The 55,012-nt window shown below is 52.0% G+C and carries 39 protein-coding genes and 1 tRNA gene (1 of these 40 running past the window's edge); 19 read left to right on the forward strand and 21 right to left on the reverse strand.

The genetic code is table 11. The features are described 5' to 3' along the window. The 11 genes from B4W65_RS12140 to B4W65_RS12190 form a co-directional block, all read right to left on the reverse strand. Window positions 1-571, reverse strand: the start of a protein-coding gene (locus B4W65_RS12140) for an endo-1,4-beta-xylanase (protein ID WP_088655434.1). 1,613 nt of this gene lie to the left of the window's left edge; 571 of the gene's 2,184 nt are visible here — the first part of the coding sequence; it begins with the start codon at window positions 569-571; the stop codon falls past the left edge of the window. A gap of 32 nt (window positions 572-603) precedes the next feature. Next, window positions 604-2,001 (reverse strand): glycan-binding surface protein, encoded by a 1,398-nt coding sequence (locus B4W65_RS12145; protein ID WP_088655435.1) that lies wholly within the window; start codon window positions 1,999-2,001, stop codon window positions 604-606. A 40-nt stretch (window positions 2,002-2,041) separates the two neighbouring features. Then, entirely contained in the window at window positions 2,042-3,679 is a 1,638-nt protein-coding gene (locus tag B4W65_RS12150; RefSeq protein WP_088655436.1) for a RagB/SusD family nutrient uptake outer membrane protein, read from the reverse strand. An 18-nt stretch (window positions 3,680-3,697) separates the two neighbouring features. Continuing rightward, entirely contained in the window at window positions 3,698-6,868 is a 3,171-nt protein-coding gene (locus B4W65_RS12155; RefSeq protein ID WP_088655437.1) for a SusC/RagA family TonB-linked outer membrane protein, read from the reverse strand. A gap of 360 nt (window positions 6,869-7,228) precedes the next feature. Then, complete coding sequence (locus B4W65_RS12160; RefSeq protein WP_088655438.1) at window positions 7,229-11,461, reverse strand: hybrid sensor histidine kinase/response regulator transcription factor; 4,233 nt, start codon at window positions 11,459-11,461, stop codon at window positions 7,229-7,231. A 110-nt stretch (window positions 11,462-11,571) separates the two neighbouring features. Then, window positions 11,572-12,405 carry a restriction endonuclease gene (locus B4W65_RS12165; protein WP_088655439.1) on the reverse strand — a complete coding sequence of 278 codons (834 nt, stop codon included), beginning with the start codon at window positions 12,403-12,405 and terminating at the stop codon, window positions 11,572-11,574. Between the two features lie 266 nt (window positions 12,406-12,671). Continuing rightward, window positions 12,672-13,961, reverse strand: coding sequence for a mechanosensitive ion channel family protein (locus B4W65_RS17460; RefSeq protein ID WP_205741267.1), 1,290 nt, complete (start codon window positions 13,959-13,961; stop codon window positions 12,672-12,674). Further along, entirely contained in the window at window positions 13,961-16,975 is a 3,015-nt protein-coding gene (locus tag B4W65_RS12175; protein WP_088655441.1) for an ATP-binding protein, read from the reverse strand. The genes B4W65_RS17460 and B4W65_RS12175 overlap by 1 nt, the downstream gene beginning before the upstream one ends. 68 nt (window positions 16,976-17,043) lie before the next feature. After that, window positions 17,044-18,192, reverse strand: a complete 1,149-nt coding sequence (locus B4W65_RS12180) for an N-acetylmuramoyl-L-alanine amidase-like domain-containing protein (protein ID WP_240509568.1) — start codon at window positions 18,190-18,192, stop codon at window positions 17,044-17,046. A gap of 148 nt (window positions 18,193-18,340) precedes the next feature. After that, entirely contained in the window at window positions 18,341-19,114 is a 774-nt protein-coding gene (locus tag B4W65_RS12185; protein WP_088655443.1) for a sulfite exporter TauE/SafE family protein, read from the reverse strand. Window positions 19,115-19,221: 107 nt separating this feature from the next. Next, entirely contained in the window at window positions 19,222-20,040 is an 819-nt protein-coding gene (locus B4W65_RS12190) for a helix-turn-helix domain-containing protein (protein WP_146697782.1), read from the reverse strand. A gap of 125 nt (window positions 20,041-20,165) precedes the next feature. On the opposite strand from B4W65_RS12190, the gene B4W65_RS12195 reads away from it, so the two are divergent. Then, entirely contained in the window at window positions 20,166-20,465 is a 300-nt protein-coding gene (locus B4W65_RS12195) for a helix-turn-helix domain-containing protein (RefSeq protein ID WP_088655445.1), read from the forward strand. 344 nt (window positions 20,466-20,809) lie between these two features. Here B4W65_RS12195 and B4W65_RS12200 read toward each other — a convergent pair whose 3' ends face one another. Continuing rightward, the gene (locus tag B4W65_RS12200; protein ID WP_240509569.1) at window positions 20,810-21,136 is read right to left on the reverse strand and encodes a helix-turn-helix transcriptional regulator; all 327 of its coding nucleotides are present in this window, start codon (window positions 21,134-21,136) and stop codon (window positions 20,810-20,812) included. Window positions 21,137-21,139: 3 nt separating this feature from the next. Beyond that, window positions 21,140-21,370, reverse strand: coding sequence for a type II toxin-antitoxin system RelE/ParE family toxin (locus tag B4W65_RS12205; protein ID WP_088655446.1), 231 nt, complete (start codon window positions 21,368-21,370; stop codon window positions 21,140-21,142). Between the two features lie 397 nt (window positions 21,371-21,767). On the opposite strand from B4W65_RS12205, the gene B4W65_RS12210 reads away from it, so the two are divergent. From B4W65_RS12210 to B4W65_RS12295, 18 genes are all read left to right on the forward strand, one after another. Further along, window positions 21,768-23,336, forward strand: coding sequence for an acyl-CoA carboxylase subunit beta (locus B4W65_RS12210; protein ID WP_088655447.1), 1,569 nt, complete (start codon window positions 21,768-21,770; stop codon window positions 23,334-23,336). Window positions 23,337-23,371: 35 nt separating this feature from the next. Continuing rightward, a complete protein-coding gene (locus B4W65_RS12215; RefSeq protein ID WP_240509570.1) occupies window positions 23,372-24,166 on the forward strand; it encodes an enoyl-CoA hydratase-related protein in 795 nt (264 codons plus the stop codon). A gap of 16 nt (window positions 24,167-24,182) precedes the next feature. Next, entirely contained in the window at window positions 24,183-26,147 is a 1,965-nt protein-coding gene (locus tag B4W65_RS12220) for an acetyl/propionyl/methylcrotonyl-CoA carboxylase subunit alpha (RefSeq protein WP_088655449.1), read from the forward strand. Between the two features lie 34 nt (window positions 26,148-26,181). Next, window positions 26,182-27,327 (forward strand): acyl-CoA dehydrogenase family protein, encoded by a 1,146-nt coding sequence (locus tag B4W65_RS12225; RefSeq protein WP_088655450.1) that lies wholly within the window; start codon window positions 26,182-26,184, stop codon window positions 27,325-27,327. Between the two features lie 120 nt (window positions 27,328-27,447). Next, entirely contained in the window at window positions 27,448-28,440 is a 993-nt protein-coding gene (locus tag B4W65_RS12230; protein ID WP_088655451.1) for a beta/alpha barrel domain-containing protein, read from the forward strand. 14 nt (window positions 28,441-28,454) lie between these two features. Further along, complete coding sequence (locus B4W65_RS12235) at window positions 28,455-29,744, forward strand: hydroxymethylglutaryl-CoA reductase (RefSeq protein WP_088655452.1); 1,290 nt, start codon at window positions 28,455-28,457, stop codon at window positions 29,742-29,744. 14 nt (window positions 29,745-29,758) lie between these two features. Then, window positions 29,759-30,703, forward strand: a complete 945-nt coding sequence (locus tag B4W65_RS12240) for a GYDIA family GHMP kinase (protein ID WP_088655453.1) — start codon at window positions 29,759-29,761, stop codon at window positions 30,701-30,703. Window positions 30,704-31,071: 368 nt separating this feature from the next. Continuing rightward, window positions 31,072-32,175 carry a helix-turn-helix domain-containing protein gene (locus B4W65_RS12245; protein ID WP_088655454.1) on the forward strand — a complete coding sequence of 368 codons (1,104 nt, stop codon included), beginning with the start codon at window positions 31,072-31,074 and terminating at the stop codon, window positions 32,173-32,175. A gap of 216 nt (window positions 32,176-32,391) precedes the next feature. After that, window positions 32,392-34,008: a GH39 family glycosyl hydrolase gene (locus B4W65_RS12250; RefSeq protein ID WP_205741268.1), complete on the forward strand. Its 1,617-nt coding sequence runs from the start codon at window positions 32,392-32,394 to the stop codon at window positions 34,006-34,008. 33 nt (window positions 34,009-34,041) lie between these two features. Further along, window positions 34,042-35,535, forward strand: coding sequence for a family 43 glycosylhydrolase (locus B4W65_RS12255; RefSeq protein ID WP_088655455.1), 1,494 nt, complete (start codon window positions 34,042-34,044; stop codon window positions 35,533-35,535). Window positions 35,536-35,745: 210 nt separating this feature from the next. Then, a complete protein-coding gene (locus B4W65_RS12260; RefSeq protein WP_088655456.1) occupies window positions 35,746-36,816 on the forward strand; it encodes a diphosphomevalonate/mevalonate 3,5-bisphosphate decarboxylase family protein in 1,071 nt (356 codons plus the stop codon). After that, window positions 36,809-37,780 carry a mevalonate kinase family protein gene (locus B4W65_RS12265; protein WP_088655457.1) on the forward strand — a complete coding sequence of 324 codons (972 nt, stop codon included), beginning with the start codon at window positions 36,809-36,811 and terminating at the stop codon, window positions 37,778-37,780. The genes B4W65_RS12260 and B4W65_RS12265 overlap by 8 nt, the downstream gene beginning before the upstream one ends. A 209-nt stretch (window positions 37,781-37,989) precedes the next feature. After that, window positions 37,990-39,642 carry a family 43 glycosylhydrolase gene (locus B4W65_RS12270; RefSeq protein WP_088655458.1) on the forward strand — a complete coding sequence of 551 codons (1,653 nt, stop codon included), beginning with the start codon at window positions 37,990-37,992 and terminating at the stop codon, window positions 39,640-39,642. Between the two features lie 171 nt (window positions 39,643-39,813). Beyond that, a complete protein-coding gene (gene hemN, locus B4W65_RS12275) occupies window positions 39,814-41,187 on the forward strand; it encodes an oxygen-independent coproporphyrinogen III oxidase (RefSeq protein ID WP_088655459.1) in 1,374 nt (457 codons plus the stop codon). Window positions 41,188-41,244: 57 nt separating this feature from the next. Beyond that, window positions 41,245-42,639, forward strand: a complete 1,395-nt coding sequence (hemG, locus tag B4W65_RS12280) for a protoporphyrinogen oxidase (protein ID WP_088655460.1) — start codon at window positions 41,245-41,247, stop codon at window positions 42,637-42,639. 69 nt (window positions 42,640-42,708) lie between these two features. After that, window positions 42,709-42,793 (forward strand) — tRNA-Ser (locus B4W65_RS12285). Window positions 42,794-43,057: 264 nt separating this feature from the next. Continuing rightward, the gene (locus B4W65_RS12290) at window positions 43,058-43,924 is read left to right on the forward strand and encodes a fructosamine kinase family protein (protein WP_088655461.1); all 867 of its coding nucleotides are present in this window, start codon (window positions 43,058-43,060) and stop codon (window positions 43,922-43,924) included. A gap of 248 nt (window positions 43,925-44,172) precedes the next feature. After that, complete coding sequence (locus B4W65_RS12295) at window positions 44,173-45,819, forward strand: RICIN domain-containing protein (protein ID WP_146697784.1); 1,647 nt, start codon at window positions 44,173-44,175, stop codon at window positions 45,817-45,819. 239 nt (window positions 45,820-46,058) lie between these two features. Here B4W65_RS12295 and B4W65_RS12300 read toward each other — a convergent pair whose 3' ends face one another. From B4W65_RS12300 to B4W65_RS17320, 8 genes are all read right to left on the reverse strand, one after another. Then, the gene (locus tag B4W65_RS12300) at window positions 46,059-46,949 is read right to left on the reverse strand and encodes a patatin-like phospholipase family protein (RefSeq protein WP_158522846.1); all 891 of its coding nucleotides are present in this window, start codon (window positions 46,947-46,949) and stop codon (window positions 46,059-46,061) included. After that, a complete protein-coding gene (gene hemE, locus B4W65_RS12305; RefSeq protein WP_088655464.1) occupies window positions 46,943-47,965 on the reverse strand; it encodes a uroporphyrinogen decarboxylase in 1,023 nt (340 codons plus the stop codon). The genes B4W65_RS12300 and hemE overlap by 7 nt, the downstream gene beginning before the upstream one ends. A 21-nt stretch (window positions 47,966-47,986) precedes the next feature. Beyond that, window positions 47,987-49,261, reverse strand: coding sequence for a glutamate-1-semialdehyde 2,1-aminomutase (hemL, locus tag B4W65_RS12310; RefSeq protein ID WP_088655465.1), 1,275 nt, complete (start codon window positions 49,259-49,261; stop codon window positions 47,987-47,989). A gap of 263 nt (window positions 49,262-49,524) precedes the next feature. Then, window positions 49,525-50,490, reverse strand: a complete 966-nt coding sequence (gene hemB / locus B4W65_RS12315) for a porphobilinogen synthase (protein ID WP_088655466.1) — start codon at window positions 50,488-50,490, stop codon at window positions 49,525-49,527. A gap of 260 nt (window positions 50,491-50,750) precedes the next feature. Beyond that, window positions 50,751-51,554 (reverse strand): uroporphyrinogen-III synthase, encoded by an 804-nt coding sequence (locus tag B4W65_RS12320; protein WP_088655467.1) that lies wholly within the window; start codon window positions 51,552-51,554, stop codon window positions 50,751-50,753. Window positions 51,555-51,582: 28 nt separating this feature from the next. Then, entirely contained in the window at window positions 51,583-52,509 is a 927-nt protein-coding gene (gene hemC, locus B4W65_RS12325) for a hydroxymethylbilane synthase (protein WP_088655468.1), read from the reverse strand. Window positions 52,510-52,545: 36 nt separating this feature from the next. After that, window positions 52,546-53,799 carry a glutamyl-tRNA reductase gene (gene hemA / locus B4W65_RS12330; protein WP_088655469.1) on the reverse strand — a complete coding sequence of 418 codons (1,254 nt, stop codon included), beginning with the start codon at window positions 53,797-53,799 and terminating at the stop codon, window positions 52,546-52,548. 70 nt (window positions 53,800-53,869) lie between these two features. Next, complete coding sequence (locus B4W65_RS17320) at window positions 53,870-54,556, reverse strand: class I SAM-dependent DNA methyltransferase (protein ID WP_158522847.1); 687 nt, start codon at window positions 54,554-54,556, stop codon at window positions 53,870-53,872. Window positions 54,557-55,012: the final 456 nt, after the last annotated feature.

Here is a 55,012-nt window from a genome sequence, read left to right on the forward strand (position 1 = left end):
CCATACCGGCACCTTCTTCAACAGTAATGCCCTCTCCGGGATTGGCTCTGTTCCACCCGGTAAAGCTGCCGTCTTCCAGACCCGACACGTCGAGCAAATTACTGCCGGCGGGACCGGGAATAATTTCCGGCGCCAAAAGACTGTTCAAATAACTGGCATTTTGATTGGTGTGCCATACCAGGGTGTGGCCGTAAACATGAAGGCCATTTTCCTTAGCCTTGGCCACCAGTCCGTCAACCGTTTCAAAGTTAATTTCGCCACGACCGTTCACCATGGCGCCGTGCTTCATGTCGTAACCAATAACGATTTCCCGAAAGTTGTCGTTCACAATGCTGTCGTACTTACCCGCTTCCATGTAGCTGGCCAAATCAACACCAACCCCCAAATTCAGATCGGTATAGGCCAGCAGGTCATCGTACTTGGCAATTTTCTCGGCCAGACTAAGAGGGATCTCTGCGGCTGTGATTTCCGTTGCCGGATCGCGCTCTACCCATTCCATCTTGGAATCGTCGCAGGCGGTGGCCATTAAAACGGCCAATCCCGCCAGAGGCAATATGCTTTTATATTTCATATGTTTCATTTTACTTGTCTAATAAAATAAACTTACTCAGCTTCTTCTTCATCCGGAAAATCGGAGTATTCAGGCTGCTCCAGAGGCACTACACGCCAATTGTCGGTATAAACGTTCTGCGTAAAGGCCGATCCGGCAAATTCCGTTTCTGCATCCGCATCGTTTCCGGTAAGCTGACCCAGGTTGAAATCGGAGTTTTCGAAATAAATACCGAAGTTCTTGTAAGTGGCTCCTTCCCTGGCTGCCAAAACATTCTCGAAGGTAAATTCCTCCCCCTCCTCGGGTTCAGAAAAACCATAGAAATCGCTGAAAGGAACAGTAACCGTAACCCATCCTTCGGTCTCAAAGGGAACGACCTCCTTATTGTCGATCCAGGGCACATAATTGTAGGTATATCCTGCCCATTCGCCGCCGTTGTAGTTGTTCATCAAAAGGAGTTTGAGGAAACCGGTGCCGGACCAGGGCTGGGGCACATACACATCAAACTGAAAGGCCACCTGATTAACAGGCGTCGTGGCCGGGATGTAGGGAGTCAACTGACCCCGCCAGTCGTCCACATCATTACCGGCGGTCCACACCTCCGAGCGACGGTTGGCTACATTAAACTCGGCAACGCGGGCGGGACGATGGGCCACATAATTGCCTTGCGACTGAGTGCCTTCACCAATTACAGCTGATTCCAGGTCCTCGTCGTTTATCATGCTGCCGGTCTCGCTCCAGCTCCAAAAGCCTTGCTGACCCAAACCATCAAAATCGAGAATGACCCCCTCTTTGAAGTTGAAATAGGCGGGAGAATAAGCACCACCGTTGGCCCCGAAGGCAAACAAAGCGCCACTCTCTGTTAGTCCCGAAGGAACCACCACTGTAAAGAACTCTCCATCCTCATCGGAAACGATGTCGCCCCCGGTCACTTCGATATTTCCGGGAAAAACCACACGCTCGATTTCCTTTAAACCCGATCCATAAACTGTGATGACCTCATCGGCCTGGGGCATGGTGTGCGAAATACTGCTAATACGGGGTGCTGCCTCTCTGATTTCAATGTCCAGCGTCTTTTCAATGCCACCCGACTTTACCAGACGAATGGTATTACGCACTTCCTCGGCAGCCTCGGTGGTAGGTGTATCTCCACTAAGCTGAAACAATACATTTTGATCCGATACATATACCGGATTAAAATAGGTCTTGTGTCCATTCACAAAAACCTGACGAAGACCGGTAAAACCGGAGCCGGTAATACGGACAACCTGTCCCAAACGAATAAACTCCACATTACGACTGGGAACGGAAGACTCCGGATCCTGCAGGTAAACTCCCGAAATGCTGATGGGAGCTTCCAAATTGGGATCGTCATCGTCATCACATGCGGTAAAAAATGCCCCGGAAAGCAAAGCACCGAGCAACAACCACAAATTTATCTTCATTTTCATATACATATCTTTTAGTAATTAAACCAATGACTCCATGCCCTTACTCAAAAAGGTTGATGCGTTCCTCATTAAACACATAAGGAACAGGATCCTGGCGCAACAAGGGATTTTGAACCAACTCCCCTTCGGGGTAAGGCAACAACAACATGCTCTCTGTAGCGGTAGCCACCTGTTGCGCCGTATTGGCGTCTCCGGCAACGTACTGGCCATTTTCATACTCATACTGAACAGCACGCTCCTGATTATTCAGGTAGTTGATGACTTCCTGCTGCTTGTAATAAGAACGACGCACCAAATCGTACCAGTACTGACCTTCCATAGCCAGCTCAACACGACGCTCGTAATGCAAATCGCTGTATGAGATCTCGGACTTGGTAGACATGCCGGCGCGGGTGCGGACTTTGTTAAAATATTCAAGAGCTACGGCATCGCTGGTACTGGCACTATTGCCCAGAATGGCTTCGGCCAGGTTCAAATACACCTCAGCCAAACGCAGCATCTTGGTGGTGGCACCGGAATTCATCCTTTGCACTATGCCATCATTGTCCTTAGAAGAACCTACCACACCCTTCTTCACATTGCAACGGTCGGTTTCTTCGTAGGTGTAGCCACCGTCTTCTTTGCGCAACTCGGGATAAAAGGCCCCATTGGTTGCAAAAGTAGCGTGCAAACGCTCCTGATCGGCGGCTTCGTAGGTACGGATAACGTCCCAGGAAGCATAGGTGTAGTAACCCCAGGCAGCATCGTCGCCGGTAATCTCTGAATTCCAGGCAAAGTAAGCCTGCTGGGTATTGGTGATCCCGTACTCGGTGGAACCGCCCACCCAATTTAGCGTAAATAAGTGCTCCGGATCGTGGTTGCCTTCCAGGGTAAACAAGGCGGCATAGTCTTCATTCAATTCCAGTCCACTCTCCTCAGCCACTTTGAGTGCGGCTTTTTTGGCCAACTCCAAATATTCGGCGCTGCGTGTGCCGCTGTTCGGATCACTGTTGCCGTGCAGTCCCGCAAAGGAAAGGTAAACACGGGACAACATGCCGTAGGCGCTCCAGCTGGTTAAACGACCACTTTGACCAACAGTCTCCGGCAGGTATTTAGCGGCAAATTCCAAATCGCGGATGGCAAACTCAAACACATCGTTGCGCGGATTGGTGGGCACAATGGGATTATTGACCATGGCGGCATTGTCTTCGATTAAGATGACATCGCCCCAAAGAGAAGCCAGGTACCAATAGGCCACACCCCGCATAAAGCGCGCTTCAGCAATGGCTACATTCTTTTGTTCCTCGGTCACATTTACAGCAAATTTACGAATGTTGTTGATGGTGTTGTTCGACTGGCCGATGATGTTATAAAACGATCCCCAGGCCGAAACCATTGGTCCCGTCAGCGATGTCTCCGTAAAGTTGGTAAAGGGATAGATGTAATCCGAATAGGGTGCAAAGAGATTATTGCCCCGTCCGTCGCCCAGGGCGTAGTAAAACTTATCGTTAAAGTCGAACCACACCTTACTGTACAGGGGAGCAGTAGCAGCCTGTAACTCTGCATTATTCTGGAAATAATTTTCCAGCGTAATCCGGTCATTTGGGGTGCTGTCCAAAAAATCGTCGTTGCAGCCGCTTATCCCTATAGCCAAAGCCAGGGACAGGCCGAGTGCTTTTATATAATTGTTCCTCTTCATATAGCTTACATTTAATGGTTAGAAGGTGAGGTTAAGTCCCAAAGTATAAATGCGTGGTGAAGGATAACGGGCATTGTCCACTCCGCTTAACAGGGCATTCTGCTGATGAGCACCCACCTCAGGGTCGTAACCCGAATACTTGGTCCAGGTGTACACATTCTGAAGGTTGGCATATACCTTGGCGTTTTCCATACCAATCTTACTCACCCACTTGCGAGGCAAGTTGTAGCCCAAAGAGATGTTTTGTATGCGCAGGTAAGAGCCATCCTCTACATAGCGATTGCTCATACGGTTGTTGGCATTGGATGATGAAGCCGAAAGGCGATACATATCGTCGGCCCCGCCTACCACTTCTAAATTACGGTAGTCGTTCTCCGGACCATTGGCATCGACCACACCCAGGCGGGCATAATCCCGTGCGCTCACCAACAGGTTGTGGTTCTCTCTGGGATTCTCGAGCCAGCGACGCTGATAGTTAATGACGTCGTTACCAAAGGAACCGCCGAGTTGTACCGAAAGATCAAAGCCTTTGTAGGCAAAGCTGTTGCCAATACCAAAGGTAAACTTAGGCTCGGGATTGCCAATAAAGGTCCGGTCGCTGTCGTTGATGACGCCATCGCCATTAACGTCCTCAAAAATATAGTCGCCGATCCATACGCCCGACTCGGCAATACCAATCCCTTCGGGACGGGCCACCTCTTTAACCTGGCCATTGGCGTCCTTATAGTAGAAATCGGTTCCTTTGTTAAAGCGACCAATCACTTTATAGCCATAGAACTGACCGATGGACTTACCTACAACGGTGCGGGTTACCGGGGTAACTTCAGAACCTTCCTGCACCGTAACATCGAGGGTACTGGTTTCGGTATCCAACTCCATCACCTTGTTGCGGTTGAGAGAGAACACCAGGTTGCTTCGCCATTGGAAACCACCACGATCCACATTTACAGTATTCAAAGTCAGCTCGATCCCCTTATTCTCCAAAGAACCGATATTGCCCCAAGGGGGGGTGGTAGAGCCCTGCCCCTGCGAACCCAAGTAAGCCGGCAAGGGAAGACGCAGCAACAGGTTGTCGGTCTTCTTATAATAAACGTCGGCGATAAATTCTACACGATTCTGAAACAGGCTGACGTCCAGGCCCAGGTTGCTGCTTTGGGTGGTTTCCCATTGCAGAGCCGGGTTGGCGGTGTTGCCGGCCAACTGACCGGTTCCCCAAATGGTGGTGACCGATGACATAACAGAAGTGTAGGCATAGGCGTCGGTACTTTGGTTACCTACTTTTCCCCAACCGGCGCGCAAACGCAGGTTGCTGACGATCGGATTGTCGCGCAGAAAGGACTCGTTCGAAATCCTCCAGGCTACTGCCGCTGAGGGGAACCAACCCCAACGATTGTCCTCGGCAAAGTTGGAAGAACCGTCGTGACGCAGGGTGGTAGTCAGCATATAACGGTCGTCGTATGAATAAAATACACGTCCAAAATAAGACATCATGGCGTGGAACCCACTGTTGCCATTGGCTTGAGAGGTGGTACCGTCACCGGCATTCAAATCGTGGGCGGCATTGTTCAGAAAACCAGAGCGATAACCGTACAAATATTCCCAGTTCGATTCCTGCATCTCCTGACCCAGCATGGCGTTAACGCTGTGTACTTCGTTAAGGGTACGGGTGTAATTCAGAATGTTGTTCCAGGACCAATACTTGCTGTAGGTCTTTACCCGCTCGGATTGAATAACGTCGTTGCTCAAGGCGCCAAAGCGGTACGAGGGCGTAAAGCGGTACTCGTTGTTCATATTAAAATCGCTCGCAAGCTCGGTCTTCAGGCTTAGGCCTTTAAGCAGGGTTGCTTCCAAAAAGATGCCACTGCGTATGCCGAGGCGCTCTCTGTCGTTCTCGCGAATGCTGGCCAAACCAACCGGATTGGTTTGTACGTACATGTTGTCGTCGGGACCGTCAAAAGTACCCTCTGCATTACGAACCGACACGTTGGGGGTTTGCTTCATAGCCGTTTTGATCATGGTATCGTTGTTGGCGTTATCGCTGCCAATAGACAATACCTGATTGGTGTTACTCAAGGAAAAGTTAACACCGGCCTTTAACCAGTCTTTTACCTGACTGTCGAAATTTCCACGCAGGGTAATACGATCAAAACCGGAACCTATGGCAATACCTTCCTGGTCGAGATAACCCAGTCCGAGGGCGTAAGTCGATTTTTCACTACCTCCGGAAACCGAAAGGTTGTGGCTCTGCATGAAGGCACGCTGATAAAGGGCATCCTGCCAATCGGTACCCTCACCCAAAATGGAGGGATCGATGAAATAGGAGTCGTCGTTGACGATGTTGGCTTCGGCTCTTTCATTTTTGTGCTCGGCATACTGACGCAAATCCATCAGGTCGAGACGGGTAGGAATCTCCTGGTAACCCATGTAACCATCATAGGTCACCCGGGCTGTTCCTTTTTCTCCCCGCTTGGTGGTAATAAGAATAACTCCGTTGGCACCACGCGAACCGTAAATGGCCGTTGCCGAGGCATCCTTCAATACGTCCATGGTAAGGATGTCGGAGGGGTTAATGGAGGCCAGGGGGTTGTTGGAGGAGGAGCCGCTGTTGCCATCGATGACTACGCCATCGATAACAAAGATGGGTTCGTTGGTGGCATTGATGGAGTTGACGCCCCGAATCCGGATGGAGGAACTGGAACCCGGAGCTCCGGAGTTCTGCTGCACCTGTACCCCGGCAGCACGGCCCTGCAACACCTGATCGATGGAGGTGGGGACCGATTTTTCGATGGCCTCATTGGATACGGATACCATAGAACCGGTCACATCGGTCCTGCGCATGGATCCATAACCTACTACAACCACTTCGTCGAGCGACATATAAGACTCTTGAAGCACAACATTGATGGTGTTGCGGTTGTCCACCGAGACCTTCTGGGATTCAAAACCCAGAAAATTAAAAACCAAAACACTGTTGCCAGGAGCATTCAGGCTATAATTGCCATCAATGTCGGTGATTACTCCTGAAGAGGTACCCTCAATAAGGATACTCACGCCCGGAAGGGGGCTGCCCTGCTGATCCATTACGCTTCCAGAAACCGTGAGGTTCTGCGAAAAAGCGAAAAATGGAACGGTCAGCAGTAACAAAAAGGCAAGTACGATGCCTTTGCTGAACACATTAGTTTTTCTCATAAATACAATAATTTGGTAAAGCGATAAATGTGATTGGGGTCAATCACCAATTAAGTCAAATTAACAGAATTTGGTCTGTGCTGTTCTGCCTACATCAATAAAAAAAAATTTAAGTCCAACAATTACATTTCAACGGAGTAACCACATTCAGTCCGCTCCTACAATTTGAACACCCAGAGGGCGAATAATACAATTTCACATTTGAATGTTAAAATTGATTAATACAAATGTAAGTGTAGTACCTCTAAGAAAGGGGTAAAAAAATGTGAATTAAGGGGAAATTTATATCCGACCCGGAAGCTGTATTGCCGGGAGACACCGGCAACACATTACCTTACAAACATTTACAGAAAGCCGTCTTTAACTGTGGTGCTGTTTGAGGTAATCGGTGGGTTTCACGCCCATCTCTTTCGTAAAACACTTGCTGAAGTATTTGGGATCGGAAAAGCCGACCATAAAACCGACCTCGGAGACGGACAATTTATCCTGGCGGAAAATCTGTGCCGCTTTTTTAATGCGCATGGATCGGATGAACTCTACCAGGGAAAGACCGGTGAGACCTTTCACCTTTTTCAGGATGATGGAGTGACTCATGTGCATTTCGTCGATGAGAAAGGACACGTCGAAGGTGGGATCGGCCAGTTTCTGCTCGGTAATTTCCATAAGCCGTTTCAAAAAGCGCTCGTCCATTGGCGTAATGGCCTCCTCGGTGGGTTCGAGCACCATTTGTTTGCTGAAGCGCTGCTTAAAGGCCTCACGCGATTGCAATACAGAAGCCACCTGGGCTTCCAACACATGAATGTTGAAGGGCTTGGTCAGATAAGAGTCGGCACCGGATTCGAAACCTTCGACCATGTGCTCATCATCGGTGCGGGCCGTGAGCATCACCACGGGAATGTGGCAGGTCTCCTTACTGGTTTTTAGCGCACGCGTCACCTCTATCCCGCTCATCCCCGGCAACATCACATCACAAATAACCAGATCGGGCATCAGTCCCGCCAGTTCTTCATGGGCCTTTCGGCCGTTATGAAACACAACGGTTCTGAATCGGGGGGCGAATACCTTTTGCAGGTAATCAGCCAGGTCGGCATCGTCTTCCACAACCACCAAAAGCGCCTGCTTTTGGTCGCCCTTGCTGGCCGACAACCCCTGCTCTGAGTCGCTGAAGTCTGCTGAGCTGCTTTCCTCTGTAACGTCCTCCTGATGCGAGTAGGCTGCTTCCTGCTGCAGGTTGCCCTCGGGCAGCAGCACTTCAAAGCAGCAGCCCTTAGCTTCCAGATTGTAAGCTTTAACACTGCCCTTCATTTTCTCGACAAAATCACGCACTATGGAGAGGCCAATCCCCGAACCGGCCAAATGCTCATAACCTTCGCTGCGTACCTGATAAAAACGATTAAATACATTGTCGATCTCGCTTTCGGGAATGCCGGGTCCCTCGTCGCAAAAGCGCAGCGTGTACCAGGATTCGGCCTCTGAATTTTGACTGTAATCGATGCTCAGGTGCAAGGTGCTTCCTGGCGGTGCATATTTCACCGAATTGGACAAAAGATTATGCACAACGGTGGTCAACAAGCGCTTATCTGCAGAAACCAGGCTTTCGTTAGGGGCCTTAATCTCCACTTGCACTTTGTTTTGCCGCAATAGAGGCTCAAAGTCAAGCAGGGTTTCCTGGACCAGCGTCTCGAGCGGAAACACCGAGTTGCGCAGACTCAGTTCTCCTTTGTCCATTTTCCGCAGTTCGAGGAGTTGGTTGACCTGGGTCAGCAGGCGTTTCACATTCCTGTAGATCATATTCAACACATCGCGGGTCTCCCGGTCGAGCTCCTGCCGGTCGATCAACTGCTGCAGCGGAGCATGAATCAGGGTCAGGGGGGTACGGATTTCATGCGACACATTGGTGAAGAAGCGCATTTTGGCCTCGGCAATTTCGGTTTCTTTTTTGTGTTCCAGACTCTCGATGATCAGTTGATTCTTCTTTTTTACGGCAATCAGAGAGTATTTCCTGAAAACAAAGAGTAAGAAAAGGAAGAACAGTCCGTACAACAGGTAGGCCCATACTGTTAGGTACACGGGCGGATCGACAATAAGGGTAAGTTCCCGTACCTCGGGGGCCCAAACGCCATCGTTGTTGGTGGCGCGCACTTGCAGGGTATAGGTGCCAAAACGCAGGTTGGTATAGGTTACCCGACGATTTTGACTGCCGGTTTCCTGCCACTCGTCGTTAAAACCGACCAGACGGTAGGCGTAACGGATCTTGTCGGGACTGGAAAAGTGGAGGGCCGAAAACTCAAAGGAGATCTCATTGTCGGAGTGGGCCAAACGCAGCTCCTCACTCGAAAAGATGTTTTTATCGAGCAGCACCCGGTTGCCGATTTTTTGACGGGGCAACACGCTGCGGTTGTGCAGTCGAAAATCGGTAATGGCCACCCGTGCATCAAAGGGGTTGTTCACAATGCTGTCGGGATGAAAGATGGTGATGCCGTTGACGCCACCAAAAAACAAGTGACCGCTTGCGGCATCACGAAAGGCGCTGTTGAGGTTGAATTGCTCTCCGGGCAGGCCGTCGTTGCGTCCAAAAGAAACCAGGTTGCCACTGGACGGATGATAGCGGCAAAGGCCTTTGTTGGTCCCCAGCCATAAATGTCCCGTTTCATCCTCACGAATACTGTAAACGAGTCCCCCCGGCAAACCATCCTGCTCGCTGAGGTGACTGAAGCTGACCTGCCCCTTTAATATCTCAGAAACAGGGGTACTGCGACCTAGCTCTATTTTGTTGAGTCCACGCCCGGTAGCTACCCAAAGATTGCCGTAACTGTCCTCCCGAATATCGTACACATCGTTATAGGCCAGGGTGTTTGATTCGCCGCTTTGGTGACGAAACACAGTAAAACTACCACGTCGCCGCATCACATCCTCAATGGGCGCAACACTGAGTCCGCCCCCCTTGGTGCCCACCCACAGCAAATCGCGCGAATCTTTAAACACGACCAGGGCCTTATCGCTGCCCAGCCCCAGCATGTGGGCGGGGGTTTCGTTGTAGCGCTCGATTTGACGAGAGTACTTGTTAATGTAACCGATGCCCTGCCCCCAGGTACCAAACCAAATGTTGTCGCGATCGTCTTCGAAGAGGGAAAAAATGAAACCATCGACAACGTAGCTGTCGAAACGCCGACCGTCGTACACCACCAGACTGTTGGCGGCTGATCCTATCCAAAGCATGCTGTCGCTGTCGAGCAACAGGGCGGATATTTCACTTTTCCAGGCCCCGTCGCGCAGGATGACCCGGGGAATGTTTTGCAGGCGCTGCAATTGACCGCCGCTGCGACGAAAGACATCAATACCCGAAGCGGCCGTGCCCACCGCCAAAACATTTTCATTCCCTGTGATGGCCGTAACCAGGTTGTCGCTGAGGCCGTTTTGCTGCCCGGGCAGCAAAACTTTAAACTGCTTGGCGTACAAATCGAGATAGACCAGCTCATGACTTTCGGTGCCTACCCACAGCACCCCTGTCCGGTCAATCAACAAAGCATTGATGATGTTATCGGGGATGCCATTCTCCGAACTTTCCGAATAAGTAAAAACCTCCTTCACCGTATTGTCGGCCATTCGTACCAGTCCCCCACCCCTGGTGGCCAGCCACAGATTGGCCTGGTCGTCTTCGGTAAAATCTTCGACCCAGTCGACCGGCAAACGCCTGCCTTCAGGTGCATCGGCATGAAAACGTTGCACCCGCCAGCTGTTGTTGTTGAGACGATGGGTTAAGCGAAACAGGCCATCGTAGGAGGAGGCCCACAGCTGGCCCTGGCTGTCGCGCCGTATTTTGGTGAAAACGGTTCTATCAATGGTTTCCTCTGAAATGGAGCGAAAAGCAGTCCCGTCATCCATATCGTACTCGAACAAACCTTCCTCTGCCCCTACAAGCAGCTTGCGCTCACTGTGCTGGTAAACCGATACCACGGAAATATTCTTACGTATGGGGCCAAAGGGCTCATTGGTGTGTCGTCTGTAAATGGCGTTGCGCGAGGCATTAATAAAACGGCCTTTGTCCTCCCCCTCCCCGGGCTCATAATAAAACAAACCCTCTGAAGTCCCTGCCCACAGCCGCCCCTGACGGTCGATGTACAAGTCGCGGATGAGGTCGTCGTAGGTGAGCCCGTTGTAACGGGTTATGCGACTGTTTGATAAATCGAGCCGGTTGATGCCTCCGCTGCGGGTGCCAATCCACAAGTAACGATGGTCCTGTAATTCGAGGCAGCTGATCTCATTATTGGAGAGGGTGCCATCATCGTCTATGTCGTATTTGTAACTGACGTACTCGTAGCCGTCGAAACGATTAAGTCCGTCCTTGGTCCCAATCCACAAAAACCCCAGACTGTCCTGCACCATAGCCAACACCGAGGACTGAGAAAGCGAGGATGGGGTCAGCACATTACGAAAGCTGCTGCCGGCTTGCACGGAAGTATGCCACATCAACAAGACCAGAAAGGCCAAACCGGAAGCACCTTTGAAAAATCGACTTCTGCCTGGCTGGGCGCCACGACGCCTATGCGTAGAACCGCCATATCTTCTGCTGCGCTTCGATTTTCCTTCCATAATGTTTCTTCTCTAGTGGCTGTACAACAAACCCCGCAACATGCTGCCATTACAGGACAGCACAGACAAGGTGAATTTTCCACAAATATTGTGAAAATTTTTCAATCCAGCTACAACAAAGCCTCTACCTCTTTAAGCACACGCTGCTGCTTTGAGGGCAAAACCCCTAATGAATCAAGAAGTTCAGGCTTTTCGTGCAGCTGCCGACAAAGCACGGTCCCGCTGGCCAAAAGTTTTTGCTTTTCGGCCTTGGTGAGGGAAGTAAGTGTAGTTATGGGAAACAAATGATGTTGTTCTACCAAGTGCTTCAGGTTCTGCTCCTGAGGAAAATCCCAGCTCATTAAATACAAACCACTACAAATTCCAAAGGCCTGGGCATCGGAGGTAAATCGGGTATTGGTAACGACCCAGCCCTGAAATTCAAAATTGCGGTACTCCTCAAAAGTCTGCCTTTTGTTGATGATGTCGTTGACCCGGGATCGGATGTACAGAGGCACCTGAACGCTGGCGTATTTGCCCTGACTGTTGTAGTATTTGCACTCGACCAGGTGCTGCAAACGGTGGTTGGTGGCAACAACATCCACCTCGTGCTGTACGCACATTCCGGAGACTTCCTGTCCCACCTCCACCTTGTAGCCCTGGGCCCGGAAAACTTCACCAATAAATTGCTCAAAGGGATAGCCCGAGGGGCCCATTTCCATGATGGCTTTTTTCAGGCTGTAACGGGCTGCTGCACTGCGTTGGTATTTTCGCAAAAGGGCAAAGGCCCTGCCATAAATCTTGCGGGTGGGCATACCGCTTTCAACCCAGGAAAGGATGTCGTCGATGACCAAACGTGCCAGTTTGTCGTCGGCACCAACGCGCTGCAATGAGCCTTTTAGCTTCTCCTCTGAAAAGGGTACCATTTCGCCCGAGGCTTTTTGAATAAGGATTTTTTGTGACATAGTATTCTTCCAATAAACTGAATAGTGTATTAAATTTTCCCTTAAGGCTGTATAAGCTTAGCCTGCTTTATTCATAAGTTGTCGTTATGAGATACTCAAATACCAATAAATATGGACAACCGCAAAGAAAATGGACGCAGGGAATAATAAATTATTTTCAAATCCATTTTGTTGAGGACGTCCGTATTTAGCAGGTAGTTGGGCATCGTAATAGATAATTTATGAATAATGCAGGTTAGGGACTTATATTTACTCTCCTTTGATTTTTACTGTTCGATAGCTGAAGACCCGGCTGCCCTTTTTCCCAAATTATCGTAGCCCAGGTCCTCTTTGCTGATCAGTTTTTGCGCCAGCAGCTCACGCACCACAATTTCTGTCATGTCGCTCTTGAACTGAAACTCATAGCGGATGTCCATTACATAAGCCTTCAGGCGCATTTTCAAATAAGATCTGCGCTCAAACATTTCATTAAAAAACAGCACCACAATGGGCTTATTCAGGTAAATAAACTTACTGACCTGAGCGGCCTCGGTGGCAATTTTTCGTACTTTTTGGGTATCCACATCAAGAGGCAGAATGATTTCGGCCACCACCTGGCAATTGAGCTCCCCCATATTGGCATTGGAAACCGCGGCATTCATCAATTCCATATTAGGTACCGACACCACCGAATCGTCGGGGGTAACCAGCCGGGTGGCACGCAGACCAATTTCCAGCACTTCGCCGTAATGCGAACCAATCTCTATTTTATCGCCCACCTGAAAGGGCCGGTCGAACAAAAGCATAATGCCGCCAAATACATTCTTAAGCAAATCCTGAGCAGCCAGTCCCACCGCTATGGCCACCGAGGCACCCAAAGCCAGCAGGGTTTCGAGCGGGGGATTAAAAACGCCCTTTATAATGGCCACCAAAAAGAGGGTCCACAATACAATACGTACCACCGGAACGACACTCTTTATGGTGATGCGCACCTGGGCGCTTTTCTCGGCAAAAGCTTCCAGAATACGCACAAGTAAGCGAATAAACAGGTAAGCCACCACCAGCAGTACCAAGGCCCAGAATATTTTTCCAAAAGACAGAATTTGCAGCACTTCATTGGGGGTCTCGGGTAAATCTACTCCCCCTGCCCGCTTCTGATCGCCCTCCTCTTCAGTCGAAGCCGAAACCGAAGTCGGCGCCGAAGCTGAAGCTGAAGCTGAAGCTGAAGCCGAAGCCGGAGCCGGAGCCGGAGTCTCAGCCTCAGCCGGAGTCTCAGCTGCGACCTGAGTTTCATCTATAGCGGGACCCGGGGGCGCTTCCACCGGGGGCAAGTCGTCGCTTTTCGGCAGATCATCCACCGGGGGGACAGCAACAACCTGAACACTGTCGGCAAGGACACCCCTTTCATGGACTGCCCCTACCGTCACCCCGGAAGTATCCACAAGCTGAACACTGTCGGCCACACCTGGCCTAGGCGACCACAGCAGGGGGTTGTTTTCAAACTGCCTGGACTGGCCTTCCATCACGCCGACGCCCAGGTAAAGACAGCCTATTAGGAGATAAAGCACTTGTTTCATCAGCTGATAAAATTTCGTGAGTGCAGGTAGTTCACTACGGGATTAAACACAATGGGGTTGATGGTGAATTTTTGACGGGGCCGAATCAGAAAACCTTTTTCGAGCATAGGAATCAAAAGATTTTTAGCTGCGGCTTCGGACTTTCCCATTACCGAACAGAAATCGGCCAGACAAAGGCCGTCGTGCAGAACAATGGTCTGCAGAACAAACAATTCCTCGGCCTTGAGTTCCTTAATAAAAGAAAAGTCTATTTCCTTAATGTAACCAATATCTATGCTGTGTTCATGCACTTTTCGGGTCTGCCGCAACCAATAAAGCTGGGCAAGACTGATGTTGCCGTAGCTGAGGCGCGAGAGCTTGCGAAACAACTGCTCCCGCAGGTAAACTTGTTGCTCGCGTTCTTCCATAGCCGCAAAATCTTTGCGTTCACGAGTTTCGGGATCGGGTAAAAATTGAAGGCGGAAACCGCTGATCTTATTGCGACGGGTAATGATCTCTTCGATGGCTTCGGTAGATAAGGCTTGCAGAAACACTTCATTGGTGAAGTAATTGGAAATGTACAGGGTCTTATCCAGATAGGCCCAGGTATGCGTAGTAAAAGCGCCGGCCCAAAACACCTTTTTCATGGTGTTGGACATCAACTCAAAGAGTCGCTGAAGGTTTTCAAAACCATTGACCTGCTTGAGGTAAAAATGCTGCAGATTCTCAATCACCACCACGCGACTATCGCCCTGGTTGAGCCAGGCAATCAGTACCTCGTTGGAAGTAAAGGGCTGGTCGGGCTGAAACAATTCGTTGAAAAAATCGAGGTACTGGGCCAGGGTGAAATTCTTGGCCCCCAGTGTGGCCCGCAGAACGGGAATGGTAATGTGGGTTTCGGCCAAAAAATGGTTGAGTAGGGAGCTCACCCCGCAGCCTTTATCGCCAATAACGGCTACCGTTATAAAACGATCCTTCTGCCAGTTGGTCCAGGCCTGCTTCAATTCACCCAATTCCTTTTCGCGATTCACAAAAAACCGGGTTTCATTGGTGGGGGTGAGTTGAAAAAGTCGCTGGTAAACAAAGGGCAGCTGACGCAACACCTCCTGGGTTTCGTTGATGAACTCTGAGAGCTCAAAAGTCATGTATTTCTTATGCTCCACAAAGCCCACCCGTTGCTTGATGTCCTTTACCAGCCGCAATAGTTTCAGATAGCCGCTTTTCATCACGCGCCACAACTGCGGCAAGAGGGTACGAAAACCTTCCAGAACTTGTTTGCGCAAGCGACGCGATTGTTCCAGGGCTTTAATCCGGGCCACTTTTAAGTTGAGCTCAAAAACATTGTCGGTGTTCTTCAGCTTTTGCACATCGAGGTTAAACTGAATAATGCCGCCTTTCAACTCAGCATCGGCCTGCTCGGGAATGCTCTGAACCAGCGAGCGTGCCTCACGCAGCTGCTCCCTGGCACGACGGGCACCCTCGAGGGCTCCCTCCAAAGCCTTGTCGGCCCCTCCATCGGCCTCCCCCAATAAAAGCAGGGCCGATTCCAGACTGAAATCCCATACGGTGGCCAGTCCCATCAGCTGCAGACGTGCCTCCTCAAGGCGTTGCTCGCTGTACAGGCGCAGCGCCTTAATGCGTTTTTGCAGGGCGGGGATGGCCTCAAATTGCAGCAACTCACGGGGCGAAATCTCCTCGATGCTTGAAGCAGAGGCCCCGGAAAAATATCCGCGTTGCTTGATGTAGGTCCTTTGCTCCGCCAAACCTTGCAACAGCTTATCCAGCTCCGTTTTCAACAGGTCGAAATCTCCCGTAAAACTGATGCTCAGCTTTTCAACCAGACCCGCCAGGTGCCGATCGGCCAGGTCGTGCTGGGCGTTGCGTCTTTCCTTTCGCAACACGGCACCGGGATTGCCCGGTGCTTCCTCTTCGAGACGCCGGCGACTGTCCGACAAATAAACCTCAATTTGCTCAAAAGCGGCATCCAAATCTTCTTCCAAATGCTGGAGCATGCTGCCCTGCATACGATGGTAGGCGCCAAAGACCGAAAAATATAAGTGCGAAAGCTCCACATCCATCGCCCAATCGTCGGCCAGTGCCAGATAGGTCCGGTTCCAGTCGCCCAACTTTCGTTGACTCTTATGCAGACTTTGTTGAACCTGACGGCGAAGCACTTCGGGGCGGAAGCGCTTCTGCGAAACATAAAGGGTATCGAGTTTGGGCAGGAGGCGATCGGCCTCGTTAAAGGCAGACTGTATCAGCTCCTGGTGGGCACGCACAAAGGTTTCCAGGGCCATCTCGCCACCCTTTACAAGCACCTTGAGACGCGACAATAAGCCTTCGGGAAGCAGGGCAGCATCGGGCTGCTCCTGCAAAACGCTGAAACTGTAATTATCCACCGCTTCGTCCAACTCCCAAATGCCGGCCACAAACTTACTCTGCCCGCTTAAAAAATCATCGAACAGGGGCAGTAATCCCGGCCAGTAAGTGCTGTAAATTTGTTCGCTGAGTAGGGCGCGGAAGGGCAGGCGACGGTTGCGATAAACCGTTACATCCAGGGGCGCTTTGCGCAGCAGGCGGCGACCGGCATTGCGTGAACGACGCAGCCGGGTGCGCAGCTGCAGCTTGAAGTTGAACCAGAGGGCCGATGGATAAAGCAGGGGATTGCGCAAGGCACTGAGTTGGTAGGACCGACTGACTTCCCTAACCACCAGCTGACTGGCTTGTGCTTCTACATAGGTCTTACAGGCCTCGTCCATCTGCTGGGGCAAATGGCCATAGCCCTCCTGCTGCAAGCCATCCTTCCAATGCCTGAGCTCGGCGAAAAGCTGGACCCTAAAGGCCTGAAGCGCCACCACATAGGCAGGTCCGGCCTGCTCTTTTTCGTCTTGGGCGGCTTCATAAAGCTGCTGGTAACGAGCGGCCAGTTCGGCTGCGCGTTCCTGACGCTGGGTGAGAAAGTGATTAAGAACAGCGGCCACTTCGCCCAAAAAGTGTTGCTCCGCTTCCCTGATTTCGGAATTCTTGTAGGCCATACGACGGATCGGTTGCAAAAAGTCGGCCCTCGCCGGTGCGGTGCAGGCAGACCCCTACAAGATAGCAATTATTTGGTGAGCACTACAGCGCTGCACCATTTTTTTGGCGGCAGGGGACGCGCTGCCAGAATGCCACGCACGCCGGACATTCCTTTCACGTAATCGCTCAAGGGCACAGGACTTATTTCTACCTGATTATTGCGGGTGGAAGCGTGCAAAAGATGCAAGCGCCCCTCACGAAAAGTGGCCAAGCCGGTGTGGGATACATCCAAGCCCTTTACGCGACTCACAAAGGCTAGGATGTCGCCCTCCTGCAAATGCTGCTCGGCGGCGGCTATGTGAGCATTCGGCAAATAGGACAACTGCTGTCCGCGCTGCGCCAGTTCCAGGGTCCGGAGACGATTTACCAGGGTGCTATCCCGGTCGAGTTGCGGATAAAGATGAGGATGGGTGGACATAAAATGCAGGTCGATCTGCAGCGCTTCAGCACCAGGCAGGTCCCGTAAAATCTGCAAACGTCCCCGCTGCTCGTTATCGAGCAGCCACTCACTGAAATAATGCAGGCGCGACAAATAGCCCTCGCACGTCCCGCCCCGATAACGATATCCCTCCAGTTCCTCCAAAAAAATCAGGCGCCTTTCTGCTTCAGGTTCTGCCTCCCGGGAAACTGTCCTCGCTTTGTCCTCAACAGCCAGCTTATCGGAATAAACTGCACCATGGGGGCAAGCTCCGGACACCGCCTTCCGCTCTGCCTCAAAATAAGTCCTCCATTGAGGCAGCTCATCCGGCTGAACGCCAGCCGCAGCCAGCGCCAACACATACTCCACAAAGGTCGTGCAATCCATTTCCTCCAGATTCACCACCACTTGCTCCTCTCCTTCACTTTCCAGGGTAGCCCCTACATAGGGCGTCCCGATGAAAGTCTCGCCCAGGGCGATAAGACCGGTTCCGTAATTGTCCCAAACCGAATCTGCAGGATGTCCCCCGTCAAATACCCCTGCGCCCTGTTCTAATGGGCGCTCTTCACCTGCAGAAGCAGCTGCACCCGTGGGCAACGCTGCCCTTACACGACCGGTATCGGTAACGCTCAGTGCCGCATAAACAAAACCTGCGGTCAAGGCCAGAACCAGCAGCACGCCCCCCCAAAACTCAAGCCGCGCAGCTCCGGTAAGCTCCCACGGAGAAAAAGAGTTTTGGCGCTTAAGACTTGGGCCCACTGCTGAGGGCCTAAGATTTATTTTACCAGATGAAGGCATAATTTCTATTTCTGAAGGCTGAAATTAGCACATCCGGCTCAAAAAAGCAGCATTCAGGAGCAAGTTCCTGCAACATTACAGCAAAAGGCCCCCCAGACCTAAGTCCACTTTAAATCCATCCTGCCCCCAAAGCCACGGACAGTACTATGAGCATAATGGCCACGGTCACCTGTACAAAATGCAGGGTCACCTTTTTCAACAGCTTATTGCCCAGGTAGGCCCCGGCAATGGCAGCAATGGTGGCGATAATCACCAAATTAAGATTATCGATGAGTCCCGCCTTGGTAAAGCGCGTAGCATACACACTCAAACGGGTAAAATCAACAAAGGTCGACACCACTACCGCGGTACCTACAAAGGCCTCCTTCGAAAGGCCCGCCTTAATCAGAAAAGCACTGCGCAAAGCCCCCTGATTGCCCGAAAGGCCACCAAAAAAGCCACTCAGAGCACCACCCAGCGGCAACTTTTCCCGGCCAAACTGCAGGCGACTGAAATAAGGAATCAAATCCATGCTGGCAAAAATAATGAGCAAAATGGAGATGATGAACTTAACCGGGTAAACCTCAAAGTGGCGACCTAAAAAATGGTAATCGAACAAAGGTTGGGCATCGGGTATGTGCAGCAAGAGCCAGGCCCCGACAAAGGCAGCAACAACAGCCGGAATACCAAAACGTAAAAGCGTTCCTTTATCGGCCTGCTTCCCCACTAAAATCAGTTTAAAGATGTTGTTGAAAAAATGCACCACTCCGGTCAGCGCAATGGCCAAATCTACCGGAAAAAAAATCATAAAAACAGGGGTCAGTATGGTACCCAGACCAAAGCCCGAAAAGAAAGTCAACAAGGCCACCACAAAGGCCGCCCCACTAATTATAAGTATGTCCATAAGTCTTCTTCATTTGGTTAGATTACAAAAGTACAATACAGAACACCCAATTTCATGGTATAAGCGAAAGTGATTTTGGTACAAATGAAACGCGCAAGGAGGATCCCTTACTTAAAATACTGATTCCTGAACTGCAGAGGAGTAATGCCCTCGTGGCGCTTAAAAAACTTCACAAAGTGCGAGGCATCGCTGAAATGCAACAAATCGGCAATCTCATTCATCGTAAGGTCGGTATGCAACACGTAGCGCTTGGCCTCCAGCAGCAAATCCCGGGCAATAAGTGCCCCGGCACTTAGTCCCGCCTGGCGGCGACAAATCCCGTTTAAATTCTGTGGAGTGGTATGCAGCTTTTCGGCATAGTCGGACACCCTGTGCAGGCGGGGGCCCTCCTGCATCAAAAGGGACTTAAAACGGTCAAAGAGCGACGAACGCGGCAAATCTTCCTCCACCGCCTCAGCTTGCTGCAATACCATGGCCATAAGTGCCTGCAACAAACCATGCATAAACGCCCTCGAGAAGCGTGCAGGAGCCTTGTACTCCCGGTACAAAGCAGCGAGCAAAGCCTGCGGAAATCCCTCCCTCGTCAGAACTACCCGTCGCCTGGCCGACAAACGCCGATGCAAATCCACCAGTGAACGCTCCGTCAGGGCGTCCAACTCCTCTTCGGTAAACAACACAACAAAGCCCTTCGGCACCGCCGTAAACTGCCAGTAGTGTACCTGACCCGGCTGCAACAAATAAAACTCAGGGGCAGTCACCCGAAACTCCTCCTCCTCAATCCAATGAAAACCCTCCCCCTCGCTCAAAAACACCAGTTCAAAATACGCATCGTGCTTATGGGGCCGCGTCTTCTTAATCACCTCCTTAAAACGCGACACCTTAAAGGTCAATCCCCCTTCCAGCTTATTCTTCACATCCAATTCCACACCTCCAGAATTTAAACCGCTTAACCCAACACCTCTTCCTCCAAAGCCGAATGCCTCCCCACACAAAACTACAAAACCCCAACGACATCCCCCACCCCTACGCTCATCCCGGAAAAAGCAAAAACATGATTGAGCATAAAGAACTATCGACCTTTGACGAACTTATCGAAAAAGAGCATGGGCCAATTGGCTCAGATTCACGTGTAGAATACGAGGCAAGAGCCCAAATGTTCATTGTCAGTGAGATGCTTAAAGCAGCAAGAAAAGAAGCCAAATTGACACAAGAGGAGCTGGCCATCAAGGCAGGTACCCAAAAAAGCTACATCTCAAAAATCGAAAATGGTAAAGGCAATATTCAATTGTCAACCCTGATCCGGATCTTCGAAAAAGGACTGAACCGAAAAATCGGATTTACTTTCTTGTAGGCCCACATCTCCCCTTCCCCTCACTCTGGAAGGGAAGTGGAGCAAAACATCGACCTACAGAAAACAGCTCGTATAAGCGCAGAGGTGTACCTTCAAGCCTCAGATTATTTCCGATTAAGAGCATTTGTGAAGTGAACGTAAAAATCCGGGCTGTTTGAGCCGCAGGCGAGTTCCCGGATTTTAGTGAACGAAGCAAAGGCTCCGGAAATAAGCGAAAGCGCAGAAGGTACACATCAAGCCTAAGGAATAGAAATTTTATGTCAGACGCAAGATTGCACTACGACCACCCGATTTCCGTGCTTGTAGTGGAGCATCCGGAGGTATTAGGCGAACTTCAAACCAGTCTAAGCAATATTTACTTTTTGGTCTAACAATTCAATATTGAAGTTTATCTTCGCATTCAAAGCTTTAAAAACTTTCAAGATCGTTTCAAATCTTGCGTCTGTCAAGCTGTTTTCAATCTTCGAAATTTGGGCTTTCTGCACACCAATCAGCTTTCCTAATTGTTCTTGTGTCAAATTCCTTTCTTTTCGGGCTTGCTTAATCGCTTCACCTAATAAATCCAGTCTCAATTCGTTCTCAAAGCTATCTCTTTTAGGTGTTCCTTTCTTTCCGATGTATTTATCGGTTAACTCGTCAAGGCTCGTAGTCTTCATCGGATCTTTTTTCATGGTCTAAATGCTTTTTCGTTCAAAATACTCTTTCCTTATTCTCTCCGCTCTCTCAATTTCTGATTTCGGAACTTTTGCGGTTTTCTTAATAATTCCGTGTGTTGAAATTACAACCGTATCCGGCTTATCTGACTTGTCCCAAAATGCAATTACTTTCTCACGCGTTTTTTCATCAAGACTCTCAACAAACTCCAATGCTTCGTCTAACAACTCAACTTTAAACCTTTCAGTCACTGCTCATTTTTTCTCAAAGATAATAGTTTCCTCTATAGGAAACAAGATATTCATTTCTTAACTTATTGGCAAAACACTCACTCCGGAAGGAAAGTAGTGCAAGATAGCGACCTACAAAAAACAACTCGTCCAAGCGCAGATGCCTGTTGTTAAGCCTCTGATTATTTCCGGTAAAGAACCATTGAGAAAGTCGCGTAAAAAATTCTTGCTGTTTGAGCCACAGGCGAGTTCAAGAATTTTAGCGACTTGAGCAAGGGTTCCGGAAATAAGCAGTAGCGCAAACAACAGGCATCAAGCGGAAGGAACAGGTGTTTTATGTCAGACGCTAGATGACACTACGACCACCCTTAAACAAAAATCCCCCTCCCTCGTTTATTCAGCATAAACCCCAGAAGCCATGACAAACAACACCCGGGAATACCACCAACAGTTGAGCAACGAACTCCTGCAACGCCTGCGCCGCGTCGCCCAGGGCGGGCCACAGAAAATGCGCGACAAACACACCCGGCGCGGCAAGCTCCTCGTGCGCCAACGCATCAACAACCTGCTGGACCCCAACACGCCCTTTCTCGAGCTGTCGGCCCTGGCCGCTGAGGACCAGTACAACAATGAATTCCCCGGGGCGGGACTCGTCACCGGGGTGGGACTCATTCATAAGAGGGAAGTAATGATTGTGGCCAACGACGCCACCGTAAAGGGCGGCACCTACCTCCGCGAATCCATCAAAAAGCATTTGCGTGCCCAGGAAATTGCCGCAGAAAACAACCTGCCCTGCGTGTATCTGGTCGATTCGGGCGGCATCTTTCTGCCCGAGCAGGCCAGGGTATTCCCCGACAAAGAAGATTTTGGCCGCATTTTTTACAACCAGGCGCGACTTTCCGCAGCGGGCATCCCGCAAATATCCATCGTGATGGGCTCCTGCACGGCAGGCGGTGCCTACATTCCCGCCATGAGCGACGAGACCATCATCGTGCGCGACCAGGGGACCATATTCCTGGCGGGACCGCCCCTTGTTAAGGCAGCCACCGGCGAGGAAGTCACCGCCGAGGAATTGGGCGGCGCCGAAGTACACACGAGCATTTCGGGGGTGGCCGACCATCTGGCAGAAGACGATGAAGACGCCCTGCGCATTTGTCGCCAACTCTTCGAAAACCTGCCCCGTGCACCCAAGCAGCAACTCGACCGCCAGGCCACACAAGCACCGGCAAAGGCGGCCGGGGGACTGTACGACCTGCTGCCGAAACCGGGAGGCAGCTGGCCCGATGTTCGGGAAATTATTGAGCGTCTGGTCGACGGCAGTCCCTTTCAGGAATTTAAAAAAAACTACGGCACCACACTGGTGACCGGTTTTGCCCGTCTGCACGGCTACCAGGTGGGCATCCTGGCCAACAACGGCATTCTGTTTTCCGAGTCGGCCCTCAAAGGCACCCACTTCATCGAACTCTGCAATGCACGAGGCATTCCCATGATTTTTCTGCAAAACATCACCGGCTTTATGGTGGGCAAGGAATACGAACACGGTGGCATTGCCAAAGACGGCGCCAAAATGGTGCACGCCCTGGCCAATGCCTCCGTACCCTTTTTCACGGTGCTCATTGGCGGCTCTTACGGAGCAGGCAATTACGCCATGGGGGGACGGGCCTACAATCCCCGCTTTCTGTTCATGTGGCCCTCTGCCCGCATCTCGGTAATGGGGGCACGGCAGGCCGCCCAGGTACTCATCACCCTGAAAAAGGACCAGGCGGCGGCCAAAAAGGAGGAAGTGGCCCCTGAGGTGCTGCAGCAAATAGAACAAAGCATTTTTGAGAAATACGAAAACGAAGGCTCGCCCTGGTACAGCACCTCGCGCCTGTGGGACGACGGGGTAATTGACCCCCTGCAAACGAGGGATGTGCTGGGCCTGGCGCTGGAAACAGCCCTGAATGCGCCGTTTAAAAAGCCGCACTATGGCATTTTCCGAATGTAATGTCTATTTTAAGGAGCTGAACCAAAAGCGGAATTATGACCTTGATTAAAAAGTTCTCGAACGGAATTTGCCATCTTCAATTGAATCGCCCCGCTAAAAAGAATGCCTTGAATGCGGGCATACTGAGCGAGCTCACCCGTTTTTTTGAGGAAACGGCGACCAGCAGCCAGTTTCATGTTCTCGTGCTGAGTGGCAACGGCGGTTTTTTCTCAGCGGGGGCCGACCTGGACTGGATGCGCCAGGCCAGCAGCCAGTCGCACGAACAAAACCTGGCAGATGCCCACCTCTTTAACCGCCTTTATGCGGCGATGTTCCACTACCCCAAACCCATTGTGCTGCGGGTTGATAAAGGGGCTTATGGCGGGGCTCTGGGACTGCTGGCTTGTGCCGATGTGGTGACCTGCGGGAGCGATGCGCGTTTTGCTTTTAGTGAGGTGCGCCTGGGACTGGTACCGGCTACGGTGGCACCTTGGGTGGTGCAACGCATTGGAGCCGCAAAAGCCCGGGAATTGTTTTTAAGTGCTGCGCCCTTTGATGCTGAAACCGCGCGGGCAGCCGGACTGGTCAACCATATTTTTCCGGGAGAAAAACTGGACCTTAAAACCCGCGAACTAGCCACCCAAATCGCCCAAAACAGTCCCACCGCCCTACGTGCCACCAAAGTTTTACTGAACCGTTTGGCCCTCTCCGTTGTTCCTGTGGATGAGGACCTGCAAGCTTATTGTGCCGGACTCATTGCCGAAGCAAGAACCGCACCCGACGGACAGGAAGGGGTGGCGGCCTTTTTCGAGCAAAGAAAAGCGAAGTGGAACAATTCTCAGGGAGGATAACAAACAAGATTTACCCATGCACAACAGCACGGTGCAGTTTAGGCCTGTGGGGCGACTGCTGATTGCAAACAGAGGGGAGATTGCTGTGCGGATCCACCGCACAGCAAAGCGGATGGGCTTAACAACCATAGGCGTGGTTACCCAGGCGGAGCCAGAGACCCAGGCCGATGAAGCGGCCTGGCTGCAGGGCGACACCTTGGCTGCGACCTATTTGAATGCCGATGCCCTGGTGGCCTTGGCCTTGAAATATGAAGCCGACGCGGTCCACCCCGGTTATGGCTTTTTGTCGGAGAACGCCGATTTTGCAGCCAAAGTGGAGGCCGCCGGCCTCCTTTGGGTGGGGCCCTCCCCCGAGGCCATCCGCAGGATGGGCGACAAGGTAGAGGCACGCAAAACGGCCCTGGAACTGGGCTTACCGCTTACCGCTTCGGCCGAAGGCAGTCTGGAAGAAGTACTGAGCCAAAGCACACAACTCAACTATCCCTTACTCATTAAAGCCGCTGCCGGTGGTGGCGGCAAGGGCATGGTAAAGATTGCCGACGAACAGGCCCTGCTGGAACGCTTGCCACAAACGGCACGTGAGGCCGCCAGTTACTTTGGCGACGACCGCCTGTATGTGGAAGAATACCTGGAGGCCCCGCACCACATTGAAGTGCAGGTGCTGGGCGACCGCCACGGCAAGCTGGTGCATTTGTACGAACGGGAGTGCAGCATTCAGCGCCGTTACCAAAAAATTATTGAGGAGGCCCCCAGCAGCAATATTTCTGCAGAAAAGCGGGCCGAACTGACCGCCGATGCCCTGCGCCTTTGTCGCGCCATCGGCTATTACAGCGCAGGGACGGTGGAGTTTTTGGTGGACGCAAAGGGCAGGCACTACTTTCTGGAAATGAATACCCGTCTTCAGGTTGAACATCCGGTGACCGAGCGCATTACGGGGCTCGACTTGGTGGAAGAACAGCTGAAAGTGGCTATGGGACTGCCTTTGGACCTGACTCAGGAACAAATCACCTGCAAAGGGCACGCCATCGAGAGCCGCATTTATGCCGAAGACCCCTTAAACGATTTTAGTCCCGCCCCCGGTCGCCTCCTTAAAGTGCAGTGGCCCGAAGCAGGCTTGGCGCGGACCGACACCTGGATTGAGGGTGCGGCAGAGGTGAAGCCGGACTTCGACCCGATGGTGGCCAAAATAATTACGCATGCTGCTACGCGGACTGAGGCCATACAAAAGCACTTGCTGGCCCTGGAGCAGGTGCAGTTGGGGGGACTCACCCACAATACGGATTACCTGCTGCAGGTGCTGCGGAGCAAGGCTTTTGCGGCCGGACATACCACAACCGCTTTTTGCAGCAACTTCAAATACCAGTCGGCCAACCACCTGAATCCGGAAGTGGTGGCGGTGGCGGGACTCCTACAAGTCATGCGGGGGAGCGACCAGGGCGCTACCTTGTGGCAGCAAATGGGCTTTTGGCGGCAGGAACAAGAAAGCACCCTGCAAGTCAACGACCACCTATACCACCTGAGCTGGGAACAATCTGACCACGCCCTGTGGGTCGCCGTTAACCAACAAAACCGCTACCGGGTGGAGGAGCTGGAGTGGAAGGGCGACCGACTGCGCTTTGTTTTGGCCGGAAAAGTTCTGCATTTCGACAGCTACCCGGGAGAAAAGGACGGCTTTGTGCTCGTGCACAAAGCCAGCAGCTACCGGGTGAGTCGGCCCAGGACGGTACTGCGCAGGTCGCAGCACCCGTCGGGGACCGCTTCCTCCAACCAAGTCACGGCCCCCATTCCCGGACGCATCGTGGAACTGAGAGTACAGGCGGGCGACACGGTTGAAGCGGGTCAATCCCTCCTGGTGCTGGAAGCCATGAAGATAGAAAACCATTTGAAGGCAGAACGCAGCGGCGTGGTGCGCAGTGTACATGCTGCGGTGGGACAACAAGTCAAGGCCAAGCAGATTTTGGTGGACATCGACAACAACTGAAACAGAAATCTTACCATAAAACAACCAAATACGAATGCAACCTTATACAAACGAAGAACATGAGGCCCTGCGCAAGCGCATCCGGGCCTTTGCCGAAAATGTAATTGCACCCAGGGCGCAGGAACTCGACGAGAAGGAGGAGTTCTCGGTAGAACTGACCCGCAAAATGGGCGAAGCCGGCATCCTGGGCATCAACATGCCCACCGAGTACGGCGGTGGCGGTGCCGACACCCTCTCCTACATCATTGCGGTGGAGGAGTTGGCGCGGGTCGACAGCTCCCAGGCAGCAACGGTAGTGGCCCACAACAGTCTCGGTTTGGTGCCGCTGCTCGACTACGGCAGCGAGGAACAGAAGAAGCGCCTGCTGCCCCAGCTGACTACCGGGGAACACCTCTGGGCTTTTGGGCTCACCGAAGAAAATGCCGGTTCCGATGCTCGGGGAACGGAGACTACGGCGGTGCGGGAGGGCGACCAGTGGGTCATCAACGGCGCCAAACGTTACATCACCAATGCAGCAACGCCGATCACCCTGGGAGTTACCCTGCAGGTAATGACCCCCAACGAACAGGGGGAACCCAAGCTGACCACCATTTTGGTAGAAAGCGATACGCCGGGTTTCTCCACCGAGCGCATGCTGGGAAAAATGATGTGGCGGGCCGCCGATACCGGTCGCATAAGACTGAAGGACTGCAAGGTACCCCTCAGCAACACCCTGGGTCGCGAGGGACAAGGTGCCCGTTACATGCTCAAGACCCTCGACGGGGGACGCCTGTCGGTGGCGGCGATGGGACTGGGACTGGCGCAGGGAGCCTTTGAGCTGGCGGCACAACACGCCCGCACCCGCAAGCAGTTTGGCAAACCCATCGGTCGCAACCAGGCCATTGCCTTTAAGCTGGCCGATATGGATATGAAAATTGAATTGGCCCGCAATACCCTGTACAAGGCCTGCTGGCTTAAGGACCAGGGCAAATCCTACAACCGAGAGGCCGCCATTGCCAAACTCTACACCTCCGAAATAGCCCGTGAAGTGGCCGATGAGGCAGTGCAGATTTTCGGCGGCTCGGGCCTCTTCAAAGACAATCCCATAGAGCGCTTTTACCGCGACCAGCGCCTTTTGCAAATCGGCGAAGGCACCTCCGAAATTCTGCGACTCGTAATTTCCCGCCACCTCGGCGTTTAAGTCGCCCCACACCCCACTGCAGCACCGCCCCCTTGCGGTGGACGCAGTTGCCAAAAGCCACCGACACCCTTGTCCTGTCGGGGCTTTTTCCTATTTTTAGGGAACTAAAAGACAAAAACTATGGAAGAAAGGAAGAAGGACCATATCAACCAGGCTTTTGATGCACGCATCGGGGTAGAAGAGGCCGACACCCGCTTCAACTACGAACCCCTCCTGGCTCCCCACCCCTCGGAACCACTGCCCCCCACCCTCTTTGCCGGCAAAACCCTGCGTTTACCCGTTTGGGTATCGAGCATGACCGGCGGCACCGAGCAGGCCGGCAACATCAACCGCAACCTGGCCCGTGCCTGCAAGGAGTTTGGCATGGGTATGGGACTCGGCTCCTGCCGCATTTTGCTCGACGACGATCGTCATTTCAGCGACTTTGATGTGCGCGACATCATCGGCGAAGAACAGCCCCTATACGCCAATCTGGGCATTGCCCAACTGGAACAACTGCTTAAGGCCGACCGGGTAACAGAAATAGAAGCGCTCGTGAAGCGCCTGCGGGCCGACGGACTCATCATTCATGTGAATCCCCTGCAGGAAGCCTTCCAGCCCGAGGGCGACCGCCTGGAAAACGCACCTTTGGAAACCCTCGAAGCCTTTTTAGCGCAGACCCGCCTCAAAGTCATCGTGAAGGAAGTCGGCCAGGGCATGGGTCCCGAGAGTCTCCGTGCCCTCCTGAACCTGCCCCTCGAAGCCATAGAATTTGGCGCCCTTGGGGGCACCAACTTCACCCGTCTGGAACTGGCACGACACAGTGCCAACGACACCCAATTGATGGAGGACTTTGCCAAAGTAGGCCACACGGCCGAAGAAATGACCGCCACGGTCAACCGCCTCATCGAAGAGGAAGTCCACCCCGCCTGTCGCCACCTCATCATCAGCGGCGGCATACAGTCGGCCCTCCAAGGCTACCGACTCACTAAACTCAGTCACCTCCCCGCCATTTTTGGCATGGGGTCGGGCTTTTTAAGACATGCTTCGGGCGACTACAAAGCACTCCAGGCCTACGTCCAACAAATTGAGAAAGTCCTGCTGCTGGCCAACCAGTACCTGCGGGCCAAATAACAACTGTGCACACCATGCCCATCATAAAAGGTTTTTCCAAACTCAGTCGCAGTCAAAAAACCGCCTGGCTGCGCGAGCAGCTGGCGCTCAGTGAGGATTTCGAAAGCACCCTGGCCGAATTCCGCCATCCGGCCCGCCAGGCCACTTTCGATGAATTTTCAGAGAACACCCTCACCAACTACCTCCTGCCCTTTGGGGTAGCCCCCAACTTCCTCATCAACGACCAGTTGTACGTCGTGCCCATGGTTATTGAAGAGAGTTCGGTGGTGGCCGCCGCCTCCCGCGCAGCCTCCTTCTGGGCCCAAAACGGCGGTTTTCAGACCCGGGTCAAGGACCTCAAAAAAACCGGTCACCTCTGGTTCGAGTGGGACGGCGCTGCCGAACAGCTCCTTCCGCTGGAAGAGCAACTGATGGCCTTTTTACGGGAAGCGCTGAAAGACCTTAGCGCCTCCATGGAAGCCCGGGGCGGGGGACTGCAGCACCTGCAAATACTGCCCCAGGAGGAACTGCCCGGGGTGTACCAGCTGCTGCTTGAGTTTTATACCGGCGACAGCATGGGCGCCAATTTCATCAACAGCTGTCTCGAAGCCGCAAAGGAGCCCCTGAACCGCTTTTTGGAACAGAAAGGCTTGCCCCCTGCCCAACCCTTAATGGCCATCCTCTCGAACCACACGCCCGATTGTACGGTGACTTGTAAGGTGAGCTGTAAGGTGGAGGACCTGGCGCCGTATGCCGGGGGACTTACTGCAGAGGACTTTGCCCGAAAATTTAAGCTGGCGGTGGATGTGGCGCGCCAGAACACCCACCGGGCCGTAACCCACAACAAAGGCATTTACAACGGTATAGATGCCGTGGTACTGGCTACCGGCAACGATTTCAGAGCCGTAGAAGCCGCCGGTCACGCCTTTGCCGCCCGCGACGGTCGCTACCGCTCCCTCTCGGAGTGCGAGGTGGCCGACGGTCGCTTCAGCTTTTGGTTGACCGTGCCCCTGGCTTTGGGAACGGTGGGGGGACTCACTCGTCTGCACCCCATAGCGCAAAAGGCGATGGAGTTGCTGGGCCAGCCGAAGGCTGCAGAACTGATGCAGGTGGCCGCGGCTGCGGGACTGGCCAATAATTTTGGGGCGGTGGCTTCGTTGGTGACCACCGGCATACAAAAGGGGCACATGAAGCTGCACCTAAGCAATATGCTGACCGCCCTCGGGGCCAGTGAAGCAGAAAAAGAAGCGGCGCGAGCGTGGTTCAGCGACAAAACAGTGAGTCAACAGGCGCTGAGGGACTTTCTGGAAAGTCGCCGCAAATGAAAACATCGGCGCAAATGGAAGCAAGTGCTTGCGATAAAGAACTGCATTTCAAAGCCCGGGGCAAACTTCTGCTCACGGGTGAATACCTGGTACTGCACGGAGCGCGGGCCCTCGCCCTGCCCCTGAATAAGGGGCAAAGCATGAAGGTGGCCTACCCGGCACAATCCAAAGACTTTCTGCAATGGACGGCCCTTTTGCCGGAAGGGACCTGGTTTACGGCCGAATACGACGACCAGCTGCAAGTGCGGAGCAGCAGTGAGGCGGCAGCAGCGGGGCGACTGCAAGACCTGCTGCAAGAGGCCGTGGCACAAGGGGGCCCCGAAGTATTGGCGCGACTAAAGGGCGCCAGGGTGACTACCCAACTGGAATTTGACCAGCGCTGGGGTTGGGGCAGCAGCTCCACCCTGCTGAGTCTGCTCGGCCAATGGTTGCACATCGACCCCCATCCCCTGCTTCGGTCCACCTTCGGCGGCTCAGGCTACGACCTGGCCTGTGCCCAAAACCAACAAGCCCTCTTTTTCCAAAGTCGCGGTGAGCAGTCCCCGGAAATTACCCTGGTCGATTTTGCCCCGCCCTTCATCGACCAACTCTACCTGCTGTGGCTCGAAAAAAAACAAACCTCCGCCACCGAAGTCAAAGCCTTTCTGCAAAAGGGGGGCGACTACCGCGAGGCCATTGAAGAAGTGAACGCCCTGGGCCGGGCCATGCTGCAGGCCCAAAATGTCGGCGACTTTGGGCGTCTGCTTCAGCAACACGAGCAGTTGCTCGCCAAAATACTGGGGCGACCCACCGTGCAGGAGCGGCTCTTCAGTGGTTTTGGGGGACAAATAAAGTCGCTCGGTGCCTGGGGCGGCGATTTCGTTTTGGTACTTTCTGCCCAATCGCAGGACGACCTCCGCACTTATTTCGCCACCAAAGGCTTCCACACCCTGCTGCCCCTGCAAAGCGTTTTGGTGTAATAAGAGGTTTACTGCCCCAAATTATTGTGGTTCAGCTTAGCATTCACCCAGCAGATTGCAGTTATTGATAAAAAGCACTATTTCAATCTACTGAGGAAACCTTCATGCATACTTAATAGGCGCCATATTCAAAATTAGTGTTTTCTGTCACTAATCCAGTCCTAAAATATAGGGGGCTGAGACACGGCGATACCAACTCTAACTGCTTTGGCTCGAGAAAAAACAAACTTCCGCCACCAAAGTCAAAGCCTTTCTGCAAAAGGACGGCGATTTAGGGAACTGGGACCATTCCATTTTAAAGGCTTTCCTTATATTTATCGTCCCAAGTACATTTGTAGGAGCAACACTCAGGATTTAACATCGGCTTTATGATGAAACCACCAGGCAAGAGACTTTTTGTTTGGCTCCTGTCGGGACTAACGGCAGGTGGACTGGCCATTGCAATCGCAATGGCCTCGGTGCCTGATTATGTGGTATTTCCCTCACAGGATAGTTTTAAGATTGAGGCCTACACCGACGCTTCCAATAACGGCAACTCAAAAGTGGAGCTTTTAGAGGTCACCGACTCCATGACGCAAATGAGCTTTAGTTTTGGGGAGGACTTTCACAGTCCTTACGTGGGGCTCTCCTTCACCCCGCTGTCGTCCTCAGTGGTCGATGTTTCAAAATACAATCGCCTGACGGTAGAAATACAGGGTATTGGCCTCTCACGTGTAGGTATCGCCCTCTACTCCATACCTGAACGCAACAGCAGCTACGAAGGACCAGCTGAATCGCTCAATCATTCTTATCTCAACATCAGCGATCAAAGAATCGAATATCACCTGCCAATCAAGCAATTTCATCACCCCGAATGGTGGGAAGATGTGTACGGAATCACATCCAATACACGTCGTAAACCGGACCTTAGTCGTCTTTTACACGTCAACATTGGTACGGCCTTCACCGCCCGTCTCGAAGGCTGCAAAAAACTACGAATTGACAAACTTAGCTTTTCGCGCGACAACCGTTTACTGTATCTTTGGCTGGGAAGCTTGTATGTTCTTCTAAGCGGCTTCCTGTGCTTTTGGCGCTTTAGAGGCACTAAAGTTGCGCACCCAACACCTGTCGTCGAAATTGCCTACCGCCCAGTGTCGGTAGATGAAGTCGGGAGCAAGGACGAAGCCTGCATCAATTACATCAACACGCACTACCACCTCAGCGATTTAAGTCTTGACAAGGTGGCCACCCAAACGGGTAGCTCACCACGCTTCATCACACAACTCATTCACGATAGATTCGGCTGTCATTCCAAGGCCTATCTAAACGGCATTCGCATTACAGAATCGAAGCGCCTGCTTTGCAAAACGGAACAAAACATGGGCGAAATCGCCTTTGTTGTAGGTTTCAACAACCAAAGTCATTTCAATCGTGTGTTTAAAAGCGAATGTGGCATGAGTCCCTCCGAATACCGTAAGCAGGAGCGAGAATAAGCAGCCTCTCCTCAAAGACAAATCACCCCCCCTTTATAGTCAAACCAGTGCTTCCTTAGCTGATTCTACAAAATGATTTCCATTTTATGTCAAAATTCATGGCGCGCTAAACGCTAGCTTTGCTCTTCTAATAAAACCCTTGAATTAGCTACGACCTCCCGTACATACAGGAAACATGGTCTAACTGCTGTAAAAGGGGTTAAAAAACAAAATGTAATGAAAAGAACCAAAAATCTATTTGCTGTGGCTACACTGCTCTTTGGCAGTATGACCATGTACGCACAGAATGAGTCAAGTACCAAAGAAGCACCGCTGGTGCGAACCATCTCGGTCGATTATAAGAACGAGAAAGGTGCAATGAATAAAATGTTCAAAATGTGTGTGGGTGCCGGCCGTGCCAACGAAGGATTGCGGGCCGACTGGCAACAACAGTTGCGCCTAACTAAGGCCGAGTGCAATTTTCAATACATACGCATGCATGGGCTGTTTACCGACGATATGGCTGTATACAAAGAAGACCGTATGGGCAAGCCCGAGTACAACTTTATGTACATCGATGCACTTTTTGACCCGCTGCTGGAAATGGGCATCAAACCCTTTGTAGAACTGGGTTTTATGCCCTCAGCCCTGGCCAGCGGTCCCGAAACCATCTTTTGGTGGCAAGGAAACGTTACTCCACCAAAAGACTACGAAAAATGGGAGGCACTTGTATATGAGCTGACTATGCACTTTACAGAGCGTTACGGCAAGGATGAGGTAAAAACCTGGTATTTTGAAGTGTGGAACGAACCCAATCTCTCCCCTGGCTTTTGGTCGGGCACACAGGAAGAATACTTTAAGCTGTACCAGTATGCTGCAAGGGGAGTGAAACGGGTGAATGAGGACTACCGCGTGGGCGGACCGGCCACCGCAGGTGCTTCCTGGGAACCCGAAATGATTGAATTTTGCAAAAAGAATAATGTGCCCATCGACTTTATCAGTACGCATTCTTACGGTGTAGATGTTGGTTTTTTGGATGAGTATGGGCAGGCGGGCACTCGCCTGAGTAAAAACAAATGGAGCGTAAGTGGCGATGTATTGCAATCGCGCAAAGAAATTGCAGAATCAAGTTTACCCAATCTGGAGTTGCACTATACAGAGTGGAGCTCATCGTACACTCCGGCCGACCCCCTGCACGACAGTTACCATCAGGCAGCCTACATCCTCGAAAAAATAAAGCAGGTTGGTGATGCTGCCCAATCCATGTCGTATTGGGTGTTTACCGACATCTTTGAGGAAGCCGGCCCTCGATTTACGCCCTTTCATGGCGGTTTTGGACTGATGACCATACAGGGCATAAAAAAGCCGACCTATCACGCCTATGCATTTATGAATCAGCTGGGAAACACCGAATTGGTCAATGCCGACAGCTCCTCCTGGGTGTGTAAAAACAGTGCTGGCGACTTGCAGGTTTTGCTGTGGGACTTTACCCACACGCTGCCCGACGATATGAACAATCAACAGTATTACATCCAAGACCTACCGGCCAAAAGCAAAGGAAGAATTTCTCTTGACTTGCAAGGCATCCCTGCCGGCAGGTATCATATCGAAACCTACAAAATTGGCTATGGCTCCAACGACCCCTACACCCTATACGCGCAAATGGGGCGCCCTGCACAGTTGAATCGTCAACAAGTGGCCTTCCTAAAAAGTCAGAGCAATGGCCTTCCTGCTTCCTCCGAACAGGTGTCGGTGACCAGCGACGGCATCCTTCAGCGCGACCTTATGCTAACCGAAAACGAGGTGGTGTTGCTTATATTAAAACAAATCCTGCCAGTCTCGGCCAATCACTAAGAAAGTCCGGGAAGTGCATAAAATTAAAACAGTATGAAACGCATTTTTCTTTTATTTATCCTGGGAATTCTGTTTGTATGCCATCCAGTAAAAAGCACAGAGCAACCCACTTACTTTATTAACCCCCTGTTTCCGGGCGACCATCCGGATCCAAGCATTCTCCGCGATGGCGACGATTACTACATTGTGCATTCTTCGTTTGAGTATTATCCGGGTCTCACCATTTGGCATTCGACCGACCTGATAAACTGGCAGCCTGTGGCCAATGCACTGCAGCAATATGTGGGCTCAGTATGGGCGCCCGACCTGGTGAAGCACAACGGCAAATTTTTCATATATTTTCCGGCAAACAACACCAACTACGTGGTGTGGGCCAACAACATAGAGGGACCCTGGAGCGCTCCCATCGACCTGCAGGTGAATAACATCGACCCTGGGCACATATCTGATGAAAACGGCAAGCGCTACCTCTATTTCAGCAACGGAGGTTATGTACCTCTAAGTCCCGACGGCTTAAGTGTAAGCGGTAGTTTTCAACACGTATATGATGGTTGGCCCATTCCCCGCGAATGGCAAATTGAGTGCTTTTGTATGGAAGGGCCTAAACTTATGAAACGCGGGGAATATTACTATCTCACCGTGGCACAAGGAGGCACTGCAGGCCCGCCGACAGGGCACATGGTCATTTCGGCACGATCAAAATCACCACTGGGACCATGGGAAAACTCACCCCACAACCCTATAATCCGGACAAAGTCGGCCTCGGAGCAGTGGTGTTCCGTAGGACACGGAACGGTGCTCGAGGATGGAGCAGGTGATTGGTGGATGGTGCTGCATGGCTACGAAAATGGACATTACAACATGGGACGACAAACACTAATGTTGCCCTTGGAGTGGACATCCGACGGATGGTACAAGATTCCCGATAAGACATCCATCAGCCAAGCTCTGCCTATAGCTCTTCCCTCATCGGGCAAAACGCCATTTGCACTCAGCGATCCCTTCACCGGCTCATCACTTAACCTTCAATGGAAATTCTTTGGCCCATACAATCCCGATCGAGTAGAGATGTCTGCCGATGGACTAACAATTAAGGGACAAGGAAGAGCTCTGGACGATTGTTCACCCTTGCTCTGCACACCATCCAGTCACTCCTACACCGCTCAGGTTAAAGTTGAGCTCAAGGGTGAGGCAAAAGCCGGCTTAATTCTGTTCTACAACGAAAAGGCCGCCTCAGGAATATTGACCGACAACAAAAACATACTGACCAACATAAACGGCTGGCAATTTGTAACTGAAGCCAACAAAGTGGACCGCCATGCATGGCTGCGCATCAAAAAAATTGGTCAGGTTGTTGATATGTATTACAGCACCGATGGCGAAAATTGGACCAAAACGGAGAATTCGCTGGAGGTATCGGGATTTCATCACAATGTACTGGGCGGATTTATGGCTATGCGCATCGGATTAGCAGCCATTGGAGAAGGCGAAATCACTTTTAAGGATTTTAAATATTGGGCGGAATAGGCGCCCCCCAAACCCGTATGCCAGATACCTGGGGACAATCATTCCAACAAAGCTTCCAAAAGCCCGCCAACAAGCGGGCTTTTTTATAACTTGCAAAGCCAAAAAATAAAATCAGGATAAAACACTCCCATTACCGAACTTTTTCTTTAATCCTGCGTTAATTCTACCCGGAAGCCTGCTTCCGCACACCACCAAAAGTTGAATGGAGTCATGACCAAACACAAGCAGATCAGCGCCACCGCAAGCTGGGAAAGCCCCTCCAACCTGGCCATTGTCAAGTACTGGGGCAAACACGGCCTGCAGGAACCGCTGAATCCGAGCATCAGCTTTTCACTGTCGGCTGCAGTAACACGCACCCGCGTCAGCACCCGGCCGTCCGACCAGCCGGGCTTCAGTTTCCGACTCAACGGCGCAGAAAAAGCCGGGTTCAACGAAAAAATCGCCACCTTTCTGGAGCGCATACACAGTCACCTGCCCTTTCTGCAGCACCATTTCCTGCAAATCGACAGCTGCAACACCTTTCCCCATTCCTCCGGCATTGCCTCCTCGGCCAGCAGCATGAGCGCCCTGGCCCTCTGCCTTACCCAGCTGCATTTGCTGCATAGCGATAAGGAGGAAACCGCCATAGACAGCGTGCTGGCCTCCACCCTGGCCCGCATGGGTTCAGGCAGTGCAGCCCGTTCGGTATATGGCGGATGGACCCTCTGGGGACGCTATCCGGGGAAGAAGGAAAGCTCCGACATGTACGCCCTTCCCCTTGAAGAAGCGGAAATCGACCCCGATTTCCGCAGTCTCCACAACAGCATTCTGCTCATCGATCCGGGACAAAAAGCGGTGAGCAGCACAGCGGGGCATGCCCTAATGAACCACCATCCCTACCGCGAGGCGCGCATCGAACAGGCCCAAAAAAACACCGAACGACTGCTGGCCATCCTAAAGGCAGGCGAGTGGGACGACTTTTTTGAGCTGGCCGAAAACGAAGCCCTCTCGCTGCATGGACTCATGATGAGCTCCACCCCCTCCTACACCCTGCTGCACCCCAACTCACTCGAAGCCATCCACCGCATTCGTCGCGCCCGGCGCGAACACGGCTTGCCCATCGGCTTCAGCATGGACGCAGGACCCAACATCCACCTTTTGTACCCGGCACGCGAAAACGAAAAAATAAGGACCTGGATGCAGGAAGAACTGCAACCTTTATGCGCCGACAAGGCCATCCTGCACGACCAGGTGGGGACAGGTCCCCGCGCTTTAACCTCAAATCAGGCACTCGATGAATAAGGACCAGAACAGCACCATGTTCCACTCTAAAATCATGCTCTTTGGCGAGTACAGCATCATTATGGGGTCTATGGGACTCACCATTCCCTATGCGCATTTCAACGGCTCGCTCGAATTCATCAACCGCAAAGGCTACACCGACCTTGATTTTGCCCGGCGCAGCAATACTTTGCTGAAAGAGTATGCCGGTTACCTGCAACAACTCGACACCGAAAACCGCTTGCCGGCAGGCTTTAATCTGCAGCGCCTCCAAAAAGATTTGGACAACGGACTCTATTTTGAGTCCTCCATCCCCGAAGGATACGGCCTGGGCAGCAGCGGGGCCCTTGTGGCGGCCTTGTACCATCGCTACCAAAGCGACCAGACCATCCCGCGACGTGCCTCACAAAAAAACGAAGTACAGCAACTCAAGGCCCAGCTGGCCGTACTCGAGTCGTGGTTCCACGGCACCAGCTCGGGCATCGATCCCCTGATTTGCTACATGAAGCATCCTTTGCTCTTGCACGAAGACCAGCACCTGTCGCCCGTGGGCATTCCCAAATACAACCTCAACTCCGACGATGCCATTTTCCTGCTCAACACCGGGAAGCCTGGTAAAACAGCGCCCCTGGTACAGGGCTTTATGGACCGCCTGCAAAAGCCGGAGTTTCACCAACTCATGAAGGAAGAGTACATTCCCTTAAACAACCGCTGCATCCGCTACTTAACCGAGGGACAAATCGACAAGTTTACCGTGGCCCTGCAGGAGCTTTCCTTTTTTCAGGCGACCCACTTCGAAGCCATGATTCCCGCTTCGGTAGAAATGGAATGGATCTACGGATTCAGCACCGGCAAATACCTGCTCAAGCTCTGCGGATCGGGTGGCGGTGGTTTTGTATTGGGCTTCACAAGGAATTACGACGAAGTAAAACAGCGTTTCCAGGAAAAAGGCATGGAACTGGTCCCCGTTTTTCAGATGAAATAAAAACATTAAGATTTGCAAACATAATTTTGCAACCATTAACCAACAACAAAGGCAGACAGGGCGCCCCAAACGCAAGCAAACACCTCAAAACAACAATACAAACCACTGAAAACCTGTACACTACAGTCGCCCAACAATATCAAATAATCCGCCCCCCTTGCTGCTCAGGGAGCTAACTTTGTTGGCGTAAATCCTTAAATCTTACGCCAATGCTTACATCCAAAGCGCCCCTCAATCATTCAAGGCATAAAGCCATACTCTTTATTTTAATTGCCTTTATTACGGGGAGTCTGCTCCAGGCCCAAGCCCCCAGTCACGATCCCTCCACCATGGTCCGCGCCGAGAATGGTCGCTATTGGATATTCACTACCGGCCAGGGAATTTGGTGTATGTCTTCGAGCAACGCCAACTTCAGCGACTGGCGTGCAGAAACAACACCCTTTAGGCCCGGCACCTGGCCCGGCTGGATCAATTCTGCGGTTCCTGGATTCAACGGAGAATTTTGGGCCCCGGACATCATTCAAATGAACGGATATTATTACCTGTATTACTCCGTTTCCACCTTTGGCTCCTCCCGGTCGGCCATAGGCGTAGTGCGAACTTCCTCGCTTACCAATCCCAACTGGACCGACTTGGGCATGGTGGTATCCTCCACCAACAATGCTCAAATCAATGCCATCGACCCGGCACTTTTCACCGATACCGACGGACGCGTATGGATGTCCTACGGTTCCTGGTTTGGTGGTTTAGGAGTCGTTGAAATCAACCGCGCAACAGGAAAAACCATTGGCAACGTGGTTCATCTGGTAGGCGGCAATCACGAAGCGATGGAGGCGCCCTACATTACAAAAAGCGGCAGCTACTACTACTTGTTTTTTAACCGGGGAAGATGTTGCAATGGTGTCAACAGCACCTATTATGTAGTGGTGGCACGCTCTACCTCCATTACCGGTCCCTATACCAACGAACGGGTATTTCTGCCCAACCGAAACGGCAACATCATTGGCCCGGGCCACATAGGTTATGGCCAGGGCAAACTCACCTATCACTATTACGACGGCAACGCCAATGGAGCAGCCAAATTGTTTGTGACCACCCTGGGCTACCGCGACGGCTGGCCTGTAGCTGGCATTACCGGCGACCAATCGACCGGCTTCAACGGCACTTATTCCATCATTGCCAGTCACAGCAATAAAGCCCTGGATGTATACGACTGGGGCACCTCAGACGGCACAAACATTGCCCAGTACGAAGCTTGGGGCGGCGACTGCCAACGCTTTATCATCAGTCAGGTGGAAGGTGAATGGCATTCAATCAAACCGGTTATTGCCACCAGCAAAGCACTGGATGTCAACAATATTTCGGCAGACAATGGGGCCAACATCCAAATCTGGAATTACTGGGGCGGCGATGGTCAGCTTTTCCGTTTCCAGGGCGCGGGCACCGGGGTTTACCGCATAATAAATAAAAACAGCGGAAAATGTCTCGATGTCAGCGGAGCTTCAATGGACAACGGTGCCAACGTATTGCAGTGGGAATGCCGCAGTGGTGCGACCAACCAAATGTTCCGACTTTCGACTATGAAGAGTGCAAGTCTGGAGGCAGAGGACGGGGCAGCAGGCCCTTCCCGGGAGATTTGGCCCAACCCATCCAAGGGCAGCTTTACCTTGCAATTACCAGCCGATGCGGCCGATACCCCAGCTCAGGTTACCGTTTTTGACCTGAGTGGGCGCAAAGTATTCGAAACCATTTCTGTTGGTAAAACCCAGCTCACCCTGGACACCAATCTGCAAGCAGGCCTCTATGTGCTGGTTGTAGAACAGAACAACAACAGCACCACCCACAAACTTCAAATCGAATAATCCAGCCCCCAAAAAACCAACCCTTGAAAGGGGGTGTCTCCATATCAGAGGCACCCCCTTTCTATTCCAGCCCCCCTATTCGGGGAATATTTCAACGCCACTATTGCCAGAATAAATCCGGGTTTTGTTAATTTTGCAGAGGCCGCAGTCGGCCCCTGTTAACACATAACCATGATTGATCACAAGCTCATTGCCAAATACGACAAACCCCTTCCCCGTTACACCAGTTACCCACCGGCCACCAGTTTCCACAACGGGTATGGAACGGAAGAATTTCGCGAGCACGTGCTGGCTTCCAACGAGCAGAATCCGCAGGGCATTTCGCTTTACCTGCACATTCCATTTTGTCCCCGCCTCTGCCTCTACTGTGGCTGCAACACCCTTATTACACGCCAGGATGAGCTGATTGAGCGCTACCTCCAAGCCCTCAAAAAAGAGATTCGCATGGTGGCCGGGTGGATCGACTTATCGCGTCCGCTTACCCAGATTCACTGGGGCGGTGGCACCCCCAATGCCCTCAGCGCCGAACAGCTGGGCAGCATCATGGCGCTCTTGAACGAGACTTTCCACATACAAAGCAGCACCGAAGTAGCCATCGAATGCAATCCGGCCCATTTGGATCACGACTATCTGGAAGCCCTCTTTCAAATGGGTTTCAATCGCATCAGTCTGGGTATCCAGGACTTCAATGAGGAAGTTTTGAAAACCGTGCACCGCGATGTTTCCAAGCTGCCCATTGAGGAACTTACGCAAGCCATTAAGGACCGTGGGGTTGGCGTCAACTACGATTTTATATACGGACTACCGGGACAAACAGAAGCCTCGTTTGGGGCGACCATTGAACGGGCGCTGGAGCTGCAGCCCGACCGACTGGTAACCTTCTCCTACGCCCATGTGCCCTGGGTAAAACCACACCAGAGTGCCCTGGAAAAACCGGGCCTGCCCTCGGCCGACGAAAAACTGGCGATGTTCACCACCGCCTACCGCATCATGAGCGAAAGCGGGCAATACGATGCCATTGGTCTCGATCACTTTTCAAAACACGGCGACGAACTCAGCAAGGCCCTGCGGGCCGGACAGTTGCACCGAAACTTCCAGGGCTATTGCACGCGGGAGACTACGGGACAGGTTTATGCTTTTGGGATGTCGGCCATCAGTCAGCTGTACGACAGTTATGCACAAAACCATAAAAACATCAAACAGTATATGGAAGCCATTGAGGCGGGACTGCCGGCCACCGAAAAAGGCTACCACATAGCACCCGATGAGCTGCTGATTAAGGAAGTCATCACCGAATTGATGTGCAACAATCGCCTGAACTGGAAAGAGTTGGCCGATCGCTTACAAAGCAGTCCCGATCAATTGAAGCAAAGCACCGCCTACCGTCCTGAAAAGATGCAAGCCTTTGTGGCAGACGAACTTCTGGAGTTGAGCGACGATGAATTGCGCATTACAGAAAGTGGTCGCTTCACCATCCGCAATATTGTGGCGGAACTCGATCCCAAACTCAACAACGGCCAACAACGCTTCTCTAAAAGCATTTGATGTTGCCGCCCTTAAACTCTTAAGGGGGTTTGGGTGTTTACCTACAAAACACGAACAATGACCAACAAAACAGCTGTAATTATTGGAGCTGGCCTAACCGGATTGACTACCGCCTTCTACCTCAAAAAAGCAGGCTGGAAGGTACGCATACTCGAACGCAGCAACCGCGCAGGCGGTTCGATCCACACCCACCGCGAAGACGGTTTTGTTTTTGAGAGTGGGCCCAACACTGGCGTAGTTTCCCATCCCGAGGTGGCCGACCTCTTTTCACGCCTGAGTGCGCACATGAGTTTTGAGCCCGCCAACGAAGAAGCCAAGCGTCGCCTCATTTGGAAGGGTTGCCGCTGGTACGACCTGCCATCCGGCCTGAAAGACGGGGTGAATACGCCGCTCTTTGCCTGGAAGGACAAATTCCGCATCCTGTTGGAACCCTTCCGAAGAAAAGGCAACAACCCCGATGAAACGCTCGACGAACTGGTAAGGCGTCGCCTGGGCGACACCTTCCTCGACTATGCCGTAGATCCCTTCATCCTGGGCATCTATGCCGGCGATCCCTCCAAACTGGTTACCCGTTACGCCCTGCCCAAGCTGTATCAATTGGAGCAGGATTACGGCAGCTTCATCAAGGGCAGCATCAAGAAAGCCAAACTGCCTAAGAGTCCCGACCAAAAAAAAGTAACGCGTCAGATGTTTTCGATTAAAGGGGGACTCGATCAACTGACCGCAGCCCTCTACCAGTCCATTGGCGAAGAAAATTTCACTTTCAACTGCCGCAGCATCAATGTCTATCCAAAGGACGAGCAGTTTCAAATCACCTACGTGCGCGAAGGAGAAAAGCAAGAACTACTGTGTCCTCATGTCATTACCACCACCGGAGCCCATGAAGTTGGGGGCCTCCTTCCCTTCCTGAAGCAGGACGAAAAAGATAAGTTGAGCGACCTGATGTACGCCAAAGTGGTGCAGGTGGCTGTAGGCTACAAAAACTGGCGCGGTATTCCGCTGAGGGCTTTTGGGGGACTGGTACCACATAAGGAAAAGCGCAAGGTGTTGGGCATCCTGTTTCCCTCCGCCTTTTTGAAAGATCGCGCTCCGGAAGGCGGCGCCCTGCTGTCGGTATTCATGGGCGGCATTCGTCACCCCGAAATTGTGCAACTCGACGACAGCATCATCAAGGCCATGGTAATGGATGAGCTGCGTTGCATGATGCTGATTGCCGACGAAGAGCCCGACCTGTTTAAAATATTTAAACACACCCACGCCATTCCCCAATACGGGGCCAGCACCGGCGAACGCCTGGCCACCATTGCCCACATCGAAGCCCAATTCCCTGGTCTGGTGTTGGGTGGCAACATTCGCGACGGCATTGGCATGGCCGACCGCATTCGTCAGGGTACGCAAATCGCTCAAAAGCTGATTGCAGGCGAGCTGCCGGACCAAAGTAAAAATTCCTGATCGGGCTCAAATATTTCGCAAAAATGTTTTGAAGATTGATTAAAACCCCTATTTTTGCACACGCATTCGGGAGAGATGGCAGAGTGGTCGATTGCGGCGGTCTTGAAAACCGTTGAACCGAGAGGTTCCGGGGGTTCGAATCCCTCTCTCTCCGCTGAAAAAGGTTACTATGAAAATAGTGACCTTTTTTTATGCCCAAGTATGTGCCCGCGAACCAAATTTAGTATTTACAAGTGTACCATTTTTAGCTTATACTGCTGAATCATTTTCAGTATATAGCAATACAGCATATTTAGTATACAGCCATACAGTTACATAAAAGAGCTATCTTTGTTCCTCGTAATGCTGATGATTCTGAAAGCCATGAGCCTGAACAAGAAAGCTCAAAAAATGGTAATTGACATTAACAGTCCTGGAAATGGTCGCCACTAAACATCTCCAAAAAGCAGCAGAAATACTGGGAGCACCCATCGTCAAAACAGAGCCCCTGGGTGGTGGCTGCATTGCCCGCACCGAAAAATGGCGTACGGCAGACGGACGAGTCGTGGTGACTAAAACCGGGGGTGGACAAGCCACGTCCTTTTTAATGGAAGCCAATGGTCTGAAGGAATTGCAAAAAGCTGAGGCCTTAAGGGTGCCGGAGGTTTTGTATGCCGACGAAGAACTGCTTTTGCTGGAGTTAATCGAAGAAGGTCCCAGGCGCAGCGACTTTTTCGACTACTTTGGTCGTACCCTGGCACATATGCACCGATACTCAAGCAAAAACTTTGGCTTTTATGAGGACAACTTCATTGGGGCTACGCCCCAGGTGAACCGACCGACAGGCTCAGAGGCAGAGGATTGGACGGAATTCTACCGAAATAAGCGCTTGCGTTATCAATACGAATTGGCCCGGAAGAATGGCTATGTGGACCGGCAGTTTGAAGTGCTTTTTGAACAGCTGGACGAGGGGCTGTCCGACCTGCTCCGGGGCAGTGAAGAAGCGCCGTCCTTATTGCATGGCGACTTGTGGGCTGGCAACTATATGCGCGATACGGAGGGCTTGCCGGTGCTGATCGACCCGGCTGTTTACTACGGCCACCGGGAGGCGGAGCTGGCTATGACCAAACTCTTTGGCGGCTTTGATGACAGCTTTTACGAGGCTTACAAGGAAGAATGGCCCTTAAAACCGGGTTACGAGCGACGCGAGGCGGTGTACACCCTCTACCACGTAATGAATCACCTGAATCTTTTTGGAACGGGCTACCGCTCACAATGCCTTGCTTTGATGGAGAAAGTAGTCTAACCCACCACCCTTTCAACTCAGGATCTTTAATATTCCAGCATCCTGTTCTTCATTTCCTGCACACAACCTGAGTACACAAATATTAAAAAACGCTGGCTTCACAGCTTCTCGAAATGTGGTGGTAAGCATAAATAAAAATAAGTAAGTTAAAATTTGTCAAAAAATATTGCATAAAAATTAGTGTTGTTTTGATTTTTTTAATCAAATTTGCAATATTATACATTTTTAACCCTTTAATCATCTTTACCATGAAACACTTCAACAAATTTGCTTTAGGGCTTCTTCTAATCATGTTTGGGAGCCTGTTTGCACAAGAAGCCTTAGCCTACACCAATGAAGTAAGGCTATCGGGCAGCACTTACATCTGGCGGGTAAATAATGTGGACCAGGGCAGCACGAGCGATCTGGCCACTGCCATCAACAATGCCATTGGAACAGGAAACAGAGAAGTTCATATCTTAACCGGAGGCACCTTGTCCTCAACCATCAACTTACAGGCAGGTCTGGTGCTGCGCTTCCACAACAACACGCTCAACAAAAACCACAGCGGCTATGGCTTTTTACGCGATGGCAGTGGTCCCATTGAATTCTATGATCTGACCCTGAATAACAACACCAATATGGGCATTCGCATAAGCAGAGCGAGCGACTTGGTTTTCAGCAATGTGAAAGTATATGGAGGTTCTATTGGTATTAGGGTCGACAGCCATCCAAGTCGCCCCTACGAAGATGGCCGATGGGTGTACAATGTTTCGGTACAGAACTGCCGCTTCGAAAACAATGGCAGCCATGGCCTGGAGACTTATGGCGTAGATGGCTTTACAGCCAACACAATTGTAGCTAGAAACTGTGGAGAATGCGGCGTTTTGCTCAATAAAACCATTAATGGAACAATAGGAACGGTTGATGCATATCGCTGCTCATACGGCGGCGGCTATGCCGGTCTTCGTTTTGCTAACGACTGCAGCAACGTGACCACAAATATGCTGTACGCCGATGAATGCGGTCGGGGCTATTTTGTGCTCACGGGAAGCAACAACATCCATTTGAACAACTGCCAGATTACAGATTGCACCAACATCGGCATTTGGCTCGAGAACGTCGTTAATTGTACGGTAAAAGCTGGCTGCAGCAACTGCGGGGTTGCCGTTTCGGGTTCGGGCAGCTATGCCAATGTCAGCAATTCCTGCAGCAGTTCGGGAGGCGGAACAGCCTACCAAATTAAAAACAGAGCGACCGGTCTGTTTCTCGACGGGATGGGCAGTACTTCTAATGGATCGCCTGTATGCCAGTGGGGCAACACCACCCATCCCAATTCCAAATGGGAAATGATTGCTGTAGGCAGTTACTACCAGTTTAAAAATGTAGCCACTGGTTTGTTTCTCGATGGCTATGGATTTACCACCAACGGGGCAGATGTGAACCAATACGCCAACACTACTCATGTAAATTCTCAGTGGAGCGTCATAAATGTTGACGGCACCTACGTGCGCATTCAAAACCGGGGAACAGGAATGTATATTGACGGTATGGGCAGGACTACCAACGGCTCAGCTGCGGGACAATGGAGCAACACCTCTCATGTGAATGCCCAATGGCAATTGATATCCGTCCTTAAGAGTGCCAGTCTTGATGCTGAAAATATGGAAGGTACTGAGGCTGGGAATCTGCAAATAACACCCAACCCTGCAAGGGATATCCTTGAAGTTCAAATCCCCAGAGGAATAAACGGAGCCATCATCTCCCTTTTTGACATGAGCGGAAAAGCAGTTATGAAAAAAGAGGTGGTTGAAGGAACCAATACGCTCAATATTTCCCTGCTTGCTCCAGGCATCTACATCCTGAAAGCAGAGAGCGACAACTGGTCAACCCAACAAAAAGTAGTTAAAAAATAGGGCATCTCAAGCATGCTGTATAACAAACGATCGGATCGATCCTTAAAAAGGAATGCGATCCGATCGTTCTATTCTGTATCCTATTCGAATTACCGTCTTGATTTCTGTGACTGCCAAAAAATACGCAGTCCATCTGCTTCTCTTCTACTAATCTGCATAACGGCACCGTGTTTGGGTATTTCAAAAATAGTATTTTTCGCTACCCCCTTGTTCAGGTGTCGGAATCAATTCTTGGCCAGCTATACAGCCAGCCAGCGCTGAAGGGCGGGTAAGATATCCTTCATATGCCGCAAGGTATCGGCATACAAGACCTGTAAGCGAGCCGGATCGTTCTCCATCCTCGAAACCAGGCCCTCCGCATCGGGACGAATAACAAACACCTTCCCCTCCTGCTCCAGGCGCTCCACCTCTTCCAACCTTTGGTTATAAACCCGGGCCCTTTGCGCCATTAAGTCCGCCAACTTGGGATAACGCCTATAGTACAAACGAAGAAACCAGGAGGAGCGACTGGCTTTTTTTCGGTAACCTTTGGGGCGTGTTAATACCACTATTGCCCGCTCGTTACCGTCCGCCAAGGCCTGTTGCAAAGGAATGCTGTCGACCAGTCCCCCATCCATATAAAGCTTCCCGTTGATGGCTACCGGCCGCGACAAAATGGGCAAGGCCGATGTAGCCGCAAGCCAGTCGCGAAAATCCTCTGGTCGGTCTGTCCGTAATTCCTGGTAATCGGGCGCACCCTTTTCTATGTCGCACACCACCACCTTAATGTACGAAGGCGATCGGGCAAAGGCCTGGTAATCGAAGGGGATGATGGCCGTGGGAATTTCGTGATAAATAAAATCCCAGTTGAAAAAGTTGCCCTTGCGCAGCCAATGACGAAAACCGCAATAACGGGGATCGTTCACAAAACGATTCACCTCAAGGTTGCGTTGGTACTGTCCGGCCACATAAGACACGCTATAGGCGGCTCCTGCCGATACGCCAATCAAATAGGGGAATTGCAGGCCAGCTTCCTGAAAAACATCCAACACAGCAGCTGTAAAGACGCCGCGGAAGCCTCCACCCTCCAATACCAGGGCTACGCCCCTGGTATTTATTGTAGTTTCAATAATTGCCTCTTCCTTTACCACTGTGCTTGTTTTACCCAGTCCACCACAAAACAGGCATTCTCATACGGAATGTCGGGCAGGAAACCGTGCCCCAGGTTCAAAATCCATTTGGGATTTTGCCGGAAAAATGGTTTGTACTTCTCCAAGGCTGCAGCAATCAAGTCCTGTGAGCCATAAAGCACCCTCGGATCCAAATTTCCCTGCAGTCCCACCTCCGGATGCACCAAATCCCGGGCATCGCTGAGCGAAATCTGCCAGTCCACACTCACAAAATCACAAACCTCGGGTGTAACCAATTTGAATCCGGTACCAAATCCTTTGGGAAAGAATATAAAGGGAATGCCCTTGCTGCGAACCGCAGCACCAATTTTTCGTACCGCCGGCATAAACATTTGCTCGTACATCTCGGTGGGAATGAGTCCCGCATGGGTCTCAAAAAGCTGGAAGACTTCCACGCCGTGTTCTATTTGCTTTAGTGCATAGTGCACCGAAAAATCGGCAATGGCATCGATCAGGCGCTGGGCCTCTCTGGGCCGACTGAACAGAAATTTCATGGCATCAGGAAAATTGCCGTTGCTGCTCACGCCCTGCAACATATAGCACATGGTGGTGAGTGGCGCGCCACAAAAACCAATTAAGGGAATGTTGGCGGGACGGGTCTCCAATATGCGGTCGATGACCCGATAAATGTAATTGAGCTTGTCGGGATCGGCCTGCAGGTGCTCAACCGGTTGGTCATAAACACTCAAAGGTGTAGGAAAAACCGGACCCTTGTCGGTCCACTTCAACTCCATCCCCATGGCGTTCGGAATCACCAGAATATCGCTGAACAAGATGGCGGCATCTACCCCCAAATCGTCCACCGGCATCAAAGTAACCCGGGCTGCCAAATCGGCATCGGCCATCAAATCACGGAAACTGTAAGAGGCTTTCAGCGCATTGTATGCGGGCAGAACGCGACCGGCCTGGCGCATGAACCATACGGGAGGCCTTGGGGTATGCTGTCCCTTGAGGGTATTCAATAAAATACTATCCATATCAATCAGGTCTTCTATAAGCTACAAAACACTTCCGGCCAATTCGATGTCGGCGTCGGAGTGGGCATCTGAAATAAAGGTGCACTCGAACTGTGAGGGCCCCAGGTACACGCCCTTATCGAGGGCCTTAATAAAGTACTGAGCAAAGCGCTGCGTGTCGGAGCTCATGGCCTGCGCAAAACTGCTGACTTCGGGGACTTCGGTAAAGAAAAGGGTAAGCATGCTGCCCATGCGATTGATCACACCGGGGGTGCCGGTCCGCTGAAGGCCCTCGCGCAACAGCGCTTCCAAACGAGCCGCTTTGCGTTCCAGATCCACATAGATTTGCGGATTGCCCTTCAATATTTTCAACATCTGAATGCCGGCTGCCATGGCCAGCGGATTGCCACTGAGCGTTCCGGCCTGGTAAACGGGACCTGCAGGCGCCAGCTGATTCATGATTTCTTCGCGTCCGCCATAGGCCCCAACCGGCAGTCCCCCACCAATAATCTTGCCCATAGTGGTCAGGTCGGGCAACACACCCAGACGCTCCTGGGCGCCACCCGGTGCCACACGAAAACCGGAAATCACCTCATCAAAAATGAGCAGGGAGCCATGCTTTTGGGTCAGTTCACGCAAACCTTCCAAAAACCCGGGCTTGGGCAGAATAACACCCATATTGCCGGGAACGGGCTCCACGATCACGGCAGCGATGTCGCTGCCGTGGGCAGCAAACAAGGCTTCCACAGAGCCCAGATCGTTGTATTCCGCAGTTAAAGTATCGGCGGCAGTGGCTTTGGTCACACCGGGACTATCGGGCAGCCCCAAAGTCAGCGCGCCCGAACCGGCCTTAATTAAAAAGCTGTCGGCATGCCCGTGAAAACAACCGGCAAACTTCACCACTTTATCGCGACCGGTAAAACCGCGGGCCAGACGAAGCGCGCTCATGGTGGCCTCAGTACCCGAATTTACCATCCGCACCTTATCCACCGAAGGCATCATCGCACAAATCAGCTCGGCCATCTCCGTCTCCAACAAAGTCGGTGCCCCATAGCTGGTTCCCCGCGCTGCCGCCTGCTGCACCGCCTGCACAATCTCCTCGCGCGCATGCCCCAAAATCATGGGTCCCCACGATGCCACAAAATCTACATAGCTGTTGCCGTCCAGGTCCCACACACGAGCCCCTTTAGCCCGATCAATGAAGAGCGGATCTCCGCCCACACTCTTAAATGCACGAACCGGCGAATTTACGCCCCCCGGTATCAACTTCTGCGCCTTCTCAAAGGCTGCTCTGCTTTTCTCGATATTTCTTTCCATAATACTATATCTACTTCCATCCTAAAGGCAGCTACGCTGCCGTGTGGACTTTAGTCCACTTTCCAGAACAGGCAGCTCTGCTGCCTGACCTATTTCTCCCTGTATGACCGAAGACTTTAGTCTGAGGTCGCGGGTTTCAACCCGCTTTCCAGAACAAGCGCAACGCGCTTGACAACTGCCTCCCAATAATAACCCAGGACTTCAGTCCTGGGACTTGACCACAGTGTCCTGGGGTTTGGGCTGGGGCAGCCCCCCCTGGGGGCCTACCCCAGCCCAAACTCCCGAGCATGATAAGTAATAATCACATCGGCTCCCGCCCGCTTGATCGAAGTCAAGATCTCCCGAATCATCCGCTGCTCATCTATCCATCCATTGGCAGCTGCCGCCTTCACCATCGAGAACTCTCCACTTACATTGTAGGCAACAATCGGTATATTGAAGTTGTCTTTCACCCTTCTGATTACATCCAAATAGCTCAAAGCCGGCTTAACCATAACCATATCGGCTCCCTCCAGAATGTCCTGCTCTACCTCGCGCAAAGCTTCATTACTGTTGGCCGGATCCATCTGGTAACTGCTGCGGTCGCCAAACTTGGGGGCACTCTCTGCTGCGTCACGAAACGGCCCGTAAAAAGCACTGGCAAATTTGGCCGAATAGGCCATTATGGGCAACTGGGAAAAGCCACCTTCATCGAGTGCCTGCCGTATGGCGGCCACCCGACCGTCCATCATGTCGCTGGGGGCGATCACATCTGCACCGGCCTCGGCCAGAGTCTGCGATTGCCGGGCCAACGTGGCTACGGTAAGATCGTTGTCCACCTCCCCATCGACCAGCGTGCCGCAATGCCCATGGGTGGTATATTCACAATTGCAAACGTCGGCAACTATGAGCACCTCCAGTTTTGCTTCACGCAAAGCTTTGATGGCACGGGGCACAATGGCATGGTGACTGCAGGCAACCTCGCCCGTCTCATCCTTCTCTTCGGGGATCCCGAACAGCAGGATGCTGCGCACCCCGGTATTTGTCACCAAATCGCGCACCTCTTCTACCAGCTGATCAATACTCAGCTGAAAGTTTCCCGGCATCGAGGCAATCGGGTTACGCACCCCGCTTCCGGGGCACACAAAATAAGGCATAATCAGGTCGGCGGCCTTCACTTCCGTCTCTCTTACCATCTCCCGCAAAAAAGGCGTCCGCCTCAATCTTCTCAATCTCGTAACTGGATACATAGCACCACGTTTTCTTATATAAAGGCAGCTCCGCTGCCTGACAACTCTCTCCATCCTAAAGGCAGCTCCGCTGCCGTGTGGACTTCAGTCCACTTTCCAGAACAGGCGGCTTTGCCGCCTGACAACTCTCTCCCAATCATAACCCAGGACTTCAGTCCTGGGACTTGACCACCGACTCCTGGCCTCTGACAGCAGACTACTGGCCTCTGACCACCGACTCCTGGGACCGGACCACCGTGTCCTGAGCTCTGACCACACCCCTACAGGCCACACGCCCTGCCCAAGCCCGCATAACTCTGTTCTTCGGCCTCGGCCCAGGGCTCCAGACCATAGGCACGTATCGCCTCCGAAGTCACCGTTCCAATGCTGACCAAACGCAAATGAAGCGCTCCCCACTCCGGAGCAAGAGGCGCCCGACACAACGCAAGCTCCTGCAAGGTAGCTGCGCCCAACTGATCGCCACGCAAAGCCAAAATCAGTCGGTCCACGGCGGAGGGACTCGAAACTGCGATGCAGTGGTAGCGACCGGACCTGATGCGCTCCAGCACCTCAGCATCCACCACAGCTACACTCCTGGTTTCGTACACGTCTACCCGGTCAAGCACCAAATTGGGCAACGTACTTATGAGCTTATCGGCCAGCACCGGACGAGCCAGACTGCCCAATGCCAACAACAACTTTTCGTCTCCCTTCAAATGGGGCAAGAACTCCTCGGCAAACACGGCGCCGGAATGCCCACTCCCACAAAAGGCAACAGAAGCACCAAGGGCTTCAGCTGCTTGGGCGGTGGGTGGACCAATAACAGCAATTTTGTGGCGGTCCCAGCTGGCAAAGCGTTTATGCCAACTCTTTACACCGTTTTTACTGGTGAATACCAGCCAATCGTAATCGGACAAGGGCCGTGGCACAACAAAATCTACAGGCCCCGTTTCAATCAGTGAGAAATCGATCAGGTCTAATCCCTGCTGGTTCACTTCCCGCGCAAAAGGATCTTCGCCCTCCGGCAACGGAAAAGTGCGAATGACTGCTGCTGTCTCTGTTTGCGATTTTGTTGATCTTCCCATGCCTGCACAAATACCTCGCGGGGCGGCACTATGCCCCTCTGATTTCCTTTAACAAAGCTTCGCCTCCCGATGCCAGCAATTTTTCAGCCAATTCAATGGCCAACTCTGTGGCCTCGTCCGGCATACAAATACATTTCTCCCGCAGCAATTTGGTTCCATCCAACGAAGCCACCAAGCCCTGAATTTCCATCAGGCCATCGTGCAATTCAGTATAACAGGCTATCGGCACCTGGCACCCTCCTTCAAGGGTGCGCAAGAAGGCCCTTTCGGCCATCACCCTTTGCCAGGTAGAGCCATCGCTTATGGCTTCCACAAAGGGCCAAATCTCTTCATCGTCTTCTCTTATTTGAAAACACACAGCACCCTGACTTACGGCAGGCAACATGGTACTGATGGGCAAATACTCCGTGATAAGATCCTCCAGTCCGAGCCGTTGAATACCGGCACCGGCCATAATCAAACCCTCACAATAACCATCCTGCATCTTTTGAATGCGCGACTGCACATTTCCACGAATGTCCACCAACTGCAGATAGGGATAGTGATTGAGCAACTGGGACTGGCGACGGAGACTCGATGTGCCGACTTTGTCGTTGCCCGAAAAGTCGTGCAAACGACGGCCATCGCGCGACAAAAACACGTCGCGGACTTCGCCCCGGGGCAAAACGCCGGCCAACTGCAAACCCTCCGGAAGTTCGGTAGGCATGTCTTTAAGACTGTGTACAGCAAGATCAATGCCCCCATCGAGCAGCGCCTGCTCAATTTCCTTGGTAAACAGCCCCTTGTCGCCAATTTTTGAAAGGGCCACATCCAAAATCTTGTCCCCCTTGGTCTGAATCACCACCACCTCGGTTTTCAGTCCCTCAAAAGCAGCTTCTAACTGCTTTTGCACCTCGTGTGCCTGCCACATTGCGAGCCGACTGCCACGGGTGCCTATTCGAATAAGCTCCTTCATTTTGTCTGATTTATGTCGCTGAAGCGCCCGGTGCGGCTACTTCTTCTGCTCCTCAAAAAACAGATTGATGACCCCAATGTACTCCGTTCTGCGTCCGTTGTCGGTCACCTCCTTGAGCTGCTTCACCAGCTTGTTTTTAATCTTTTTGGAAATATAGCGGTTGAATTTCTGAACCTGCTCAAACTCTTCCTCTGAGAAGGAAGAGCGGTAAGTTTCCAGTTCCCGCTGATAAAGCCGTGAAATGGCCTTGTCGATATTCTGAATGGCAGGGGCCAGGTTCTGTTCGTTGAGCCATTGGGTAAATTCCTCCACCTTTTCTTCAACCACCGCCTCTGCCACTGACACGTACTCTTGTTTGCGTTCGGTATTCACAGCAATTACTTCTTTTAAATCGTCGACATTGAGCAGATTTACCGCGGGGACTTCTGCAACATCGACGTCGATGTTGCGCGGTACGCCCAAATCAATCATCACAATACGCTCGTGCCCGTTCAAATGGGGACGAATTTTTGTTGCGTTCAGAAGGGGTTCCTTCGCGGCCACCGAGGTCACAATAATCTCCGCATCGTGCACGCCCTGCATCAAATCATCAAAAGGCAGTACCCTGCCACCATAGGCTGCAGCCAATTCCACCGCCTTATCGTGCGTGCGATTGGTAACGGCAATATTTTTACAACCTTTCTTTACAAAATTCTTCAAAACCAGCTCACCGGTATCCCCGGCACCAATAACCAAAATGTGCCGATCCACCAAATTAGGAAACTGTTCACTGCATTTCTCCACCGCAGCATAGCTCACCGAGTAGGCCCCTTGGTTAAAAGGAGCCCTGATGCGCACCAGCTTACTGCATTCCAAAGCTTTATTAAACAAACGATGAAAAACTCGACCCACCGTTTTCTGCTGCTCAGCCTCTGCGTACGCGGCTTTAACCTGAGACACAATCTGATACTCTCCCAAAATCATGGAATCAAGTCCCGACACCACTCTGAACAGGTGTTGTACAGCCTCTTTATGATAGCGTTGAAAAAGAGCGGTGCGAATATCCTCCTCAATTCCAGTAAGCTCCATCAAGACAGTGCTCATCACTTTAAAAGCCCCATTGGTACAAATCCCCTCCGCCGCAAAATAAATCTCCGTTCGGTTACAAGTCGATAAAACCACCACCTCACGAAAATATTCGTTGGCCAACAAACGCTCCGTCAGTACCCGTGCCTCAGCGCCATCCAACGCCAAACGCTCCCGAATACCTACCGAAGCCGACTTGTAACTCAACCCTATAACACCAATCATAGCAAACGCACTCTTATGGGTTTTTAATCAAACTCTAAAATTACAAAAACTTCCGACACCCGGTCCTTCTTCACCCAACTTTCTTCTCCTTGGAGGCCACCCACATCACCAAGGGAAACTCCCGCAGCCCCGCAGCGGTCTCCTTTTCCATGATATAGCAAATATGATGATCCACCCTGGTAAAGCCAAGGTTTTTGAGCAGGGCCGAAAAGCGCTCCGGTTCAAAGCCCAGGTGGCCGTCGAAATCTTCGCCATGAAAAGACCCATCCTCCGATTTTAAATCCACCACAATCAGACAGCCCTCCTCGTCAAGCAAATCGTAAAGCCTGCGCAAAACCAGCTCCAACTCTCCCACGTGATGCATAACCATCAAAGCAAAAGCCACATCTACCGGAGCGCCGGTCCAGGCCTCCTGCTCCAAATTCACAAACACCGGGTGAAGGTCTGCAACGCTCCCATCCTGTTTGTCCTCCTGCTTGTCATCCTGCACCTCCTGCTCCAAAGCCCTGCACTTCTCCTCCATCACCCGCACCATTTCACGCGAGGCGTCCATCATGATTAGTTCAGCAAAAACATCCCGCAACAGCAAGCCCAAGGTTCCAGTGCCTGCTCCGTACTCCAGACCCCTTAACCCGGGCCGCTCCAAAAACCCGCGCGCGCTCAAGGCCGCCTTTATATCAGCAGCCACAGCCTCTGCACGCTTAAGTCGCCCGGGCTTCTGATCCCAGGTCCGTGCCCGCTCATCAAATTCGCTCATAAACAATAATCTTTCTTCATTTACCCCACAAAGATAAGCTTTCCCGCTAAACCAAGCCTCCATAATAAGGCAGCTCTGCTGCCGCGCGGACTTCAGTCCGCTTAAAACAAACAAGCGCACAGCGCTTGAAAACTTCCTCCCAACCATAACCCAGCCGACCCGCAAGTCCTCCCAGGACTGAAGTCCTGGGCCATGATTAAGACACAGCGGGGTGCCCCCTATAGGGGCAAGGACAAAAAAGGGGACTGAAGTCCCCTCGAGGCTTCGCCTCGATACAAGCCCGGGGCACGGGTGCCCCGAGGCCGCGGACTTCAGTCCGCTTTCCAGAACAGCGCAAAGCGCTGACCACTTCCTCCCAATCATAACCCAGGGTTTCAACCCCATAGCCGTCAGGCTAACATGCTTAACTTGCTGATCACCAACCGTTTGGCATAGGCAGTTCTTTTTTTACCCCAT

It is taken from the genome of Geofilum rhodophaeum (assembly GCF_002210225.1).
Taxonomy (GTDB): domain Bacteria; phylum Bacteroidota; class Bacteroidia; order Bacteroidales; family Marinilabiliaceae; genus Geofilum; species Geofilum rhodophaeum.

Excerpts from the sequence above, each read along its gene's own strand:
- B4W65_RS12260 (WP_088655456.1), top strand. The coding sequence starts at position 35,746 with ATGACCAAACACAAGCAGATCAGCGCCACCGCAAGCTGGGAAAGCCCC.
- B4W65_RS17320 (WP_158522847.1), bottom strand. The coding sequence starts at position 54,556 with ATGAGCGAATTTGATGAGCGGGCACGGACCTGGGATCAGAAGCCCGGG.
- B4W65_RS12155 (WP_088655437.1), bottom strand. The coding sequence starts at position 6,868 with ATGAGAAAAACTAATGTGTTCAGCAAAGGCATCGTACTTGCCTTTTTG.
- B4W65_RS12250 (WP_205741268.1), top strand. The coding sequence starts at position 32,392 with ATGAAAAGAACCAAAAATCTATTTGCTGTGGCTACACTGCTCTTTGGC.
- B4W65_RS12175 (WP_088655441.1), bottom strand. The coding sequence starts at position 16,975 with ATGGCCTACAAGAATTCCGAAATCAGGGAAGCGGAGCAACACTTTTTG.
- hemL (WP_088655465.1), bottom strand. The coding sequence starts at position 49,261 with ATGGAAAGAAATATCGAGAAAAGCAGAGCAGCCTTTGAGAAGGCGCAG.
- B4W65_RS12235 (WP_088655452.1), top strand. The coding sequence starts at position 28,455 with ATGCCCATCATAAAAGGTTTTTCCAAACTCAGTCGCAGTCAAAAAACC.
- B4W65_RS12295 (WP_146697784.1), top strand. The coding sequence starts at position 44,173 with ATGAAACACTTCAACAAATTTGCTTTAGGGCTTCTTCTAATCATGTTT.
- B4W65_RS12290 (WP_088655461.1), top strand. The coding sequence starts at position 43,058 with ATGGTCGCCACTAAACATCTCCAAAAAGCAGCAGAAATACTGGGAGCA.
- B4W65_RS12270 (WP_088655458.1), top strand. The coding sequence starts at position 37,990 with ATGCTTACATCCAAAGCGCCCCTCAATCATTCAAGGCATAAAGCCATA.
- B4W65_RS12150 (WP_088655436.1), bottom strand. The coding sequence starts at position 3,679 with ATGAAGAGGAACAATTATATAAAAGCACTCGGCCTGTCCCTGGCTTTG.
- B4W65_RS12195 (WP_088655445.1), top strand. The coding sequence starts at position 20,166 with ATGATTGAGCATAAAGAACTATCGACCTTTGACGAACTTATCGAAAAA.
- B4W65_RS12255 (WP_088655455.1), top strand. The coding sequence starts at position 34,042 with ATGAAACGCATTTTTCTTTTATTTATCCTGGGAATTCTGTTTGTATGC.
- B4W65_RS12245 (WP_088655454.1), top strand. The coding sequence starts at position 31,072 with ATGATGAAACCACCAGGCAAGAGACTTTTTGTTTGGCTCCTGTCGGGA.
- B4W65_RS12320 (WP_088655467.1), bottom strand. The coding sequence starts at position 51,554 with ATGGGAAGATCAACAAAATCGCAAACAGAGACAGCAGCAGTCATTCGC.
- B4W65_RS12165 (WP_088655439.1), bottom strand. The coding sequence starts at position 12,405 with ATGTCACAAAAAATCCTTATTCAAAAAGCCTCGGGCGAAATGGTACCC.
- B4W65_RS12220 (WP_088655449.1), top strand. The coding sequence starts at position 24,183 with ATGCACAACAGCACGGTGCAGTTTAGGCCTGTGGGGCGACTGCTGATT.
- hemB (WP_088655466.1), bottom strand. The coding sequence starts at position 50,490 with ATGTATCCAGTTACGAGATTGAGAAGATTGAGGCGGACGCCTTTTTTG.
- hemE (WP_088655464.1), bottom strand. The coding sequence starts at position 47,965 with ATGGATAGTATTTTATTGAATACCCTCAAGGGACAGCATACCCCAAGG.
- hemN (WP_088655459.1), top strand. The coding sequence starts at position 39,814 with ATGATTGATCACAAGCTCATTGCCAAATACGACAAACCCCTTCCCCGT.
- hemA (WP_088655469.1), bottom strand. The coding sequence starts at position 53,799 with ATGATTGGTGTTATAGGGTTGAGTTACAAGTCGGCTTCGGTAGGTATT.
- B4W65_RS12230 (WP_088655451.1), top strand. The coding sequence starts at position 27,448 with ATGGAAGAAAGGAAGAAGGACCATATCAACCAGGCTTTTGATGCACGC.
- hemC (WP_088655468.1), bottom strand. The coding sequence starts at position 52,509 with ATGAAGGAGCTTATTCGAATAGGCACCCGTGGCAGTCGGCTCGCAATG.
- B4W65_RS12215 (WP_240509570.1), top strand. The coding sequence starts at position 23,372 with ATGACCTTGATTAAAAAGTTCTCGAACGGAATTTGCCATCTTCAATTG.
- B4W65_RS12240 (WP_088655453.1), top strand. The coding sequence starts at position 29,759 with ATGGAAGCAAGTGCTTGCGATAAAGAACTGCATTTCAAAGCCCGGGGC.
- B4W65_RS12145 (WP_088655435.1), bottom strand. The coding sequence starts at position 2,001 with ATGAAAATGAAGATAAATTTGTGGTTGTTGCTCGGTGCTTTGCTTTCC.
- B4W65_RS12265 (WP_088655457.1), top strand. The coding sequence starts at position 36,809 with ATGAATAAGGACCAGAACAGCACCATGTTCCACTCTAAAATCATGCTC.
- hemG (WP_088655460.1), top strand. The coding sequence starts at position 41,245 with ATGACCAACAAAACAGCTGTAATTATTGGAGCTGGCCTAACCGGATTG.
- B4W65_RS12160 (WP_088655438.1), bottom strand. The coding sequence starts at position 11,461 with ATGGAAGGAAAATCGAAGCGCAGCAGAAGATATGGCGGTTCTACGCAT.
- B4W65_RS12225 (WP_088655450.1), top strand. The coding sequence starts at position 26,182 with ATGCAACCTTATACAAACGAAGAACATGAGGCCCTGCGCAAGCGCATC.
- B4W65_RS12210 (WP_088655447.1), top strand. The coding sequence starts at position 21,768 with ATGACAAACAACACCCGGGAATACCACCAACAGTTGAGCAACGAACTC.
- B4W65_RS12200 (WP_240509569.1), bottom strand. The coding sequence starts at position 21,136 with ATGAAAAAAGATCCGATGAAGACTACGAGCCTTGACGAGTTAACCGAT.
- B4W65_RS12185 (WP_088655443.1), bottom strand. The coding sequence starts at position 19,114 with ATGGACATACTTATAATTAGTGGGGCGGCCTTTGTGGTGGCCTTGTTG.
- B4W65_RS17460 (WP_205741267.1), bottom strand. The coding sequence starts at position 13,961 with ATGAAACAAGTGCTTTATCTCCTAATAGGCTGTCTTTACCTGGGCGTC.